The following is a 57671-nucleotide window of genomic DNA, read 5'->3' as shown; positions in this document are numbered from 1 at the left end:
GACAATCAAGATATTGAGCATATCTCTATTATCAGCCATCACGATAAATTGCGAAAAGAAGCCGGCTCTGCAACGTTATTGTCAGAAGCGCAGTTGGCAGAATACGAATACGATGATATTCACCGTATTCTTTCCAATGTACCTGGCGTTAATATTCGTGAAGAGGATGGTTATGGCCTGCGACCAAACATTGGTTTTCGTGGTGTAACACCTGAGCGAAGCAAAAAAATCACCATTATGGAAGACGGTGTGCTCATTGGCCCAGCTCCTTATTCTGCGCCGGCTGCTTATTATTTTCCGGTTACGACTCGTATGACCGCGGTTGAGGTGTTCAAAGGGCCTGCGGCTATCAAGCATGGTCCGCAAACAGTTGCTGGTGCGCTCAACTTAGTGACTCGCCAAGTGCCAGAATTTACAGAAGGCGGTATTGATGTTGCGGCTGGCAGCGACGGTTATTCCAAAGCACACGGTTACTACGGTTCAGTAGTAAATAATGTCGGCTTCTTATTCGAAGCGGTAAACCTACAAGCCGATGGTTTTAAAGAGCTTGATGGCGGTGGTGATACGGGGTTTGAGAAGAACGATATATTAGCCAAGTTTAATTATAAACTTTCTCAAGGTGAGCTAAACCATACATTTGGCTTAAAACTCAGCTATGCCGACGAGTTGTCCGATGAAACTTACCTTGGTTTAACGGATGCAGATTTTGCTGAAAATCCGTATCGTCGATATGCAGCGTCTCAGCCTGCAGAGATGGATACCAAGCATACTCAGATAATGTTATCCCATGTGCTTGATGGTAAAGACTTTAACGTTACAACAAGATTGTACCGTAATGACTATGAGCGAGCTTGGCTCAAGCTCAATAGTGTGGGGAGCAAAAGTGGACCATCACTGTCAAAAATCATGGCAAACCCAGAGACTTTTGCAAATGAGTACGGCGTGATCACAGGGGCAAGGGACTCTGTCGTTGCAGGTTCAAATATCTTTTTGAATATGGGAACTAATGACCGTGAGTATTTCTCTCAAGGTCTTCAAGTCGATGCCAATACCAGCTTTAGCCTGTTTAATTTAACTCATGACGTCGCAGTTGGTGTGCGTTTCCACGAAGATGAAATTGAGCGCAAACACTTTGAGCAAGCGTATGCAATGGAAGGTGGTTCACCTGTGTTGCTAGAGGGTTCAAAGCAGTTTACATCACTGAATACTGAAAATACCAAAGCGTGGTCGGTATATCTAGAAGATAAAGTACAACTTGATGCGTTGACTTTGGGCCTCGGCCTTCGTGGCGAGCTGATGGACATGTCTTACCAAGATAATAAAGATGCCGATGTTTGGATTGATAAAACCACCCGTATTTGGCTACCTAGCCTAAGTGGTTTCTATCAACTTTCTGATGATGCCGGTCTTTTATTTGGTGTGCACCAAGGTTTTGTGCCTTCTTCACCACAACAAGATCCAGATATAGAGCTTGAGAAGAGTGTTAACTACGAATTTGGTGGGCGCTTTAATGATGGTGTGACTCAGTTTGAGATTGTGAGCTTTTTCAATGATTATGAGAATCTGAACGAAAGCTGTGGTCAGTCTAATTGTGGTGTTAATGACCAGCAAGATCAGCAATTCAGTGGCGGTGAGGTGGATGTTTACGGTCTCGAAATGCAGTTTGCACAACGTTACCCTTTGAACCTTCAACTGGATATCCCTTATAGTCTCACCTACACCTATACGAAAGGTGAATTCCAGAATGAGCGTGCGACAACGTTCGCACTATGGGGTTATATTAAAAATGGTGATGAGCTTCCGTATTTACCATCTCATCAAGCCACTTTTAATATTGGCCTTGCAGCAAGTGACTGGAAAGTTAACGTAGCCATCAAATACATCAGTGAGATGAGCGAAGCTGCTGGCAGAAGCACTGAAGACTTTGAGCTTGTACTTGAAGGCGCAAAGGTGCCTAGCACAACCATCGTTGATGTATCAGCAAGTTACGAGCTAGGCCAGTATGGTCAAATCTATGCTAAAATCGATAACTTGTTCGATGAAGCAGAAATTGTCAGTCGCCGCCCGTATGGCGCGCGCCCAGGCAAACCAAGACAATTTAGTTTAGGCTATAAATACCAGTTTTAATTGATTGTCTATGCGGCTCTTAAAATAAGGGCCGCAGCTTCATGGCGCCTGTCGTAAGGCCTATGGAGCTATTCCAAAAATATATGAACTCATTATTTCTTTTTGATGGAAATGACTATGTTAGAGCAATTATGGCAAAGCATTACTGAACTCCCAGGCTACTTGTTCGATGCCAATAAAAGAGTGTATTTGCCATACTTGTTTAGTGCCATTTTGATGGCTGTTCCTGTTTATATCGCCACAGAAAAAGCGCGCTCTGGTAAAGGTTTTTTAAAGTTTCTGTTTCCCAAGCAAGTGTGGTGGTGCAAAAGCGCCAAGCTCGATTACTGTTTATTGGTCACAAATCGATTGATAAAGGTGGCGACGTTCACGCCTATCGTGTTGACTATGGTACCGGTGGCGTTGGGGTTATCTGGGGGGCTTGAAGCGCTTTTTGGTCCAGCGTTACATATTGAAGCGCCAGAATGGCTGGTGATTGGACTATTTACGTTATTTTTATTTATAGTCGATGACTTCACTCGGTTCTTGCTGCACCTGATCCTACATAAAATCCCATTCTTTTGGGAGTTTCACAAGGTGCACCATTCTGCAAAAGTCCTGACTCCCTTTACCATTTATCGCTCACATCCCGTTGAAAGCTACCTGTACGCCTGTCGTATGGCATTAACTCAAGGAATTGTAGTTGGAATAGGGTATTACGTATTTGGCAGCAGCTTGAGTATGTACGATATTCTTGGTGCGAATGCGTTTGTCTTTTTATTTAATATCTTTGGGGCCAATTTAAGGCATTCACATATATGGCTGAGTTGGGGTGATAGGCTAGAAAATTGGTTTATTAGTCCTGCACAACATCAAGTGCATCACAGTGATAATCCAATCCATTTTGATACCAATTTAGGCTCGGCACTAGCCATTTGGGACCGTATGTATGGCTCGCTTATTAAGGCCTCGAGTGCGGGTAAAATTACCATTGGTGTTGGGCAATATGATGCAGGGCATGATTCACTGACCGCAATTTACTTGAAGCCATTCAAGCAGGCTTGGAAAACGTTATTACCGAAAAAGAAAAATAACCCGCCACTTAAATCTCCGCAGGGTGACTGATCTCGGTTACTCAGCTCTACTTCTTTGCAGGGAAAAATTGGTGTTGCTAATCACCGTAATAGCTTACGCTATTTATTACTTTATTAGGATGCTTGTGAAAGAGGTGAAAGCTTGTGCTTGGAAGAGGAAAATAGGCTGACGACGGGCATTGTCAGCCTATGTGGGAGAGTAGGCTCCCTAAATCTTTACTAGTGTAGTTGCGATGAAGGCTTGCTGCGGAAAAAGCCCAGCTCATTTAACTTCTCAATTATTTTAGGATCGTCTAAACGGCTCGGAGTTTCTTCATCTCTTAAATAATGATCGTTTGGTACCGCATGCATATCGAGCATTTTATGAAACAGGATATTGCGAATTGCCAGCGCTGTCATGCCGCTGTCCTGAATTGCGTCTAGCCTTTCTTGGAGGTCTGAAAAAGGCGCAGCCTTAACGTCATCCACTACTGCAGAAAATTGACCATTAGATTTATTCTTAATCATAAAACCCCCAAAGGTATAGCTTGTTCACAATCCAGTGACACGATGTTCAAAAGGCATTCGGTATCAATTTATGTTCATAAAATAGATACTTACGCCATGTCCGATGTGATCAGTTTACTCTGAAGTGGGGGCAAATTACCATCTTGGATGTAAAGCTTTGTAAATCGAATAATGAGAGGAATGAAACAATGAAAATAGACGTCTAGACGTAACATAATGATCTGAATATGAAAATAGTTCTCAGTACCAATTATGATACTGAGAACCAATATCTAATTTAAGTAAATAATTTCTCTTTTACGTGTTCTGCAAAACCACTACCTGCTTCAAGGTAGAAGTTATAGGTAGAATTCACGCCCATTTCTTCTAATTCCTTCTGTTGATCTGGGTAGTTCGCAATGGCGGTAACTTGGCCGTTATAACCCGATGCTTTGAGCTGCTCTAGTGCGTAAATGTTCTGCATATGCTTTGGCATCGCGAGCATTACCATTTCTACTTCAGAATGATTTACACGTTGCCAAAAGTCAGGATCGGTTGCGTCAGCGGTCAATACTCTGCGGCCTCTGGAAACATGTTTTTCAACCACCTCAGGCTTAATATCTACACCCGCAACGGTATCAGGGAAACTGGCTTGTATCGTTTCATAAGCACCTGTTCCAATTCTTCCCATGCCAAATATTACGATTTTTGTATCGGTCAGGTTTACGGGGAGCTCTTCTTCTAAGCGGTCTTGACTTTCAAACTTTAATAACCAAGGCTCTAATTTAACGTAGATTTCGTTCGAGCGTTTGTTTAGCGGAGACGCAATCACAAAAGTAATAGAAACAGCAATAGCCACGACTGCTAACCAGTCAGGAGCAACCGCACCAGAAGCAGATGCAACAGCACACACGATAAGACCAAACTCGCTATAGTTAGTGAGTGTAAAAGCGCTCAATAGCGATGTACGAGCACGCAATTTGAACATATTGGTGAAGAGATAATAAAGTGAGACTTTAATCGGTAGAACAATTACCAGTAGAATCGCTATTAAAAGTGCGTCCAGTGTAATCGTGGCATTTAAACCAATATTCAAGAAAAAGCCAACAAGCAAGATGTCTTTTACATTCAGTAGTGATTTTGATAACTCACCGGCTTTTTTATGTGGGGCAAAAATCATACCCATGATCAGCGCACCGAGATCACCTTTGAGACCCGCAAATTCAAAGGCATGATAACCTGCGACTAACGCAAAGAAGAAGCCAAAAAGAGGGAGTAACTCACCATGCTTTGAACGGCTTAATACCCAAAACATAACTGGACGTACAAGCGGTAGCACTACAAGCAGTGCCAGTGCCCAAATATTGGGTACTTTGCCCGTACTGACGGCGAGAAAGATAACCGCAAAGATATCTTGCATAACCAAAATACCGATTGAGATTTTACCGTGAAGACTTGCCATTTCACCGCGTTCTTCCAGCACTTTTACCGCAAAAACGGTACTGGAAAAGCTAAATGCAAAACCAACCAATAAAGCGCTTTGCCAGTCTAGGTTAGTAAATAAAGGTAGGCTCATCGCCCCTAGCATCAACAACAGGCTAGCGAAAAACGCCGTACTGGTAATGATGTGCATACTCGCTGGCGCCCAAACTTGAGGCTTTATCAAGTTACCAACTCGTAACTTTAAGCCGATGCTGAAAAGCAGCAGCGTTACACCAAGATCTGCCAGTTGGGTAAGTAAATCCGTGGTTTTATGGCCAAGTAGGTTTAAGACAAAGCCTGCCATCAAAAAACCAATCAAAGGAGGAAGCTTTAATTGATAAACAGAAAATCCGCATGCAAATGCGACAGCAAAATAGAGCAGTTCCATAACTTTAAATTTTTATCCAAGATATGAGCAGTGTACCAAAACCTCCTGATATATAAATTATAAATTTTCGCTGACAAGTTGGAAAAAATATGGTTATGATGCAGGTAAGGACATACCGGACAGGAGACGTAATGTTTAAGAAGATCCTAGCATCTGTCGGTATCGGTGCGGCAAAAGTAGATACTGTATTGGAAACAGAGCATTTGCACCCGGGACAGAAATTTCAAGCGCAAATTGTAGTAAAAGGCGGTGACGTTAGCCAAGAAGTAACAGGTTTAGAGCTTGCGCTAATGACAAGAGTTAAGGTTGAAGGGGAAGACGGAGAATACTTTAGTAATCATGTTATTGACCGTTGGCGTGTAGGTAATAATTTCACGATAGGCCCAGGCGAAGAAAAAGTTATTCCTTTTGAAGCTCGACTTCATTCAGAAACACCAATCACAGAAATCAATGCAGGCTTCAACCGTTGTCATGTTTGGATTGAAACTGGCTTAGACATTGATTTAGCAATCGATCCGTCAGACAAAGATGCTTTACACATTTATCCAAATGAAGCAGTGAAAGCATGTATGACAGCGATGGAGCGTTTAGGTTTCCATTTAGTAAAAGCGGATGTAGAAAAGGGCTATTTACGAGCGTCTGAGTTTCAGTCTGTTTCTGGTTGTTACCAAGAACTAGAATACCGACCAAACTCACGTGCATTATTTGGACTACAAGAAGTTGAGCTTTCGTTTGTACCTGAAGCGCATCGTACTCATGTACTGATAGAGTTAGACAGAGCGTTTCGAGGGGATGGTTACGTCGATCTAACGATTGAGCACGATCACGTAAATATCTCTCAATTGTGCGATCAGTTGGAGCGGCTGTTCTCATAATCACTTAATTTACTCTAAAACGCCCAGCTTTGTCTGGGCGTTTTTATTTTAAGCATAAAGGATACCAATTAGTCTTAATTAAGCTAATTGGTATGACAGAGAATAATATGAATTGGCAAATTAAAAGTTATGATGCGCTCACTAAAGATGAGCTTTTTGAGATTTTAAAGCTAAGGGTGGAGGTATTCGTTGTGGAACAAGCATGTCCCTATCCAGAAATTGATGATATCGATAGGGCGCCTGAAACTCGACACCTATTTTTAGTTAAAGATGAACAAATTTTAGCGTATGCACGTTGTTATAGAAAATCCGCAACTACTGCTTCCATTGGCCGTGTTATCGTTTCGCCAATGCTGCGAGGGCAGGGCGTTGCACATGAACTTATGCATCGCGCGATTGCTTGTTGTGAAACGGATATTACTCATGAGACTTTAGCTATTTCTGCGCAGTGTTATTTAGACAAATTTTATACTGGACTCGGCTTTGTGAAGCAAGGTGAAGATTATCTAGAAGATGGGATCCCGCATCAGGATATGCTATTTGTGAAAAAGTAAAAGAGGCTATGAGTAGCCTCTTTTTATGAGCGAAATTAAAGTGAATTTAAAAATACCGCAGCAATGGCTATTGGACAAACGAAGCGGATGTACCAAGGCCATACTTTCCAGAAGAAACTACTGCCAACTTCCGGGCATCCTGATTCAATTTCTTTAAGCAGTTTTGCTCTGTGCCAAATCCAACCGACAAATACACAGCACAGCATGCCAAGTAGTGGCTGACCAAACTTCGTTGTTAGGCTAACAGTAAAGCCGAACAGGGTTTCGATGTTTACCAAAATGGTGAAGCTCACAGCTGTTACCAGAGTACCGATGATCCAGGTGGCCTGTACTCTGCCCAATGCAAAACGTTCAACAGCATAGGATACGGGCGCTTCTAGCATCGAAATAGAAGAGGTGAGTGCGGCAATACTCATCAGCGCAAAGAAAGCGAAGCTTACCAAAAGGCCAATACTCCCCATGCTATCAAACAATGCTGGCAATACTTGAAACACTAAGGTGTCTTCATTAAGCAGTGAGCCGTCAGCTGCAAAAATCTCTACACCTTGCGCTTGCGCGACATACATGGCGGGAATGATAAGTAAGCCGGCAATGAATGCGATAAAGACGTCGATTAAGGTAACCATTGCACCAAGTGAAACTAAATTCTCTTTTTTACTTATGTATGAGCCGTAAATGATCATCACGCTGGTACCAAGCGAAAGCGAGAAAAATGCTTGTCCTAGGGCATCAACGAGTAACTGCGGATTAAGCACAGAGTAAAAGTCAGGAACAAGATACACCTTAAGACCTTCAACAGCACCTTCTTGGGTTAATACGTACGCAATTAATGAGAATAAAATACCGATAAGTGCAGGCATCAAACGCTTTGACCACTTTTCAATCCCGTTTTCTACGCCTTTACTAATTATAAGCACGGTGAGTGCAATAAAGGCGGCTGTAAAGACGATGTTGCGCGACATAGACGAATCAGCAAGCCAAGATTGCGCTTGAGTCATTGATGCAACTTCCGCGATGGGTTCAAGTGTTGCGCTAAACATCCATCCAGCCACGATGGCATAAAAACTTAAAATAAGACCCGCACAAATTATGCCGCCGAATCCGACAACAAAAGCAAGCTTACTTTGCCATGCTGTATTTGTTAGTTTGCGCAGTGAAGATACGGCATTTGCTTGGCCGTGACGACCAATGACGAGTTCTGCCATTAGTGCTGGATAGGCAAGACAAAAAGCCAAAACCAGATAAACTAAAACAAACGCAGCACCACCATTGGATGCCGTTTGTGTTGGAAACCCCCAAATGTTTCCCAAACCTACCGCCGACCCTGCGGCGGCCATAATAAAACCAAAGCGAGAGCTGAACTCTCCTCGGACATTGCTCATAATTATTATACTTCTCTAAAAATTTCTAACGGCGCTGACAATCTACTGTAATTAAAAAGAAATAAAAAGAGTAAATTACCTTGATTTAGCGCAAGTTTTAGCCTGATATTTAGCCGTAATTAAGTTGTTGCACTCAAAAAGTAAAGCTTAGCTTATAAGCTAATGTTTTCACGATTATTTCTATATAGGATAAGTCGACGTGTAGCGACTTATTTACAATAATTATTTTTCTTTACAGGGTAGCGAAAGCACAAATTTTGCGCCACCTAATCGTTCTGACTGGCTAACGGTGGCTGTACCATGATGCCAATCCATAACTTTTGCAACGATTGCAAGGCCTAAGCCATAGCTTTTACCTGCACGGTTGCGATGAGTTTGCTCTTGAAAGAAAGGACTAAAGACTTTATCCCAATTTTGTCTCGCGATCCCCGGGCCATCGTCTTCAACGGTAATAATGAGCCAATGCTCAGTGCGGTGTGCACTTAATAACACACTGGCTGTAGCAAAATCACAGGCATTGCTGATCAAATTACTTATTGCTCGTGCAAGCCAATGTAAGTCACCATGGATCATTAAGTGTTCAGGAATTTCTACCCGACCAGACAGCTGGTTCTTTTGAAGCTTTGGTTGCATTTGCTGCATCAGATCTTGACCATAGCGAGATAGGGTTGTTACTTCGTGCTTGAGTAAGTGAGACTTTTGCTCTAGTGTTGCAAACGAAAGATAGCTCGAGAGCATATCTTCCATTTGATCTAGATCTTTTTCCATGCGCGTTAAATAGTCGTGAATAGCATCGATATCACTTTCATCTAAAGCTGCATCTAGGCCAAATCTTAAACACGCAACAGGTGTTCGAATGTCATGAGAAAGACTGGAGGCCATTAGCTTATTCTCAGCCATTAACTTCTCTATTTGGCTTGCCATGCGATTAAAGGTATTTTCTAAGTCACGGATGTAAGTGAAATGATTGGGGGCGATGCGCGCGCTTAGATTACCGCTGGCAAAGTGCTTTGCTGCAGTGTTGAGAACGATCAAGCGTTTAACTAACGGAGAGAGAATAAACCATAATATTGCGCAAATGCCACCGTAGAAAAATAACGTTAGCAATACGTCGTAATCTGCCTGTTCAACCTGAGGCTCCCATTCAAGTTCAACGTAATCAGGCGCCATTTCAGGGGTTGTTTTTAGCAGATATACATTCTCGTTCTCTATCACTAACCCATCAGGTCGTAACATCTGTTGCTTTAATTCGAGCGGCATGGCTAAAGTATCGCCATCTTTATACCGAATGTTGATGTCGAATTGTTGGGCAATTAAAGTCGTTGCATTTTCGCGCTCTTCCTGCTCAATATTTGCAACTTGCTTCGCAAGGCCGGTGATCAGTTTGCTTTGCCACTCAAAACTATCTTCTAAGGGAGCGGTTTGCTGATTATAGGTGTCGATCACCCAACCCAGTGCAAAGATTGAAATCAATGCACCAGCGAGTAAGTAGATGTAGAGTTTCTTCACGATATTAGCTTGCGACCTTCATTACCAAGCTGATGGCACGAGTAGATATCCTTTACCCCACACCGTCTTAATTTTTTCTGGGTTTTGAGGATCATCATTAAACTTTTTCCGTAGGGCAGAAATGAGCACATCAACGCTTCTATCGAGGCCGTCATACTCTCTTCCTTTTGTCGCTTTAAATACTGCATCGCGAGAGACAACTTCACCAGCGTGACTGGCTAAAAATTGCAGTAGTAGATATTCAGCACTAGAAACGATGACTTCTTGGCCAGCAACACTGACTTTACGAGCTTGAGTGTCGATACATAACTGTCCAACTACGAGTTCGTGATTGGCTGCGTGACGATCTTGGGGTTTTTCTTGTGCAGCGCGCACATTTGCCTTGATTCGAGCGAGTAAGGCACGAGGACGAACAGGCTTGATAACGTAATCGCTAGCACCGACTTCCAAACCGATGACTTCATCCATTTCTTCATCTTTGGCAGTGAGCATAATAACAGGCTTGTTATAAAACTGACGCAAGTCACGGCATACGCTGATACCGTCCTTACCTGGGAGCATAAGATCGAGTAAAACAAGGTCGGGGTCTAGTGACTTAACACGTTCAATAACTTCATCACCGCGATAGCAGCAATGTGTTTTATAGCCTTGGTTATCAAGATATTCGGCGACCCATTGCGCCAATGAAGTATCATCTTCAACCAATAAGATTGTGCCGTATTGCTCCATGTCTTTACTCCGAACTTTTTATTTTTCTGCGTCGAGTATAATCCTAAAAGCGTTATTGTCTGTAAATAAGTGTAGCGCCAGCTTGCAGTTGACCTCTGTCAAACTGGCGAGTACTTATATTACTTAACGTTTAGTTTTTCAATTAAACTCTCGGCCAAGTGTTTTTGCATATCCGCTGTTAACGCTGATACTTCCGTTTGGGTACATGCACCAGCGGTTTTCTCAAGCGGTGAAACCGTTTTAGTTACCTTGTAAGGAGGAATATCAACGGGCTTCTCGCCACGCTGACGGCGTGCCTCGTCGGTATTTTGTGCGACGATAAACGACAGTACATCGTGTTCATTTTCTATTTTCTCCACCTCGGTAAAGGTGAATTGTAAAGGGATACCTTGGAAGCCCGCGCTATCTACTGAAGATTTAGCAAACCAGACAACATCGGATGATGCTTGGTGTGCCAAACGCATACTGACAGAGGCTACAATATTAGTACATTGAAATGCTGGCGAATTTTGAGCAAGTTCAGCAATATGTGGATGTGGATTTCTTGGCCTATCCAGTGCGTACGTTTTATTAGCTGCAAATTCCAAATCAAGTTGATGAATCGTTAGCGTGTAGTTTGCGTTTTTAGCTGCAACAACTTTCAGGCCTTTTTTCTCAAGTAAAGCAACAATCTGCTTTCTCAGTGTATCAGTCAAGCTTACCTTATCGGCATTGATGTAGACTGTGTCACCTTGAGCAAGTGGATGAGCGGGCAATTGCACTGATTTAATTCGTGCGGAATTAAGTTCGGTACTATAGCTGATTTGATAAACAGACTTTTTTAGTAGTGGCTTCTTAGGTACATCTAACTTTGGCGCTAATGGCGCTGTGGTGACACATCCAAAAAGTAGACTTGTACATAGAGCTGCTAGCACTAAACGCATTAAAATACCTCAATTAAACAGTTATTTTCTTATATTTAGTGAGTTCCGCCAATTCATCATGTTAGTATGGCGGGCGAGTGTTAATGAAATGAGTCATTATGAAGTCGCTAATTCTCACATTAGTTTGTTTTTTTTGCATTAGTTATCCAAAAATAACGATTGCAAAAACCCCAAACCAGCAATGGTCACAATTTTTAAAGAGCTATTCTAAGCAAGTCGAGCGCAAACTAAAAGAAAAATCGGTGCCCGGTGCTGCTTTATCCGTTGTGCATGTCGAGCACGGCAGCTACGCAGAAGGTTTTGGCAAGACAAAAAGTCGACAAGGAAGTGTGGTCAACGAACAAACTCGCTTTCGCTTGGCATCGGTTTCAAAAACGTTTGCAGGAAGTCTGACGGCTAAATTGGCGAGCGAAGGGTATTTTAATATTGACGATAGAGTGGGTAGCTATTTGCCGCAAGTCGCCAAAGGTGATTATAGCCAACTTAAGCTCTATCATTTGTTAAGTCACTCGAGTGGCTTAGTGCCTAATGCCTACGATAATTTAATCGAGTCTCGCATGGACTACCCACAAATTGTTGAGCGCTTACTGCAAGTCAAAGCGTTATGTCAGCCCGGGGAGTGTTATGGTTATCAAAATGTCATGTTTAGCTTGATTGGAGATGTTATCGAGCAGGCGACGAATATTAGTTACAAAACTTGGATGGAAGAGTTTGTTTTCGCGCCTCTTAATATGTATGACGCCGGTCTTGGTTACGAGCAAATGACAAAAAATGATAATTTTGCGTGGCCGCATGTCAGAGGGCGAAAGCGTTGGCATACCGCTAAATTAAAGCCGCATTATTATAAAGTACTCCCCGCAGCTGGTGTAAACGCCAGTGCTGCTGATATGGCGCAGTGGTTAAAAGCACAATTAGGTATGTATCCAAGTGTTTTATCACCAGATGCTCTGAGTAAGCAATCAGTGCCGTATACGTTGACGAAACGTGAGCTGCGCAGGCGTGTTTGGCGTGGTCATGTAGAAGAAGCTTACTATGGACTTGGATGGCGAATTTATCGCTATGATGGCAAACTGCTCTATTACCATAGCGGCTGGGTGCAAGGTTATCGTACCGATGTGGTGATTATTCCAGAGCTTGGAATTGGGTTTAGTCTACTGTTAAATGCAGAGAGTGGCATTATTAATCAGCTAACGAACGACTTTATTGTTGACGCATTGGCGCTTGAGAAGAAATTACTGCCTCAGGTGAGTGAGCAGGAAATTAAGAAAGTAAAAGCAGAAGAAGCGAGTTTATTACAAGAGATTGCGACGTCTTCAGGTGAAAACGTCGCAGACAACAAAGATTAGTTACGAGGTAACTGGATCTTTTTGTCTTCGCTTTGGCGGTACAATACAATGATATGGCCAATGGTTTGTACTTTATGTGCATTTGTTTCACGAACAATTGCTTCAAAAATCAGTTTCTTAGTTTCACGATCATTGGTTGGTACTTTTACCTTGATAAGTTCGTGAATGTTCAGGTTTTGCTCAATTTCAGCCATGACGCCTTCGGTTAGGCCGTTTGCGCCTAGAAGAACAACTGGATTTAAAGAATGAGCTAGCCCTTTTAGGAACTGCTTTTGTTTATTTGATAAGGTCATATTGATACAATCTTATTTATTAAAAGGCTTGAATTATCGATATTCTAACGCCATCTAGACAATATTACTAATGAGTTGTAGTTAATATGGCAAATAAAAAACATTCCGCCAGTTCGAAACGTTGGTTAAAAGAACACGTAGAAGACCCGTATGTACATGAAGCCCAAAAACGTGGCTATCGTTCACGAGCGGTTTTTAAGCTGGAAGAAGTCCAGCAAAAGGATAAATTGATCCGTAAAGGAATGACGGTAGTTGATTTAGGGGCTGCTCCGGGGAGCTGGTCACAGTATCTCGCAGAGCAGGTAGATATTGACGGACAAGTTATTGCTTGTGATATCTTACCGATGGACTCATTAGCGGGTGTCGATTTCCTTCAGGGGGACTTCAGAGAAGAAGCGGTATTAAATGCATTACTGGATAGAATAAACGGCAAGAATGTTGATGTGGTTTTTTCTGATATGGCACCAAATATGAGCGGAAATATGTCAATCGATCAATCTGGCAGTATGTATCTGGTCGAGCTAGCATTAGATATGTGCCATCAAGTGCTAAAACCAAACGGTGCATTTGCGGTTAAAGTTTTCCAAGGAGAAGGCTTTGATCAATTTGTACAAGAGGTACGTAATTGTTTTAAGGTCGTAAAGATCCGTAAACCAAAAGCGTCTCGCCCTCGTTCACGCGAAGTATATGTAGTGGCGACGGGCTACAAACTGTAGTACAGTTGGAAAGCATCAAGTTGAATTTGAATTTTTTTGGATACAAGAGGTTAACTCCTTGAGCGATATGGCTAAAAATCTAATACTCTGGTTAGTGATTGCAGTAGTGCTAATGACTGTGTTCCAGAGCTTTAACGGTGGCGAACAGTATGATCGCCAAACGAGTTACACACAATTTGTAAAGGATGTGCGCAATGGCTCTGTAAGAGAAGTCAGTATTGATCGTCAAACCGGCGTGATTAGTGGCGTTCGTTCGAGTGGAGATCGTTTTCAAACAGTAATTCCATTAACTGATTTGGATTTGGTTAATGACTTACTTAAGAACGACGTGAATATCAAAGGTGTTGCACCGGAAGAGCAATCTTTCCTTGCGAATATCTTTATTTCTTGGTTCCCAATGCTACTGCTTATCGGGGTATGGATTTTCTTCATGCGCCAAATGCAAGGCGGTGGCGGCAAAGGCGCAATGTCGTTTGGTAAAAGTAAAGCTCGATTAATGAGCGAAGACCAAGTTAAGACAACATTTGCGGACGTTGCTGGTTGTGACGAAGCGAAAGAAGATGTTACTGAGCTAGTAGATTTCTTGCGTGACCCGTCAAAGTTCCAAAAGTTGGGCGGTAGCATTCCGAAAGGCGTGTTGATGGTTGGTCCTCCAGGTACGGGTAAAACCCTACTTGCTAAAGCCGTTGCTGGCGAAGCAAAAGTACCATTCTTTACCATTTCCGGTTCTGACTTCGTAGAAATGTTTGTTGGTGTTGGTGCATCTCGTGTTCGTGACATGTTTGAACAGGCAAAGAAAGCTGCGCCTTGTATCATCTTTATCGATGAAATCGATGCGGTAGGCCGTAAACGTGGCGCAGGTATGGGCGGTGGTCACGACGAGCGTGAGCAAACACTTAACCAAATGCTTGTAGAAATGGATGGCTTTGAGGGTAACGAAGGTATTATCGTTATTGCTGCTACTAACCGTCCTGATGTACTAGACCCTGCATTATTACGTCCTGGTCGTTTCGATCGCCAAGTAGTGGTCGGTCTTCCGGATATTCGTGGCCGTGAACAAATCTTAAACGTTCACATGCGTAAAGTGCCTTTAGACGATAATGTTGAAGCGTCTGTGATTGCGCGTGGTACGCCGGGCTTTTCTGGTGCTGACTTAGCTAACCTTGTGAATGAAGCTGCACTGTTTGCCGCTCGTGGCAACAAGCGTAAGGTAAGTATGGCGGAATTTGACGCCGCGAAAGATAAAATCATGATGGGTGCTGAGCGTAAGTCCATGGTGATGAGCGAGCAAGAGAAGGAAATGACGGCTTATCACGAAGCCGGTCACGCGATTGTTGGTCGTTTAGTGCCTGAGCATGATCCTGTATATAAAGTGTCGATTATTCCACGTGGTCGCGCATTAGGTGTAACAATGTACTTACCGGAGCAAGACCGTGTAAGTCACTCTAAGCAACACCTAGAATCTATGCTTTCGAGTTTATACGGTGGTCGTATCGCTGAAGCGCTGATTTACGGCGATGACAAAGTAACAACAGGCGCGAGCAACGATATTGAGCGCGCAACCGATATTGCTAAGAAAATGGTTACTCAGTGGGGCTTAAGTCCGAAACTTGGTCCACAGATGTACTTAGAAGAGCAAGGCGAGATGTACATGGGTGGTGGTTCTCACCGCATGTCAGGTATGTCAGATGAAACCGCTAAGCTTATTGATGCTGAAATTAAAGATTTCATCGATCGCAACTACCAACGTGCGGAGCAAATCCTAAAAGATAATATGGATATTCTTCACACGATGAAAGATGCGTTGATGAAATACGAAACGATTGATGCATTGCAGATTGATGATCTAATGGAGCGTCGTGATGTTCGTCCACCAAGGGATGCACATGACATTAAGCCAGAGAAAAAAGCAGAATCTGCAAAAGCAACAGACATAAAGCCTGAGCCTAAAGCTGAAAAACCAGCAGAAGAGCAGTCAAACGACACATCATCAAACTCAGAGCTTGATGACAAATCGTAAGATTAGGTAGAATACGACAGCCCCGAGCAATCGGGGCTTTTTTGTATCAGTTGATATAAGTTTTATGACATTCGATGCGAGAACTTAAATCAACAGCTATAAGCCTTTCGTTATCGCCAAACTTAGACTACAGAAATAGGTATAGAATGTACGAGTTACGTTTACCCAAAGGGCGCACCCTTAGTTTAGATAAGCCTCAGGTAATGGGGATTTTAAATGTTACTCCCGACTCATTTTCTGATGGTGGACATTTTACTCACCTTGATAGCGCAATCGAGCAAGCAAATTTAATGCTTTCACAAGGCGCTACCATCTTAGACATAGGTGGAGAGTCCACTCGTCCCGGCGCGCCAGACGTACAATTAGAAGAAGAATTACAGCGCGTAATACCGATTATTAAAGCAATTCGCACACACTCTAACTGTGTGATTTCGGTAGATACTAGTAAAGCCGAGGTAATGAAACAAGCAATAGAGGCTGGCGCTGATATCATTAATGATGTTCGAGCGTTGCAAGAGCCAGGCGCGCTTGAAGTCGCAGCTCAATACAGTGATGTACCAATTTGTTTAATGCATATGCAAGGTCAACCTCGCTCAATGCAAAATAACCCTCACTATGATGACTTATTTTCAGACATCAGTCAGTTTTTCGAAGCTAGGATCAGTGCGTGCAAGCAAGCTGGGATTAATATCAATCGGCTGATTTTAGATCCTGGTTTTGGCTTCGGTAAATCTCTAGAGCATAACTTTCAGATATTAGGTGGGTTGGATAAGTTTCACGCTTTCAATTTGCCTATTCTGACAGGCCTCTCTAGAAAGTCCATGTTTGGACAACTACTCACTCGGGAAACGCATGAGCGCGTAGCTGCGAGTCTAGCTGGTGCATTGATATGTGCGCAGAAAGGCGCGCACATAATTCGTGTTCATGACGTAAAAGAAACAAGCGACGCGCTTAATGTATGGCTAGCGTCGGTCAATGGAGTTACTCAATGACAACAAGAAAGTACTTCGGTACGGATGGTGTAAGGGGCATGGTGGGCGAGTTCCCAATTACGCCTGAATTTGCAATGAAACTAGGCTGGGCGGCTGGAAAAGTGCTGTCTGAGCGTGGTACCAAAAAGGTAATTATTGGCAAAGATACCCGCATTTCTGGCTACCTTCTTGAAACCGCGTTAGAGGCTGGGTTAATTGCCGCGGGGATCAATGTGATTTTATTGGGGCCTATGCCGACACCTGCTGTTGCTTACTTGACACAAACGTTCAGAGCTGAGGCTGGTATTGTGATCAGCGCATCTCATAATCCATACCATGACAATGGCATCAAGTTTTTTGGTGGCGATGGTAAAAAGCTCCCTGACGAGGTGGAACTTGCAATAGAAGCAAAGCTGGATGAACCGATGACGTGTGTCGCGTCCGAAAAACTCGGTAAAGCTAAGCGTCTAGAGAGTGCTGATGGTCGCTATATCGAATTTTGTAAAGGCCAGTTTCCTAAAGAGCTATCGCTTGAAGGGTTGAAAGTGGTGTTGGACTGCGCAAATGGCGCGACTTATCACATTGCACCAAGTGTCATGCGTGAACTTGGTGCGGATGTGATCACAACCGCATGTGAACCTAATGGTGTCAACATCAACGAAAAATGCGGTGCAACGCATGTCGAAGCGTTGAAAAAAGCCGTGCTTGAACATCAAGCAGATGTTGGTATCGCTTATGATGGTGATGGTGACCGAGTCATGATGGTCGATCACGACGGTCATGTATTTGATGGTGATGACATTGTTTATATTATTGCATGCCAAGCTCATACCGATGGCACATTAGGTGGCGGCGTTGTCGGTACGGTAATGTCTAACATGGGGCTCGAAAACGCCCTTAAATCACGCGGAATTGCTTTTGAGCGCAGTAAAGTCGGTGACCGCTATGTAATGGAGCTTCTTGGTGAGAAAGGCTGGAAAATCGGCGGCGAAAGTTCAGGTCACGTTTTAAATCTGGATCTTATCAGCACCGGTGATGGCATTGTCTCTAGCTTACAAGTGCTTGCAGCCATGGTTGCGCAGAATAAAACATTAAAGGATTTGGGTGAAGGTTTTAGCAAATACCCAATGAAGATGATTAACGTGCGCTATAGCACTAAAGATGATCCAACCGAGCAAGACGCTGTTAAAGCAGTCGTCGCTGAAGTTGAAACTCAGCTTGCCGGCAAGGGCAGAGTGCTATTGCGTAAATCTGGTACAGAGCCAGTGGTTCGCGTCATGGTTGAAGCTCAGCAACAGAAGCAAGTTATCGATTTTGCCCAAAAAATCGCTGAAGTTGTTGAATCTGTGAGCAATTAAACCAAAAATTAAATTTATTTCTTGTAACTTCGGGTGAGTAGAGTTAGTATCTCACCCGCTTTCTACTGCGGAGTATCGTATGACAACTAGAAAGCAAATTGTTGCTGGTAACTGGAAAATGAATGGCTCAAAGGCCCTTGTTGACCAAATATCAGAAGCAGTAAGCAATCAAACATTTCAAGCAGATGTAATTGTTTTTCCTCCTGCCATGCTCATTGAGCAAGCAGCAAGTAAAGGGCTTACTGTCGGAACACAAAATGTTTCGGAATATAAAGAAGGCGCATACACTGGAGAAATTCAGGCGTCCCTAGCAAAATCGCTAGGTGCAACATATACCTTAGTTGGTCACTCAGAGCGTCGAGCTATTTATGGCGAAAGCGATGAAGATGTTGCTAATAAATTTGCACATGCTCAAGAACAAGGTTTGACACCAATTTTATGTGTTGGTGAGACTGAAGAAGAAAGAGAAAATGGGCAGACAGAGCAAGTTGTTGCTAGACAAATAAACGCGGTTATTACCAAATTAGGTGTGGCAGCGCTAACTCACTCTGTGATAGCATACGAACCTGTTTGGGCTATTGGTACTGGTAAAACAGCATCACCAGAGCAAGCGCAAGCAGTACACAAATTTATACGTAATTTGCTTTCAGAAAATGATAAGCAAATTGCACAATCACTGCAGCTTCTTTACGGTGGCAGTGTTAATGAACAGAACAGTGAATTGTTATTCGCACAAGACGATATAGACGGTGGACTTATCGGTGGCGCAAGCCTAAAACCTGAGAGTTTTGCCGCTATATGCAGAAGTGCAAAAGGATAAGTAAATGTACGAAATTCTAATGGTTGTTTACTTAATTGTGGCGTTAGCACTAATTGGTATGGTGTTGATTCAGCAAGGTAAAGGTGCAGATATGGGCTCTTCGTTTGGTGCGGGTGCATCAGCGACAGTTTTCGGCTCATCAGGCGCAGGCAACTTTATGACTAAGACAACAACAATCTTAGCAACGATCTTCTTTGTGCTAAGCATTGTTCTAGGTAACCTAACTACGGGTCAGATTAAGAAGACTAATGAGTGGGAAAATCTAGAGGCACCAGCTGCTGCAACAACAGTTCCAGCGACAAATGATGTGCCAGCGACAGAAGAAAATCCAGCTTCTGACGTACCTAACTAATCGTTAGGAAATACACCGAATTTGCGAATGTGGTGGAATTGGTAGACACGCCATCTTGAGGGGGTGGTGGCTTCGGCCGTGGGGGTTCAAGTCCCCCCATTCGCACCAAATAAAAAAACCAGCTTATGCTGGTTTTTTTTCGTCTATCGTTTACCACTAAGCCTAATACTAATTAGTCTTACCATTCACAGCTTCATTAATAGAAGTTATTTTCAAATGAACCTAGAACCAAGGCAAAAACCTAGGCGGAAGTTTCACTTTAGTAACATATCATCCTGCTATTCAGTATAATAATTTGTTCTATAACGCTTTTTTATAAAAATTAATTTCCTAATATTGGTTTTATTATGGTTACAAAAACCCAAAAAGTAATTTTTATTAAATAATTATTTCAATTTATTCCCGTTGTGACTATAATACCCCTCCAGAGGAAAGAGATGCGCCTAGTGCATCTTTTTTTATGCCCAAAATTTATAGTGTTCAAATCTATTAGGTTTAACGAATTAAGGGCTAGAAGTAATAACACTTAGCTTGTTACTTCTCTAGTTTGCGACCTCTCGCAACTAGTACACACACGGTGATTCCTTTGGAGATTATATGATTACAGTTTTACCTCGCCTTGGTTTATCTGCGATTTCAGCTGCAGTGTTAGCAGCAGTAACCCTTCCTAGTACAGCATTGGCTAAACAAGCTAATGTAGAGCAAGAAAAACAAGTGTTTGAAAAAATAGAAGTGACTGCTCGTAAACGTACTGAAAGTTTGTTCGAAACGCCAACTGCGATTACTTCTATCGGTGCTAGCGATATTGATAAAGCCAATATCAGCAATCTAGACGATATTGGTAAGTTCGTTCCAAACTTAAATATTACTCGCTATGGTGTAGGTAACGCTGCACATGCTTCTGTATTTATCCGTGGTATTGGTCTACAAGACCATGTGATCACAACAGACCCTGGTGTTGGTGTTTATGTAGATGGTGTATACCTTGGCCGTCAGATGGGTTCTAACCTTTCACTGCCTAATGTTGAACGCGTAGAAGTACTACGTGGTCCACAAGGTACACTTTACGGCCGCAACACATTAGGCGGTGCGGTAAATGTGATCACTAAACAACCTGGCGCTGAAGAAGTTGCACGCGTTGAAGCTAAAATAGGTTCTCGCGGTCGTTTAGCGACTGATCTTTATACAAGCCAAACGTTAACAGACACACTAAGCTTTTCTGCAAGTGCTTCTTATAAAGAGCGTGATGGTGTAGGTAAAGCAATCAACTTAGCAAATCCTGAAAAAGAAATCGGCGAAGAGCAAGAGTTTAGTGGTCGTTTAGCACTTAGATGGCAAGCGACGAATGATTTAGTTGTCACTGCCGCATTTGACGGTGTTGAAAACGAGTCTGGTCAATCACCGTATACTATCGAATTAACAGAGCGTGTTGACCCGAATGATCCTACTAAAGGTGATTTCCCATTGCTAGATGAATCTATGCTGCCAAACAATCCTGATGATTTGGCAACAACGGTTGCTGGCATTGAAAGCACTGATTATTCTGGTTGGGGCGGCTCAGTGACTGCAGATTGGCAAGCAAGTGATGTTTACTCTGTTAAATTTATCGCAAGCAAGCGTAGCTCTGAATATACCGGCGGCCTAGATGACGATGCGGTAGCACTTAATCTATCTGAATTCCCAGAAGAGGGCGGTGCAGATCAGTACTCATTTGAACTACAACTAAACGGTACTTATGACTCTTGGGATTTTGTATCGGGTCTTTATTATTTTAACGAAGACGGTTTTACCAGCTCTGGTCCATATGTATTTAGCCCTTTTAACACGCCAAATGGTTTATTAAATGATGGTCAGACCGCTTCTTTCGGTGGCTACGGTTACTTTGATATCAACCAAGAAACCGATGCCTATGCGGCTTACATCAATGCAAGCTTTGACATAACTGAGCTGCTCAGCATTGGTGGTGGTTTACGTTACTCTGAAGACAAAAAAGAGGCAAATGCGCTGTTCCCAAGCTTTGGTGCTCGTAAATACGTAAGCGCAGATTTTGACGAAGTAACATGGGACGTAAACGCGTCATACCAGCTAACTCGCGATATCAATGTTTACGCACAGGTCCAAAAAGGATATCAAAGTGGCGGCTTCCCACCACGTCCATTTGGTGGTCCAGATCAACTCGTAGCGTTTGATGAAACTAAAGCGATTAACTACGAAATCGGTTTCAAAGGCCAAGTGCATGAAAACGTATCTATGATGGTTGCTGCATTTGTAACGGATTACACCGATCTGGCGTTACCTTTCAACGACCCGACTGCTGGCGGTGGCTTTGTCACTATCGTGGAAAATGCGGGTGAGTCAAAAGCGCAAGGTATTGAACTTGAAACAACAATAGCAATCACTGATGATTTCTCGGTGCGTAGCTCAATTGGTTACCTAGACTCTGAAATTACCCATGTTGATGAGGGGGTGAAGGGTATTGCTAAAGGCGATGCGCCAGCACTCACACCTCGATGGACTGTGATGGTGGCACCATCTTACTTCCATGACTTAGAGCACGGTGCAACGATTGCAGTTAATGCAAGCTACTCATACCGCTCAGATATGCAAGGACAATCAAAAACACTTCTTAGTGAGCATATTGAATCACGCGAACTGCTTGGGTTTAACATTTCATACACCAACGCTGAAGGCGATATGGAAGTAACGCTATACGGCGAAAACGTGCTAAACGAAGTATATGATGTAGGTCGTCTGCAACAAACTGGCTTTGTTGGTGTCATGCGCAGCAATGACCGCAGTGAGTTTGGTATTAAGTTCAAAAAAGAGTTCTGGTTAGATTAATCCAGCCCTTGTTTGAATATAGAAAAAGCCGCTTAGTTTCTAGCTAAGCGGCTTTTTGGTTTTAAGTGTCTTGTCCTAAATTATGTTGAAAAGTTTATACCAATTAATCTAATTGTTATTAAAACTCATTCAGAATAATGCTAAGAAATTGATATAACGGCTTGTTTACATTGTGATTGATCTATGGAAATCTAGCGATAGGCAATATTTCTAGCCCAGCTTTTATTCGCGTTGAGCTAATCATATCGCTACCTATAAACGTGAAGGCTGTTCGCGATGTAGAGTCTATTTGAGCGTTGATATTTTTAAATATTACTAAGGAGAGAAAGTTGAGCAATACTATGTTAGAAGAAGGAAAGGAGATCCTAGCACAGCAGTCTTTTAGTTTATTGTTAGGCGCTGAGTTGGAGGTGTTTGAGGTTGGCGTTGCTGAGTTAAGCCTTGCTATTCGAGATGATCTTAAACAAAACTATGGTTTTGCACATGGCGGCGTGGTTAGCTATCTAGCTGATAATTGTATTACTTTTGCTGGTGCGTCGGTGCTTGGTAGCTGTGTTACCTCAGAGTATAAAGTGAATTATGTTAGACCCGCTATTGGTGATAAGCTAATCGCGAAGTCAACCGTGTTGTATTCGGGTAAACGTCAGGCGACATGCGAATGTAAGGTATATGCGAAAAGCGGTGACGAAGAAAAGTTGGTGGCGGTTTCTCTTGGCACAATAACTAAGGTTTAGGGTCGCAGGCGGTGTTCTGAAGTGTATTTGCACACAATAAACGTATTAGGTCTTTTTAGCGCTACCAACCTTAGAGATTTGATATAAGCAGGCAGCGCTATGTTAAACGCTTAGTTACAGCAACTAGAACGCATACGCAACGCTAAATTTCACACTCCTTGGCATGATATAGCGGCCGTTAGGTGAATCTGGGTTACGTGGATCCCCCTCGGTGATCCCTTGTTTGTCAGTAAGGTTATCTACCGCTAGTTGTAATTTTACGCCCTCTGTTGGCTCTACGATAAGGCCAATATCAAGCTTTTCGTAGCCCTCTAACACGACAGTATTTTCATTATCCCCAAAACGGTCATCTACAGCCGAAAGGGTGCCATACAAGGTGGCGTACATACCCGACATTTCAAAGTCATAGCTCGGTGTAATACGGAGCATCCAGTCAGGTTGGCGCTGCGCTTTATTCCCTTCATTGGTCGGGCTTTCAGTAATTTCAGTGTCTTGCCATGTGGCATTCAAGTTTACCGATAGGCCCGACTCATGGTTGTAACTGTAATCAAGTTCTACACCCGTTGCTTCGTTGGTTAGAATTTCCGCAGGTACTCCTGGGCGTCTTACAAACGTGTCGCCTTTTACTTCGTTGGTAAATAAAGTAACAAACAGGTCGCCGGTTTCACCCATATATTTATAGCCAAGCTCAGCTTGTGTGACTGCTTTAATCAGCGACTCGCCCGATTCATAGGTGCTATAATTGTCTCTAAAGTCGTCGAAATAAGGCATTTTGTAGCCTTTGTTCATACGCACAAAAACACCTGAATCTAAGCTCAAACTATAGTCAGCACCTAAGGTCCATGAAGTCTTACGTTCATCATAGTCAACCGCTTTGGTGATAGCCCCATCTAAACCTTCGTCGACCGAATACTCAACCTCGTGTTGCTCGCTACGTAAGCCTAAATCTAACTTAAGGGCTTCCGTTGCTTGGTAACTTTGGGTAGTGTAGATGGCCCACGTTGTCGCATCACCAGAACTGTTAATGTCGTAGTTGAAGGCACAACCTGCAACATCGCTATTACACGCGATACCATTCAATGCTTCGCCACCTTGCTCCAACACGTGGTAGGCGGTATTACCTAAGCTCCACCAGTCTTTTGCTGAGATAGTTGCTGTATAAATACCAAAGGCACTTGACCAATCACCAAAGGTTTTGCTTAAGGCTAAGTCATTGGTGAAAGCTTCGATATCTTTTAATACAACCCAGCGACCATATTGTTGTACCATGGTATCGCCCGCGTATTCATCGCCCGTGACGCTACCTGTTGCGGTTTCACCATTGTCCGCCACTTCACTTAAACGCATCGCACTGCCAGCAGGCACAAGGCCTAGTGTATTTGCATCGCCTTGCGTTAAGCTAAAGCGCTCATTTAATTGCCAGCCGTTTTTGAATTCTACTTTTAAGCTACCTCCAGAAACATGGCCTTTCCAGCCGCGACCATCACCCATATCTACGCTCATCGGTGCATTTTCATCACCGACATAAATAATCGCTTTGCGATTATTCGTTCCCAGCTGAGTAAAGCCCGCATCCACACCCTCAACATTAAGTGGGGTTGGCAGGTACCATGCTCCTCTGTCATCAGTTTGACGGGTATAAAGGTTAAACTCACCGTCAGCAAACTCTTTGGTTAGGTTTATGGTGAATTGATGGCCTTTTTCTGAGGTAAAGCCCGCATCACGGATCCCAGAAGAGCGTTTGATATAACCGCCAACCATGTAGTAAAGGTCATTGGAAATCTCACCACTTAACACGCCGTCAATGCGGTTTAGACCATAGTCTGTGGTGGTGTATTTAAACGTCCCTTCGGTGTCAGCTTGGCCACGTTTAAGTTGAAAGTTAGTTGTTAAGCCCGGCTGACCATTAGACACCACGGGGTTTGGTCCACCACGCAGGCCTTCCATCATACTGATGGTTTCATCGAGTCTGAAAATCGAGGTGTTTTCTAAAAATGAGAGCGTTGGCGCGGGATAGATAGGACTACCTTGCAAACTAACCGTTAAGAATGGTGCATCACCACCGCCTGGAAAGCCGCGAACAAAAACGTTGGCACCGGATTCACCTCCTGAACTTTCAACCCAGATCCCAGGCACCGCTTTAAGCAAGTCAGCGGTACTTTTTGGGGCGAGCTTATCAATTTGCACGGCATCGATGTTAGTCACAGCAAAGCTTGCATCAATTTTTCTGATCCCTGCGCCACCAGGTGTACCCGATACGATGATGGTTTCTACTTTTTCTTTGTTATTGTTCGGTTGTTGTTCAGCCTGAGCTGATGCGCTTAACGCAAGCGTTATAGCAGCAGCGATCAAGCTTAAGGAGTTAGTTTTTATCACGGCTAAAGCCCTCTTGTTGTTGTCATAGACTGGTATTTAACGACTGTCTATTTTTTAAAATAGATCTTAATGCAAACGTTTGCAATGATGTTGTTTAAAAATTTGTCATAAAATGATGTAAGGCGTTACAAATTTACAGTGATTGCTTATCTTTTCTGCTTAGTTAGGGTAGGAGATTCAATTAGTTATGGTTTAAGTATCAAAAAATTGTAAGAATAGCGATGTAATAGTGTGTGCTAAGAAGGGGTTTGCGATGGGAACAACACAATTAAAGCTATCGGATCTAGCAAGGCTAGCTGGAGTCTCTACCTCCACAGCTTCCCGTGCACTCAATGATAACCCTCTGATAAAAAAGGAAACTCGAGAGCGCATTCAGGCGCTTGCAAAAGAGCATCACTTTAGTGTTAACGCGGCGGCTAGTCGCTTACGGATGCAAAAAACCAAAGTCATTGCCGTTATTATCAATCTCGAAGCCGAAACCAAACAATCCGTCGACGACCCATTTTTACTTAAAGTAGTGAGCGATATTAATCGTGCAGTGAACCGAAAAGGCTACGAGTTATTGCTCTCCAATTCTTATATGGCGGGGGAAGACTGGCATGGTTATTTTATTTCTGGCCGTCGAGCCGATGGAGTTATCGTTGTCGGGCAAGGCAAGGAGCAAGCACGAATTGAGCGTGCTGCAAGAGCTGGCACGCCGATCGTGGTATGGGGAGACCCTAAAACTTCTGCAAATTATCCTATCGTTGGGAGTGACAATTTTATTGGTGGCCTTAACGCAACGGAGCACTTAATTGCCAGGGGAGCGTCTAAACTTCTATTTTTGGGCGATCCGGGCCATGCCGAACTTGGTGAGCGCTATCGCGGATTTTGCCATGCGGTGGAAAAAGCCAAGGTAGAAGCGCAAATGATTAAAATCGACATTACTTCAGAGGCTGCCTACGCGAGTATAAACGCTTTGTTGCGAGCGCAAGGACTAATCTTTGATGGGATCTTTGCATGTAGTGATATGGTCGCGCTTGGAGCACTAAAAGCCCTAAAAGAGCGTTACGTTAGCGTACCAAATGACGTACGAATAGTCGGCTTTGATGATATTGCCATGGCACAGATCAGCTTCCCTGCGCTATCTACGATTAAACAAGACACCAATGCGTCGGCACAGTTATTGGTGGAAAAGCTGCTCTCTCAGCTAAGTGGTGAGACATGTGCGTCTCAAGAGGTGCCGTCATTATTAGTGATCAGACAATCTAGTTAACGCAGCATAATATGCGATAACAATCATTAGCTTAAATTGTTTTGATGTGATTTGAAATGCAAACGATTGCAAAAATAAAAAAGTCTGTCTAGACTAAAAAGGAATCACAGTGTTTTAACGAGAATAACAATGAATCGAGCACGTATCATACTTGCCATGGCCGTTAGTTACTTCCTATTTGCTATTTTGCTCAATAGCGTAGGGACGGTCATCTTGCAGTCTATTCATAGCTTTGGCATTACAAAAGCGCAGGCCGCCACCTTAGAGGCATTTAAAGATCTTCCCATCGCCATCGTTTCATTTCTGGTTGCGTCGGTTATCCCCAGGGTTGGATTTAAAATTGCTTTGACCGCAGTGCTCGCGGGCGTGGCATTGATTTGCAGTATCACTCCTATGGTCGCTGAGTTTTGGATTCTTAAACTAGTATTTGCTTGCGTGGGTGCGGCATTTGCGGTGGTCAAAGTGTCGGTTTATGCGCTCGTTGGCCAAGTCACTGAAGGAAGCAACCAACATTCAAGCCTGCTTAATTTTATTGAGGGCGTGTTTATGTTAGGGGTCCTCGGCGGTTATTGGATTTTTGCGGCGTTTATTGACAGCGGCGATAACTCGCTTGGCTGGTTAAACGTCTATTTCGTGTTAGCGGTGCTGAGCGCTTTCACCGCATTTATTGTTTGGATCTCCCCAATTGCCAAGCCAGAGTCAACGCAAGCCACCGAGTCTAATGTCTCTGCATTTATAGCGATGTTAAAGCTTGTGGCTAAGCCGCTTGTGCTGGTATTTGTGATTTCCGCATTTTTATACGTATTGATAGAGCAGAGTATAGGCACTTGGCTGCCTACTTTTAATAATGAGATCTTGTCATTACCGGTGAATATTAGCGTGCAAATTACCAGTGTTTTTGCTGCTTGCTTAGCACTCGGTCGGCTCGGTGCCGGCGTTGTGCTCACCAAAGTACATTGGTATGTGGTGTTAAATGTTTGCCTTGCCGCAATGGCAGGATTAGTGATTTTAACGTTACCGATGACTGAGGGTATTGAGAAAACGCTTATTTCTTCGTTATTTGATGCACCCCTTGTGGCTTTTCTCATGCCGCTGATCGGTCTTTTTATGGCGCCTATTTATCCAGTGATTAATTCGGTAATGCTAAGTAGTTTACCCACTACACAGCACGCGTCGATGACAGGGCTAATCGTTGTATTTTCAGCGCTGGGTGGTAGCACGGGTTCAATGATCACAGGTTTAGTATTTCAACATTTTGGTGGTCAACAAGCGTTTTATGGGGCACTTATTCCCATGCTGGTGATTGCTGTGTGTTTATATTTCTTTAAATCAATGAGTGAGTCTAACCAATCAAATCATGCTCACACGCCAAGTCAACAAAAGGTGAGCTGAGGTTTTACATGCAGTACCAATCAAACTTTTATTCCACAGAGATTTTTAAGGCGGTGCAAAGCGCTGGTTTGTTTTCAGACAGTAAAGTTTTTGCAGATGCCATCGCAAAAATTCCGCTCGCAGAGATAGAAAACCAGTATGTGATGCAAAAGCCGACGGGAGAGGCGTTACTTAGATTTGTGCATGCGCATTTTGACTTTGTTGCCAACAAAGAGTTAGATGCCTTACCAGACTTTACTAGTGCGCAGCAGTATATCAGTGCGCTGTGGTCGCGTTTATCTAGAAAGCCGAGCACCGTTGCTAAAGGCTCCTTGCTACCTTTACCCCATCCGTATGTTGTACCGGGCGGACGTTTTAACGAGATTTATTACTGGGATAGCTACTTTACGGCACTCGGGCTTTTGGATGCGAACAGAAGCGATCTCGTTGAGGGAATGTTAGATAACTTTGTGAGTCTTATTGATCGTATTGGACATGTACCTAACGGTAATCGAGATTATTACCAAAGTCGCTCCCAGCCACCTGTAACGGCATTAATGGTTGATTTACTGTGGCAGGAAAAATCTCATTATAAGCAGTGGCTGTCGCGAGTTACTCAGGCATTACTGAAAGAACATCAGTTTTGGCAGACCGGAGAGGATTTGAGTTGCACGGATAAAAAAGCGCAGTACCGAGTCGTCAACATGCCATGTGGGGGCACACTGAATCGCTATTGGGATCCGCTTGCAGCACCGCGCCCAGAGTCTTTTATTGAGGATATAGAATTAGCCGCAGCGGTTACGGACAGCGGAACCTTTTATCAGCACATTCGTGCGGCTTGTGAGTCGGGGTGGGACTTTAGTAGCCGTTGGTTAGCAAACGCTGACGATTTAGCGAGCATTCGTACAACAGACATTATCCCTGTGGATTTAAATGCACTACTAGTATTGCTTGAGTCGCAAATCGCACGTTGTTTTGAGAAATTAAACGAGCTAACGCAAGCGCAGTACTATGCCAATTTAGCGTCAAATCGCAGTGCACTGATACAGAAATATTGTTGGTGTGATAAAAAAGGCTGGTTTTTCGATGTGGATCTTAATGATTATGCGCGTACCTCCGTTGAATCTCTAGCGGGCGTTGTGCCTATGTTTGCTGAGCTGGTTACACCCGAGCAGGCAGAGCATATTGGCAAAAAACTCGAGGCAGAGTTTTTGCAGCAAGGTGGATTGGTTAGTACCTTAGTCACTACTTCACAGCAGTGGGACAGTCCTAATGGCTGGGCACCACTGCAGTGGTTTGCGGTGTCAGGTTTAAGGGCATATGGTCAAAATCAACTCGCGAATAAGATTATGCAAGCATGGCTTTATGCTGTTGAAACCGGCTTTGAGCAAATCGGCTGTTTGCTTGAGAAGTATAATGTGGTTGAACCGGATAAACAGGCAAGTGGCGGAGAATACGTGGTGCAACAGGGTTTTGGCTGGACTAACGGAGTAACCAGTCGTTTTTATCGGCTTTTAGTGCCTGAAGTTGATAGTCCTTCGGCGTGATATTAAAGGCTTGTTTAAACGCTCGACTGAATTGACTTGGATGCTTAAAGCCGAGTGCAAAACTAATTGCGGTGATCTGAATTCCTGCTTTTAGTTTTGCCTTTGCTTCAGTTAGTCTCCGTGCTTGGAGCCACTGCTGTGGCGTCGTCGCGAATGATTTTTTAAATTGATTGAAAAAGCGACTTCTACTCATGCAGCTAAGTTTACAAAGTTTCTCTACATCTAATGGCTCGTCTAAATGAGTCTCCAAATAATGCACCGCTTGATACAAACCATTATGATCTGGTGCTTGTTTTACTGCGCCTAACAGCAGATCTCGGCTTTGTTGCTGTAGTAGTCTTGCAATTAGTTCATCCATTGCCAAATCGATAAAGTACCCCCGCTCAGCTTCATTCTCACTGAATAGATGGAGCAATCGCCCCAAGCAGTGCTGGGTTTGCCAGTTATGCTCGGTGTGAACCAGCTGCTTTTGATAATTAAAATCACTAGGAAGCGAAAGCGCTAACTTCTCGCTCACGGTATTAATTTTCTCTCGACTGATCTCGATTGCTAAACAGGTGGTGGGAGCGGATAAGCTGGCGTCGGGAAAGTCTATAAATACGGTTTGTTCTGGTGCCAATACGAAGCTTTGATGAGGTAAAAAGGGCTGGTGATAGTCACAACTGTCTACGTGCATCACTTTTTTACCAGTGATCATCGCACAAAACAACACTTCATTAGAGGCGAGTTTGACTCTATTGGTACTTTCGTATGTGTCATAGACGCTAAGCTCTACTTGATTGGCAGCAAAACTTATTTTGTTTTCAACTAAGCGTTCGACACGACTGCGATGTTTAGAGATCTGCAAACAATGCACTCCTTCTCGGTTATTTTTGGACTGTGCGTATACATTCCGAGACCCTAAGTTAAGTTTTTAAAGGTGAACTTGGCTAATGTCAAATATTAGTAAAAACAAAATTGGGACGAATGAAGCCCAAATAAATAACACAAGTTGCAGAGGTAAAAATGATATACGCAAATCCAAACACTGAAGGTGCAGTCGTCAGCTTTAAGTCGCAATATCAAAACTTTATTGGTGGTGAGTGGACGCCACCCGTTGACGGCCAGTACTTCGACAATATTAGTCCTGTTAATGGCGAAGTGTTTTGTCAGATCCCGCGTTCAAATAATGCAGACATTGAACTGGCACTTGACGCCGCCCATGCTGCAAAGGCGGCGTGGGGTAAAACTTCGGTCACTGAACGAAGCAATATATTACTCAAAATCGCAGACCGAATAGAAGCAAACCTTGAATACCTAGCGGTAGCCGAAACATGGGATAATGGTAAAGCTGTACGTGAAACGCTAGCCGCTGATGTTCCGCTCGCTGCTGATCATTTCCGCTATTTTGCAGGTTGTATTCGTGCTCAAGAAGGAGCCATTGGTGAAATTGATGAGTCAACCGTGGCCTATCATTTTCATGAACCTCTGGGCGTTGTGGGACAGATCATCCCATGGAACTTCCCATTACTTATGGCCGCTTGGAAACTGGCACCCGCTCTCGCTGCTGGAAACTGCGTAGTGCTAAAGCCTGCGGAGCAAACGCCTGCATCTATTTTGTTGTTGATGGAACTTATCGCTGATTTATTACCAAATGGCGTGGTTAATATCGTAAACGGTTTTGGGAAAGAGGCGGGTGAAGCGCTTGCTACGAGTACGCGTATCGCAAAAATTGCGTTTACAGGTTCGACTCCAGTGGGTTCTCACATTCTAAAATGTGCGGCTGAAAATATCATTCCCTCAACGGTGGAGCTAGGGGGTAAGTCGCCTAATATCTACTTTAATGATGTGATGCAAGCTGACGATGATTACCTAAGTAAGTGTATTGAAGGCGCTGTGCTGGCCTACTTTAACCAAGGAGAAGTATGTACTTGCCCATCGCGATTGCTCGTGCAAGAAGATATATACGATGACTTTATAGCCAAAGTCATCGAACGCACTAAGGCGATTAAACGCGGCAATCCGCTTGATACAGAAACCATGGTTGGTGCACAAGCCTCACAAGCTCAATTTGATAAAATTCTTAGCTATATTGATATTGGCAAGAAGGAAGGGGCTGAAGTGTTAATCGGTGGTGAAGTCGCAGAGCTTGGCGAGGGTTATCATAAAGGCTTTTATATTCAACCCACGCTGTTAAAAGGGCATAACCAAATGCGGGTATTCCAAGAGGAAATATTTGGTCCGGTGATCTCTTTATGTACTTTTAAAGATGAAGCGGAGGCGTTGGAATTGGCGAATAGCTCTGAGTTTGGTTTAGGTGCTGGGGTGTGGACTAGAGATATGAATCGCGCATATCAATTTGGTCGACAAATCGAAGCGGGCCGCGTGTGGACTAACTGTTATCATATGTATCCTGCACACGCGGCATTTGGTGGTTATAAAAAATCCGGCATTGGCAGAGAAACTCACAAAAAGGCGCTGGATCATTACCAACAAACCAAGAACCTCTTAGTGAGCTATGGCACCAGTCCTTTAGGGTTTTTCTAATTTAATTATTATAGAAGTATTGAGTACTGACTATTGTGGCAGTACTCAATCAGTCATCCGGTTAAGAAACGACTTTTAATGGCGTCGCCTGCTTATTAGCAAATGCTATCCTATATTCGAGTCCTTTGCCGGGCTCGCTCACGGTGTGTACATCTCCATCTAGCCCTTGAGTCACCAAGTTATAGATAATATAAGCGCCAAGTCCCATACCGCCACTTCCTCTTTTGGTGGTGTAAAATGGCTCGAATAACTTACTTAATTCAAGCTCCGACATACCTTTACCATTGTCTTTATAAATAAGCTCAATGTGTTCATCATGTTTAAAGAATTCAATGGTGATCTCACCTTGTTCTGACTCTTTAAAGCCATGTGCAATGGAATTTGCGACTAAATTCGAAATGATCTGAAAAATAACACCGGGATAGGTCGTGGCGATAAGGCCGGGATCGCAATGAAACTTGATTTTATGGTCATGCTTTTTAATCTCTGGACTGAGCGCCGCGATGATCTCTTGAACATAATCATGAACATTAAAGGCCCTCACTTGCTCGCAAGATTGATCGACAGCGACTTGCTTAAAGCTATTAATTAAATTCGCGGTGCGTTGGAGGTTTTTTAATAGCAGTTTGCAAGCGCCAGTTGAATCTGAAATAAAGTCCTCCAATACTCCGGTAGAGAGCACTTTGGTTTGGTACTTCATAGTGAGGTCGTCTAAGTGCTGCTGTAGATAAGTGGTGGAAGTGATGCCAATCCCGATGGGGGTGTTGATTTCGTGTGCAACACCCGCAACCAAATCGCCAAGCGATGCCATTTTCTCTCGTTCTAGTAATTGCGTATGAGTACGGTTGAGATAGGCGACGGTTTCTTCTAGCTTTTGATTGGTCTCTACTAGTGAGCGAGTGCGCTCACTCACTAACTCTTCTAACTGCTCTTTATGTTGTTTTAACTCTTGTAAGATTTGCATTCCTTCAACTAGTAAAAACCCTAAAGCGACGATATAGGCCATTAACCTTAAAATATGCCAGCCCCACCAAGCGGTATCCCACAACTTGGATTGCTCGAACATAATAGCGGCTGCGCCAAATAGGAAACAATGTAAGCAAAAGAGCAAATCGCTCACATTATGAGAGTCACGATATACAAGGAGAATTTTAACTGCGGCGACAAAAAACATAGTACCGCCAATGACGTTGAGTGCCATCGCTGTACCAGTAAAGTGACCTTGCTCAACCATGTGTGGTAAATCCGTAGGGTAAGCTAGGCTTATGATGCCGGTGATGATAGCGGCTGTGCATGCGCAGATCAGCCAATAGCGATTTTTAAACCAAGTAAATCGGTTGTGAGCAAGAAGGGTGATAAAAGTGAGACCACCGAAGAAAGTCGCGATACTGTGAAGCCAAACGAAGGTTTGGCCAACATTTACGGCGGCATGGAATCCATCTAAGATCCCCATTACCAGCAGCGCCGTGGCGATTTCGATATTAAAACTTGTCCCGGTGTTGTACTTTTCAAAAAATAACAAGGCCAATGCAATGAAAAGGGCGACAGCGGAGCCGAAGGTTTCAACCACTGCATGGGCTTCTATCAACGGCCAAGTTATATTATTAAGAAGCGTATTGCTCAGTAAAAGGGATGCGCCGTGGATAGTTAAGCTAACACCTATGATTATCCAGATCACAATGTGGGTGTTTTTATTTATATTCATGGAGGCTATTCCTTCGATTCACCTCCTTAAATCTAGTACATTTATTATGTAGATAAAGCATGCGGAGCATTTTTATCAGCTGGTATCAAGGTGCCAGCTGATATTTTTCAATGTTACTCGTTTCCAGAAGTGGTGAGCTCGTCAGCCAAACTTGTTAAGTCAGGTAGCACGTAATCTGGTGCTTCTGCCAGTGGGTAGAGTTGCTTTTGTGGTCTTGCAATAAATGCTGTGTGCATGCCCGCGGCTTTAGCGCCGGCAACATCCCAGCCGTGAGCCGCCACCATTAGCGCTTGGTCTGGGCGAATATTTAGTTGCTGTAACGCCCACTCATAGGTTCTAAGGTCGGGCTTATACACTTTAATGTCTTCGATACTCAAGCGTTGATCAAAATAGGTGATTAGACCGGCATTTTCAAACTGCGCTTTAACCCCCGCATTCGATGAATTGGTTAAACTCACGAGTTTAAAGCCTGCTTGTTTGAGCCGTTTTAGCGCTGGAATGACGTCTTCATGCGGGGGCAAAGAGAGCAGAGCGGGCACAATTGCTTGTTTAGCTTGTGCGTCAGTTATCGTCAGGCCTTTGTTTTTTGCAACCATTTGTAGCGCGGCAACGCCTATCTTGCCAAAATCTTGATAATCACCACTTACCGTAGTCACTAACGAGTGATGTAGCATAGTGGAAAACCAAAGAGGTAATAGGGACTCATCGCCACCCAAAACTTGGCTAACCGTTTTATTCATTGACTCTAAATCAAGCAAGGTTTCATTGACATCAAAGAAAATAACTTCCGGGCGTTCAACCTTTGAGTTGGCTTGGCTAATATTCGGCATTAGACCTCCTAACATAACGTATAGACTAATTAAGATGCGTTTCATTGATAATTCCAATTTAGTTGCGATGAGAAGCAGTATATTTATTTGATAAATTTAAACAAAGCGCGCATATTCGAAAGCAAGATTCGAAAAAACTAAATCGACATGTATTCAATCGCTGAACTCGAAACATTCTTAGCTATTATTAAACATCAAGGAGTGGTTAATGCTGCGAAGCAATTGAGACTCTCACCCGCGACAGTTAGTCATCGTCTTAATAAGTTAGAGCAACATTTAGGTACGACTTTGCTGTTTAGAGATAGTCGTACGCTAACATTGTCCCCAGCCGGAAGTACTTTTAGAGAGAGGGTGGAGCATATATTAGAGGCGCTTTATGATGCTGAGCACGAAATAGGTGCAAGGGGATCAGCGGTGAGCGGGTTACTTCGTGTTACTATGCCGCCTTGGGTGTTTTCACAATTTGTGATGCCAAACCTAAGTCAATTTGAGCAAGCGCACCCGCAATTAGCACTCGATTTCCTGATCAACGACCAGTTTGTAAACATAGTTGAAGGTGCTCAAGATGTAGCGATACGCGTTGGGCAACTGGCTGATTCTGGGTTGTTGGCGAGAAAACTATGCGATAACCACCGGATATTATGTGCAGCGCCGAGCTATATTGACCGCTATGGCATGCCTGATAATATCAGCGAATTACAAAACCACTTTTTTGTATGCTTACCTTGGCAACGAGAATTTAAGTTAAAAGAACCAAACGGTAGAATTGTACACTTTAACGCAAAAACTCGTTTTACGATTTCAAACTCAGACAACATGACTTCAGCCGCCTTGGCTGGGCATGGCATTGCAGTTAAATCTCACATCGCCATCAGAGATAACTTAAAAAGAGGTGAGTTAGTACCTATAATTCCAGGTTGTCTCGAAAGTGACGACGCACCTATTTGGTTTGTCAGGCCTCAGCACTCGCTGAAGACACGCAAGGCAGAGGCATTCTATGAGTTTATGAAGGCATTATTCGAAAATAAGGGCTAATACTTTAGTCTGCTTGTACTTTTAAACTAATAACTCTAAACTCCGTATTAAAATTAGAAACTAGCCAGCGTGATGATCGTAAAATCAAACTGGTAACACTGATAGCAAACGGAGCTGCTATGTTCAAATTCATTTCTTGGATTTTTTCTATCACCGCATTTTCACTTACTCTATTCTTTATCGTGCAAGGTAGTTATATGCTTTGTTTAGTCATGCTACTAGCTGGATTGATTGCATTGCCAAAACATGAAAAAGAATTGCAACCACTTGGTATGAGATTACATGCTAAGCATTTTTCTCGGGAGTCTCGTTCACTTAGCTCAAAAGAGGTAATGAACTTTTTATTAGCATGCTCATTGGCTGGTGCTAGCCTTGCGTACCAATGGTATGTGGTAACAATATAGACTTTACTGAACTTAATATCTTGAGTGTTTATATACAGCCATGATCCGAGTTTCTCTTAATGGGATACTCGGATATTTTTCACTGCTACTCCCGAGATAGGGTTAGCCTCATATCACAAATAGTATAAAACATACTGGATGTTTAAAATCCGCTCACTAGCTGTTAGATTGGTTTTAACTACCACAGCATGGAAGAGCAATTGGATGTCACTGCCGTTAAAATCCTCATCAATACGTGTTCAAGAGTTCCTAGCCAGTCGTGGGCATAACTTCACCGTTACAGAGCTTGCAGACTCTACTCGTACTGCGAAAGATGCTGCAAATGCGATTGGTTGCACTGAGTCTCAAATCGCCAAATCTCTGATATTTAAAGATAGCAATACAGAAAAAGCGGTCTTGATAATTGCTTCTGGTAGCAACCAAGTGTCCGTGAAAAAAGTGGAAGCTGCAATTAATGTAAAGCTCGAAAAAGCGAATGCAAACTTTGTGCGGGAAAAAACCGGGTTTGCCATTGGCGGTGTGCCTCCTGTGGCACACACTGATTCCGTGTTGACGATAATTGATAAAGATTTAAAGCGATACGATCGTATTTGGGCTGCTGCAGGCACGCCCAATTCGGTCTTTGAGTTAAAAGCGCATGATCTAGATATGCTTACGGGTGGCACTTGGTTAGATATTGCGAAGTAACCCTCAGTTCGTAATCTACTTTGTGTCTATGTGATCTATCTATCAGTCAACTTGGGGTGGTCATTAAAGTTCTCAACCAATAAAGTGCTTTCTAGATGAGAACAGCCCGACAGTCATTCAAAATAATCGTATTAATACCGCTCTCAAGGTAGTTGAATTTAAAAAAGTAAAGACACAGAGATACATGATAAACTTACCGCCAATAATTCAGTAGTATGACTATTAAGATAATCGAGCTACTAGTCAAAAGTGTGACCAAACGTGTGACCTTTTGATATTTGTGATTTGTATTTTAATCATAACTTTATGATATTTAGGGTTTAAGTGATTTATGTGTGAGCTTTTGGGGATGTCGGCGAACGTACCGACGGATATTTGTTTTAGCTTTTCTGGTTTGTTGGAGCGTGGTGGCAATACGGGTCCTCACAAAGATGGCTGGGGTATCACCTTTTACGAGGGAAAAGGATGTAGAACATTTAAAGATCCTGAGCCGAGCTGTCAGTCTGAAATTGCTAAACTGGTCAAAGCATATCCGATTAAAAGCGTGTCTGTAATAAGTCATATTCGACAGGGAAATAGGGGGCGAACTTGTCTTGAAAATACCCACCCGTTCACTCGTGAATTATGGGGTCGGGAGATCACTTACGCTCACAATGGTCAGCTTTCGGACTATAAAGATTTAAAAACTGATTTCTATCGACCTGTTGGGAATACAGACAGTGAACTTGCCTTTTGTTGGATTTTGGACAAAGTAAGAGAAAAATACCCAAGCCGCCCGTCAAACATGGTCTCAGTTTTCAGGTATATCGCAAAGCTAGCGCACACATTGAGAGACAAAGGGGTATTCAACATGTTGATAACCGATGGCATTTATGTGTTGGCGTATTGCACCAATAACCTACATTGGATAACCCGTAGAGCCCCATTTGGTAAGGCTACCTTAATTGATGCGGATATGGTGGTGGATTTTCAAAAAGAAACCACACCAGATGATGTTGTTACTGTTATTGCAACGCGACCGCTGACCAACGATGAACAGTGGCAGAAACTTGAGCCCGGTGAGTTTGCTTTATTCAAATTAGGTGAGAAGGTGTAGTTCTGAGTTTTTGTAAGCAAAGGCGGCTTAGTTGAACCGCCTTGATGAATTAACGATGTTGCTATCAACTCTCTGATTTGGGTTGGTAGGTTTTAAGCTCTATCTGAAATTGCTCCATACCATCTTTACCCTTGTACATTTTCACCAGCATATGATCATAACTTGGTGCAAACCAAGCAATGGCCTGACGATCGCTATCATCATAAACGCGTTTAACTTTGATGGTTTTGACGTTGCCAAAAGGCAGAGTGATCATTTCCTCGCCGGCCACTTCAAAATCATAGCTTCGCTGGTCGCCTTTTTTGTCTATGATTGGGTAGCTAAACTTGGTCTTTCCCGCCTTTAAATCTTCTCGCAGCTGTACTTGATAACTAATTAAATCTTGTTGATTCTCAAGCCATTTCACTTTCAGTGGATACTTTTCTTCACTGGAGGTGATTGCTTGGTTTTGGTGATCAAACTTAATTTTGTAGCTTTTATCTGGGCCAGTCCCTTCACGAGTCATACTGTAATGTAGTGGGCTGACGGTATTTTCAGCGACTTTAAACAATGATTCTTCAGTTCTTACGTCTGAAAAAATCATCCATTCGATATCGCTTTTGTAACGTACAGCGTATGTTGCATCCGCTATTTTTGTGAGGTCTCGCGTGGCACTACCATGAACCTTACCTTTGCGTGAAACTTGGTATTCGGCGTGATATTCAGTGAGTGAGTTCGCAAATGTCGAAGTGGAAAGTAGAGCGCTAATACCAATTAGCACAGCGCTCCATTTTTTATTTTTCTGGGTACGGCGCACCTTGAACTGGTAAGGTTTTGTTATCAAAAACAGCATAGTCTGCTTCCATTGTTAGTCTTTGTTCGCTGAACCATTTGACCACCAAAGGATAAAGAATGTGTTCTTGCTTATGCACACGTTGCGCCAGTGACTCTGCCGTATCATCTGGAAGAACAGCGACCTTGGCCTGACAGACCACAGGACCACCATCTAACTCCTCTGTGACAAAGTGAACGCTAGCACCATGTTCTGCATCGTTTGCATCGATTGCTCTTTGGTGGGTGTTCAGCCCTTGATACTTAGGCAACAAAGAAGGATGAATGTTCAACATTTTTCCTCTAAATTTTTGCACCAAGTTTGGAGTTAGAATACGCATAAATCCAGCTAATACAACCAAATCTGGTGTAAAGCTATCAATTAGTTGACCAAGCGCAACGTCATACTCTTCACGAGAAGCATATTGTTTATGGTCTAAAACAGATGTTGCTATACCAGCCTCTTGCGCTCTGGTTAGGCCGTATGCGTCCGCTTTATTACTAATAACGGCAGCAATTTCACCTTGAATATAGCCAGCTTTGCAAGCATCAATGATTGCTTGCAAATTTGAACCACTACCAGAAATCAGAACAACAAGGCGAGTGGGTGCCATTACTCGGCACCACCTAAGATCTCAACTTGCTCTTCACCAGCCTGAGCGTCTTGAATTTCACCGATGTGCCAAGCGTTCTCGCCTTGTGCTTTCAGGATGTCAAGGCTTTGCTCAAGCTTGTCAGCGGGAACAACTAAGATCATGCCAACACCACAGTTGAATGTGCGGTACATCTCGTGAGTTGCAATGTTACCGTTCTCTTGTAACCAGTTGAAGATTGCAGGCCATTGCCAGCTATCACCTTTGATCACCGCTTTTGCAGATTCAGGTAGCACGCGAGGGATGTTTTCCCAGAAGCCGCCGCCAGTGATGTGAGAAAGTGCGTGAACATCAACTTCTTTTAATAGCGCTAAGATTTGCTTCACGTAGATACGCGTTGGCTCTAGCAGGTGCTCGCCTAGAGTTTTGCCTTCGAACTCTGCGTTAGTATCTGCGCCAGATACTTCGAGTACTTTACGGATTAGAGAGTAGCCGTTTGAGTGCGGACCACTTGAACCCAATGCAATCAGCTGATCGCCAGCCGCAACTTTAGTTCCATCAATGATTTTAGACTTTTCTACCACGCCAGTACAAAAGCCTGCCATATCGTAGTCATCGCCTTCGTACATGCCTGGCATTTCAGCCGTTTCACCACCGATAAGCGCACAACCAGATAGTTCACAGCCTTTACCAATACCAGATACTACGTCCGCCGCAACATCAACGTCTAACTTGCCTGTAGCATAGTAGTCCAAGAAAAATAGGGGTTCAGCGCCTTGGACAATAAGATCGTTAACACACATAGCAACTAGGTCAATACCTACTGTGTCGTGCTTTTTCAAATCGATAGCTAAGCGTAGCTTAGTACCAACACCGTCAGTGCCAGCAACCAAAACAGGCTCTTTATATCCAGTTGGAAGTTCGCATAGTGCACCAAAACCACCAATGCCACCCATTACTTCTGGGCGACGAGTTTTTTTCACTACGCCTTTAATTCTTTCGACCAATGCGTTGCCCGCATCGATGTCAACGCCAGCGTCTTTATAACTAAGAGACTGTTTTTGTTCGCTCACAGGTTTTCCTCAAAAGTTGCTAGATAGATTTGCTTAGAAACGCCGACATTTTACAACAATTGCATCTAGGCGGCTAGCGACTTTGCGAGAAACCCTAAGAATGTGGCCAAAGGTCCTCGATTTTGTATCTCGAACAGTATAAAGAAACGACAAAAACTTTGATTGTTTATAACTGAATGTGATTTGCGTTAGATCAATATTCAAGGAAGGTAGCAGCGTACTATGAATACAGACCCAATCAGACAGTAACTTCAAAAAATGTATTCGAAATCACTGTCACTAACGGCGCATTGATTGGGTCTACCCAAAACTCAAATGCATTTTCAGCCTTAACCTGAGGTTTGTACTCAAACTCAGATTACCTAGCTAATTATGGGAATAAAACGATGAATATTGAACGCCACAGCCTAGCTAAAGAACTCCCAGAATTTAAAGATAAAATTCACGACTTGAAACTGTCTGATGGACATTTCTCAAAGTTATTTAAAGATTACCATGAAGTGGACAATGAAGTTATTCGAATTGAAGATGGTGTAGAGCACTCAAGTGATGAGTATCTTGAATCACTGAAGAAAAAGAGGCTGTGGTTAAAAGATCAACTTTATCGAATTTTAAAAAGTGCAGACTAACTGTTAATCAAGGCCAACCAGCCTATGTGAGCGGGCTGTCAAGTCCGCTGCTATGTTCCCCGCCAATTGTTGAATAATTTAGCCTGTCCCGAGCAAGAGCAGATTTATAATCTATACTCTAACCATTGTATTCCATCCACGACGACTCCTTTGATTGCACTTATATTAGTATTAGCTGGCAGCTTTATCATGGGATTAGCTTTTTCTCCGGCCTTTAAAATATGTCGATTAACCTCGTCGGTCGGGTGGCGAGTGTTGTTAATTCTTATGGCTCTGTTTGAACTCGGATACTTGAGCTTTGCCTACTTCCTGTACGATCACAATAGCGCTAGTTTTATTGAGCAAGGCTTAAGTTTAATCCTGTTTCTTGGCTCCATTTTTGTTTTTGTGGTGAATTGTCTAAGTCTAACTAGCCTGCAAGAATTAAATGAAATTGCAACGCAGGCCAAATATAACGCTGAACATGATTTTTTAACGGATTTGGAGAATCGTCAGCGCTGCATTGATGCCATTAATGAACGTAAACATCAGCAGCTCGACTTTAGTGTTATCTTGGTTGATTTGAATAATTTCAAACAGATCAATGATGCAAAAGGGCACTTCTTTGGTGATAAATTACTGGTGGAACTTGCCCACAAAATGCGCGCAGCATTGCTTCCTCGTAGCAAGTTATATCGCATGGGCGGCGATGAATTTATCATTCTGATGGACGTGACTGACGTAAATTGTATTTACTCGCAAAATAATGCACTGCTGAGCGAATTAAAGTCAGGTATAGAAATTGAAGAGTTGCAGCTGGACGTGACGTACAGTGCAGGAGCAAGCTTATGGACTAAATCGCGCCAACTTGATGTGTTTGACCTTTTGAAGCAAGCCGATATTGCCATGTATTCGGCCAAACATAGCCGTCAAAGCATCGTCATCTTCGATGAAGAGCTCCATGAGGGAATTGAGGCTGAATTCCAACTGTTGGCTAACCTCAAAGTTGCGCTCGCTCGAGGTGAACTGACGCTCTATTATCAACCGATAGTGTGTTCTCAAAGCGGTGATATTCATGGAGTAGAAGCGCTATTAAGGTGGCCTCAGTCCGATGGCACAATGATAATGCCAGATCAGTTTATTGAGTTAGCGGAGCGCAATAATTTGATCAGGCAATTGAGTGCGTTTGTGATTAACCGTGTATTCCAAGACCTCGCAATATTGATTGAAATAGATGACAAGTTGGTTGTGCATATCAATCTTTCCTGCCAAGATTTTGCTGAACAGAATCTAATTAATACCCTTGCCATGCTACTGGATACTCATCGAGTGGACCCAACTCATATAGTATTTGAGCTTACAGAAAGCACCGTAATGGAAGAAGTGGAAAAAGCGAGAAGCTTAATTGAAACACTAATAGACATGGGATTTGCAGTGAGTATTGATGATTTTGGGACTGGTTTTTCTTCATTTTCTATTCTAAAAGAGTTACCAATTTCGCAGATTAAAATAGATGGTTCGTTTGTAAGGCTAAGTCATGAAAGTGAAAAAGATCAAGCCATAGTAGAAACCAGTATGTTTTTAGCGCGTAAATTGAATTGCAGTATTGTTGCCGAGGGTGTTGAAAGCGATGCCTGTTTGCAGTATTTATATAGCTTAGACTGTCCTTATATTCAGGGCTTTCAGATATGTGAACCACTCTCGCTAAGCGAATGCGTAAAGTGGATTAATTCCCAGAACATGGTGAGAGGCGCGATGAAAAGGTTAGACGGTTAAGGTCAATACCCTCCCTCTGCAAAAAGCTTGCAGCCCAGATATACGAATAAATTGCAGTCGACTAGAAAGTTAACATGGGTTTAGGTGGGATAAAGCCGTACATTTGTTCAAACCCTGGGATTTCAGTTTCCCATATTGGGGTCTCTTCACCAATATATGCCCGGAATGCATCTAAAAAGAGTCTTGTTCTAACTGGCAAGTCGCGGTGGGGGTAGAGTGCATACATCGCTGCAAAATCGACCAGTTTTGTATTAGTTAAAATCGGTTGTAATTTGCCTTCAGTAATTTCTTTGCCGACTAAAAAGGCTGGTGCAACAATATAACAAGTACCGGATAGGACACTTTCCATTAATGTATCTCCGTCGTTGGTTCTGAAGATACTCTTCACTGGCATTTGTTGTTCGATACCTTGCTCGTCTTGATAGGTGATACTGGTAAACCTTAATGCATCACTGGCGTAGGTTGCTGCAGGTAATTCGCTGAGCTCCTCGAGCGAGTTTGGCGTGCCATGGGTTTTTAAGAACGTTGGGCTTGCTAATATGAGCAATCGATTGCGCGCAATTCTGCGGGCGATAAGCGATGAATCTTTCGGCTCGCCGACACGAAAAGCTAAATCAAAACCTTCACCCACTAAGTCCACGAGCCTATCTTCAAGCCTAAGCTCAACTTCAACATGAGGAAAACGTTTTTGAAAGTCATTGATAACAGGTTGTACATAGCGTCGACCTACCACAGTAGAGCTGGCGATTTTAAGCAATCCTTTAGGCTCGGTGTGATAATTCTGTGCGATACGCTGAGTATCGTTTAGTAGCAGCCTTAGCTCTTCTGCTTTTTTTACCATCTCGGAACCTGCAGAGGTGAGCGAGAAGGAACGAGTTGTACGATTCATTAATCTTACACCGAGTTCTTCTTCCAGCTTGGTCATCTGCTTAGAAATGACAGAGCGATCGATATTTCTCAGTTGTGCGGCACTGGCAAAGGAACCACGTTCCACAACGTCTAAAAAGATTAATAATCTGCTGCTAATATCCATAATGCGAGAAAGTTCACTAAGACTGATGCCATTGTGACACTAAACAATTGGAATTGCGAGGGGCATATTTACACTAATAAAGTTGTGGCAAAATGCTAACAATGGTTTAATGAATTTAGTCTCACTACTTTATTGTTAACATAACGCAAAGGCATATGATGAAAGCAGTCCGATTCAATCACACAAATGGACTTACCTTCGAGCAGGGAGAAATTAACTTACCTGAGGCAACCGATGATCAAGTCTTGGTCAAAGTTGAATACGTTGGTTTAAGCTTTATCGATACCAAAGTGGCCGCTTGTCCCTGTGAAGAAACACCGAATAGAGTGTTTGGTGTAGATGCCGTGGGGGTTGTGGAAAAAGCATGTAAAACGGGGTTTCCTGAACCGGGTACGCGGGTTTTTTGGCACGGTGACATTCGAGAGCAAGGCACGATGAGTGAATTTACCTTGGTGCCAAGTCACGCACTTACTGTACTGCCAGAAAATGTTGATGGTAAGCTCGCCTCAGCGGCAATTGCACCTGCTATGTGTGCATTGATTGCGCTATTTAAGCTTCAACTGAATGCAGGTGATACTATCTTAATCGAATCTGCTCATCATCCAGTTGGTCAAATGGCAATACAATTTGCTAAACAAGTGGGGCTTGGGGTGGCGGCATGTTCCGAGTCCAAATATAAAAAGCTGCTTGAAAAGCTAGGTGCGGATCTCGTGTATACCCAGTCTGATTTTGCCGGCCTAGCCGATGCCCTGCAGCTTCATTTTGGTGCAGCAGAGGTGCAAGGCGCACTAGATTTAACAGGTACACATACCCAACAATTGATTTCACATTTGATATTTTGTGGTCGAGTAAGTTGCTTAGCGGGATTACCTGCTATTGAGCAACACGTCTTAATGAAGAAAGCGCCAAACATAGGCATCGTTTCTTTGTGTGGTAGTTGGCTTTCCAATAGTGTTTGTGCGCAGCAGAGAATGGCATTTATTGGCAATACCCTAGCTGAAAAGCTTGAAAAAAATGAAATTACTTTGCAGCAACTTGAATCAATTTCACCGCAGCATGATGCGATAATTGAAACGCTGAAAAAGCTAGAAAGCAACGATAACATCACGTTTTTTGCGGCAGATATGAAACTGTAGTCCCCACTAGCAACAATAATTTATCCTCTTTACGCAACAATACTGAGCTTGGCTACATTCGCTAGGCTCAGCGTCCAAATAAATTGATACAATTTCTGACATTTTTCATCGTTTGAACACCGTATACTTCCCTGCAGGCCTCGCCATGAAGGGAATACGCCTTTCCTTTACGACTTCATAAAGAGTCATTGTCATCGTAAGGCGAAATTTTACATTGCGTTAATTGATGTCGGAGGGGCATCAATTTGGTGCGAATTGATATGTTTATTTGCACTCGTCAAATTGGATAGACTAGTGTCATCAGTTTAATAAGGATTAAACAATGAAAAAGTTACTTGTTATTTTCAGTTTTCTCATCTTCTCAGGTGTCGCGTTTGCGAATGACACACCTTATGAATTAATTAACCAAGTTGGCAATAAGCTATTTGCTGATATAAAAACGGTTAATCAAGATGGTAAGGCAACTGAAACTCAGATGAAGGGCATAGTACGTAGTCGCTTGATGCCACACATCGATGTGAAGTTTGTATCTTTTAAATTGCTTGGTAAACATATTAAAGGGTTAAAAAGAGACGAAGCCATCGAGTTTATTAGTGCGGTTGATAACTATCTTGTATCTACTTACGCTAATGCACTTTTACAGTACAAAGGCCAAGACGTATTGTTTGAAGAGTTACCGGTTTCTGATGGTGCTGATTTTGCGACGGTTAAGGTGGTAATAAGAGAGCAATCAAAACCAGATATAGACATGCATTTTAAGTTTCGTCAAAGCAAAGATGGAGACTGGAAAGTGTATGACATGGTTGCTGAAGGTATTTCTTTATTGAGTGCTAAGCAAAAAGAGATCACGATGAGAATTTCAGAAGTAGGTTTAGCTCAGGTTACGGCTGAATTGAAGAGTAAAGCATAAATCAAATTACTTCCCCCGACTTTGAAGTAACCAAAAGAGCACATCATGATTGATATGCTCTTTTTTTTGGTTCTGAAATCAGACGACTTGGTTCATTAGTGGTTTTTCCAGTCTTGCTGCGTCGAGGTTTTCACAGGTTATTGTTGCAATTTGTTTTAGTGCTTCTTTGGTAAAAAAACCTTGATGTCCTGTAACTAGTACGTTGGGGAAGCTAACTAAACGCGAGAAAACATCGTCTTGAATTATTTCTTCACTGTGGTTTTTAAAAAATAGCTCTGACTCTTGCTCATACACGTCTAAGCCAAGGTAACCGAGGCGTTTAGACTTGAGCGCGGCGATACAGGCTTTGCTATCTAACAGCGCGCCTCTACTGGTGTTAATAAGCATCACACCCGCTTTCATTTTGGCAAACGCAGCATCATCAATAATATGATGAGTATATTCATTAAGCGGACAGTGCAAGCTAATAATATCCGATTGTGCTAGTAAGATATCTAGAGAGACCAAAGTATAGGGACCTTCTCCAATGTTTGGGTCATAAACCAGCACATTGGCACCAAAGCCGTTTAAGATACTGACTAAGGCTTGGCCAATTTTGCCACAGCCGATGATACCGACCGTTTTATTATAAATATTAAAACCAAGTAAGCCGTTGAGATCAAAATTATCTTCACGAACTCGATTGTAGGCCTTATGTGTCTTACGGCTGAGCGTTAGCATCAACGCGATACAATGCTCTGCAACTGCTTCTGGGCTGTAGGCTGGAACACGGACAACCTTTATGTCTAGCTGTTTTGCTTGTTGAATATCAACGTTATTGAAACCAGCGCAGCGTAGGGCGATGGTTTTAACGCCATAGTCAGCCAGTTTATCAATCACTTGCGCATTTACAGTGTCATTTACAAATACACAAACCGCGTCATATTGCTGGCACAGCGAAACCGTTTTTTCATTGAGTGACTCACTAATAAAACTTATTTCAAGTTCAGAGTAGGAATTTACGGCTTGCTCAAAAAACGGCACTTCATAGTTTTGCGAACTGAATAGGGCGATTCTCATGATTAATGTGGCTCTCTATCACTGACTTAAGCGTTTCTGGTTTTGTTCTTGGGGCATATCGAGATACTAGCATGCCTTCAGAGTTTATTAGAAACTTGGTAAAATTCCATTTAATTGCGCGGTTTTGCGCGATACCACGGGTATGAGATTTTAAATAGCTAAATAATGGGTGTGCATCAGGTCCGTTGACTTGTGTTTTAGTACAGATCTTAAAGCTTAAATTGAAATGTGTATTGTAAAACTCTTTAAGCATTTCATCTTCAAGTGGCTCATTGCGACCGAACTGGTTACAAGGAAAGGCCAATACCTCAAATCCAAAAGGTTTGTATTTGCTGTATAGCTTTTCAAGTGCAGACAGTTGCGGAGCAAAGCTACATTTGCTCGCAATGTTAACGATCAATAGCGGTCTTCCCGCCAGAGACTGTAATGGCAAAACTTGGCCATCAATAAGTTGTGCACTAAAACGATAAATATTCTCCATCCTTTCAGGCTCCGTGTGATTTATTCATGTTATTCGGTATCAAAGCGGTTTTTTCATTTGCTATGACAGAGGTGCTCGGGTATAAAAACTCCATTCTTATTAAGATAACAACGAAATAGGACAGAAATATGTCAGTGAAAGTCGCATTTATAGGATTAGGTGTCATGGGGTATCCAATGGCTGGGCATTTGCAAAAAGCGGGTTACCAAGTCACAGTATACAATCGTACTACCAGCAAAGCCGAAAAATGGGCCGCTGAGTATGCTGGCAACTTTGCAGTTACACCTAAAGACGCAGCGACTGACTGTGATTTTGTATTTATGTGTGTTGGCAATGATGACGATTTACGCTCAGTCGTATATGGCGAAAGTGGTGTATTAGCGGGAGTAAAGCCGGGAGCTGTGATAGTTGACCATACTACAACATCTGCAAAAGTTGCCCGTGAAATAGCGCAAGAAGCCAAGAAATTACAAGTTGAATTCTTAGATGCCCCGGTATCTGGTGGTCAGGCTGGCGCAGAAAATGGCGTGTTGACGGTGATGGTTGGAGGAGACGAAAGTACGTTTGTTAAAGCGCAGCCAATCATGGCCGCGTTTGCTCGTTTTAGCCAATTAATTGGAGAAGTGGGTGCAGGGCAGCTGTGTAAAATGGTCAATCAGATTTGTATCGCAGGTGTAGTACAGGGGCTCGCAGAAGGCTTACATTTTGCTAAAAAGGCGGGTCTTGATGGTGAAAAAGTGATTGAAACGATTGCTAAGGGGGCTGCTGGCTCTTGGCAAATGGAGAATCGTTATAAAACCATGTTATCAGGCGAATATGACTTTGGTTTTGCAGTCGATTGGATGAGAAAAGATTTAGGCATTGCACTAGACGAGTCAAGAAGTAACGGCGCAAATTTGGCGCTTACAGCTTTAGTGGACCAATATTATGCAGATGTTCAAGCGCTTGGCGGCAACCGTTTTGATACCTCAAGTCTACTGGCAAGACTTGACGCTATCCACGACAAAAACAAATAACCTTTCGTTTCTAGGGCCTGTTGACCTTTGCTGTTTGATTTTTGTTCTTCTGAGTGTGTTTTGGTCGCGACGCTCGACTTGCCGCCTAGTAATCTAGGCAAAAGTTGAGCAACAATGAACAAAGCGCACTCAGATGAACCCAAAGGGCAGCGCTTGATTAGCATTTCTACTGTGTTATAGCCAGACTTACATAGAATGACTATGCTACGCTGGCTCTGCCTTGTATAAATACCAATCAAACTGCTGCAAAAACAAACTTGAAAGATCAACAGGCCCTAGTCTAAGTAACTTAAGGTCGCATTAGTCGTTATGGCTGCGCTACATTGGTGATAAATTGCTGATGTAGTGCACTGAGATTTGTCAGTATTGCGTCTTTACCTTTGATATCGCTACGTTTCAGCACTGCATCAATCACATCAACGGACTGCAACGTGACAAGTTTTGATGCCGTTAGCTGGTGGCTAATATGCCAAGGCTCCGCAGCAACTCCCCCTCGATAGCAATCATAAGGCCGATAGAAACCAAAAGTTGCTAAATGCGCATCAAGCCACAGCGAAAATTCGTGCTGATGTCCATCTTGCTGGTATTCCCATGGTTCTAGTTGTAGTGACTGTCCTGTCGGTACAAGGTTTTTGGCGAACACATCCAGATCAGTACCCAAATGGTGGCGGCTAGCACTAGGTAGGGCGGAGAACAACATAATTGCTTTTACTTTGTCGATGTCTGAGAGATTACTCAGTTCTATCTCTCGGTTAGAGATATCAAAAACAGGACGGTGCATCGCAAACTTGCTATTCCAAATCGCTTTTTGCCTTTCAAACCCTCGATATGCGGATGCCATGTAAAACTCAAAACCGGCCTTTTTTGCAGCTTGTGAGAGGGCGTTGAGATCAGAAACGATTGCGCTATGCACATGACGACCATGGTAAAAAACCAGATGTGATTCATTAACGCCACAAGCGCTGCATTCAGCGCTTGTAAGCATATAGCGGCTAGGCAAGTAACTTCTCCAAGATCTTTTCATAGACTAAGGCTAATTGATCTAAGTCTTTGCAACTCACGCATTCATCGACTTGATGGATTGTGGCATTAATTGGACCAAGCTCAATTACTTTACATCCCGTTTGGGCAATAAATCGGCCATCCGATGTGCCACCTGAAGTTTCCGGTGTGGCTTGCCTTCCCGTCACTTCTTTGATGGCTGCAATCGTCACATCAAGCAATGGACCTGGCTCTGTTAAAAACGGTAAGCCATTCAGTATCCAATTCAGCTCATAATCAAGTTGATGCTTGTCTAAAATTGCAATAACACGTTGTTTGAGCTCATCGGCTGTAACTTCGGTGCTAAAGCGAAAGTTAAACTGTACTTGCAAAGAGCCTGGTATCACATTGCCAGCCCCTGTTCCGCCATTAATATTGGAAACTTGAAAGCTTGTTGCGGGGAAAAATGCATTCCCTTGATCCCACTCGGTCTGACTGAGTTCAGCAATCGCCGCTGCAGACAAGTGGATGGGGTTTTTCGCGAGATGAGGGTAAGCTACGTGACCTTGTTTTCCAATCACTTTTAGGTGTCCGGTGAGTGAACCGCGACGACCATTTTTTACTACGTCGCCAAGCTCATGGCGTGATGAAGGTTCACCAACCAAGCACATATCAATTTTTTCGTTTCGGGCTTCTAATAAATCTACAACTCGAGTTGTGCCGTTCACGAAAGGGCCTTCCTCATCAGAGGTTATCAGAAAAGACAATGACCCTTTGTGGTTGGGGTGTTTTTCGATAAACCTTTCCGTTGCCACGACCATAGCTGCAAGTGAGCCTTTCATGTCAGCAGCTCCGCGGCCATGTAACATGTCATTTTCAATCACTGCAGCAAATGGCGGGTGCTGCCATTGACTCTCGTCACCAACCGGTACTACATCTGTGTGTCCAGCAAAGCAAAAATGTGGTCCGCTGTCGCCTTTTCGTGCCCAGGTGTTGAGCGTATCAACAAAGAAGTGTTCTTCGATGATAAAGCCAAGCTTTGCCAAGCGTTCATTCATTAATTGTTGGCAGCCAGCATCATCAGGTGTAACAGAAGCCCTTTGGATCAGAGCTTGAGCGAGCTTAACTACTTCGCTCATTAGGCAAAAATCTCATCATACTGTGCAGCTTTAAAACCCAAGTGATATTGACCTTGGTACTGCAAAATAGGGCGTTTTATCATGGCTGGTGCCGCCAAAAGGTGTTGCTTAGCTGACTGCGCATCGAGATTTTGTTTTTGTTCTTCGCTAAGCGCTCGGTATGTGGTCCCGCGTTTGTTTAACACGTTTTCCCAGCCAAGTTGGTCAATAAAAGCAGTGAGTAGAGCTTCGTCTAATCCATCTTTGCGATAGTCGTGAAAGGTGAATTCGATATTGTTGTCTTGAAGATATTTTTTGGCTTTTTTAATGGTATCGCAGTTGCTGATCCCATACATGGTGATTGTCATAAAGCACACGCCCTTGCAATTGTGATTATCGGCTCTTTGGCCGCAGATACTTGTTTTAAAGGATAATAACACGCACCAAGCTTTTGTGCATTGAGTAGCACAATGGCGGCCATGGTTTTTGCTTCACTGAGTGGAATATCAAAAAAGCATAGCGGCTCTCCAAGCTTTATCGTGGTTTTGCCAAAGCTGTTTGCTTTGAGATATTCGGGTTTGGCAAACTCATTGCCGATTTCTAAGCTCAGTAACATTTTTAAGCCGTTATTGGCGTGTAAAATGTATTCGCAGTTATTTTTTCTGATCTGGATTAGTTTTCCGTTACAAGGAGATAGCAACAAAGGCACACGCATTTGTACGCAAACGCCTATTCCTAACATACCAGACGCAATCGCCGCGTTTGGATGCGTACTTAGCGGTAAGACTTTGCCGGAAAAAGGACTTGGAATGTGCGCAATCGGGTTTGCGATTTGGGATATTGGCCGATATTGGATTGGTGGTGAGAGTTCAATCAAAGTAATAAATATCCATCTTTTTTGAGCGCTTGCATCGCTTGCTGGATTTGGCTTTCTTTTACAAGAATGTAATCGGTATCGTATGTTGATAAGGTAAAAATAGAGACGTTGGACTTTGCTAGCACACCAGAAATATTAGCCATAATCCCCGTCAGCGAAAACCCCAGCGGGCCAACGACTTCCAATGCTCTCCAATGACTTTCAGCCGCGAGGCTACTGACTACGATATCTGACGCGCAAACGATAGAGAGTTCATCCTCAGTTTTGGCAATAAAAAAGATTTCACTGTTTAACACTGCTTGTGGAACAGCGTCATCGCAATCCAAGCTATGTATCGTAAATTCTTGTTTGAGCAATTGCAGCGTTTGCTTTGACATTACCAACCCTTGTTTTTGGAAAAATACCAATTGGTATAATTCATAGTATAGCGAAGTCAATTTAAAGACCAGAGCGTTCGCCTGAATTCTAGGCAAAAGAAAGGATTAGTGAGGTGAAAAAGAAAAGGGCTCATGCATTGAGCCCTTGGTATAAAGATTATTCTTCGATTTGTGTTGCCTGAATAGCAGTCAAGGCAATGGTGTATACTATGTCATCAACCAAAGCCCCACGGCTTAGGTCGTTAACCGGCTTACGCATACCTTGTAACATAGGTCCGATGCTAACAAGTTCAGCACTTCGCTGCACCGCCTTGTATGTGGTGTTACCTGTATTTAAATCTGGGAAGACAAATACCGTTGCTTTACCAGCGACTTTGCTGTTTGGCGCTTTTTTACGTGCGACATTTTCCATAATGGCGGCATCGTATTGCAGCGGCCCGTCAATATCGAGATCAGGGCGTTTCTTTTGTGCGATCTCGGTGGCTTCACGCACTTTTTCTACGTCTGCACCTTGTCCAGATGTTCCTGTGCTGTAACTGATCATGGCAACGCGAGGCTCAATGCCGAATGCTGCAGCGGAATCTGCAGATTGAATTGCGATATCTGCTAACTGCTCTGCCGTTGGATCTGGGTTAATTGCACAGTCGCCGTATACCAACACTTGGTCCGGTAGCAGCATGAAAAATACTGAGCTTACCAACGACGCGCCTGGTGCCGTTTTGATTAACTGTAGTGGTGGGCGAATAGTATTGGCGGTAGTATTTACCGCACCAGATACTAAGCCATCAACTTGGCCTTCGGCTAACATCATGGTGCCTAGCACGACGTTATCTTGCAGCTGCTCTGCCGCAACGACCTCGGTTAGGCCTTTGTTTTTACGTAGCTCAACCATAGGCGCAATGTACTTTTGCAGCTCTTCTTCAGGAGATAAGATAGTCACGTTTTCATTAAGCTCAACACCTTGTTGCTGGGCGATACGTTCAATCTCTTCTCTGTCCCCAAGTAGTACGGTTTTAGCGATATTTCGCGCACCACAGATAGCAGCTGCCTTAATCGTTCTCGGCTCATTACCTTCAGGCAGCACAATGGTTTTGCTTGCACGTCTAGCTAAATCAGTTAGCAGATAACGAAACGCAGGAGGGGAGAGTTTGCGAGTTTTTGCGACCCCTTTGGCCAAACTTTCCAGCCATTCGCTATCGATGTGACGGGCGTTGTGCTGCTTTACGCGCTCAATGCGCTGCTCGTCATCGCTGGGCACTTCCATATTGAAATTGTGTAATAGCAAAGAAGTGCGCCAAGTATCAGCCTCAGTAGCAAGGATAGGCAGACCGGTATCCATCGCTTGCTCACATAAGGTCATGATCTTCTCTTCTGGTTTGAATCCACCAGTTAACAAGATAGCGCCAATCTTGGTGCCATTCATGGCCGATAAACACGCTGCGACTAGGATATCCGACCGATCGCCAGGAGTAACCAACAGAGCACCTGGTGTAAAGTGGTTAAGAATGTTCGATACTGTTCTTGCACAGAAGGTAACACGGCGCAGACGACGGTGCTCCATATCACCCGCATTGATGATTTCGGCTTTTAAATAATTGCTTAAGTCGATAACTCGTGGCGCTACTAAGTCAAAGTCCCATGGTATGGCACCTAAAAGTTGAAATGGGTGTTTTCTGAAAATAGGCAGCGATGCCAAACGATTCATTTCGTTTTCAAGCTCTTCTGGTTTGTATTGATCAACCAGATCGGCGCGTGCTCTGCCATCTTCATCCAGCGGTGCATTCACTTTATTGAAAATACAACCCAATACGCGAGGGTGGTTTACACCGCCATAATTACCAGCGGCAATCTCTAAGCGGTCTTCAAGCTCGTCGATAGAGTCATTACCCGGCGTTAAGACAAACACAATATCTGCACCTAATGTTTGCGCAATCTCGCGGTTTACACGGCCAGCGTAAGGTTGACGACGGGTGGGAACCATTCCTTCAATGATGGCAACTTCATCGTCTTGTACTGTGCCTTCAAAGCGCTCCACAATTTCTTCTAACAAATCATCGCCTTTACCATCACCTATCATTTGCTCAGCGTAGCTCAGCTCAAAGGGCGTGGGTGGGGCAATGGTTGAACCTTGCTGAACGATGAGTGTTGACTTCTCAGGGCCGACTTCATCTTTACGAGGTTGTGCGATTGGCTTGAAGAAGTTTACTTTTACCGCTTTTTGTTCCAGTGCTCGGACTATTCCTACAGACACCGACGTCAAACCAACGCCCGTTGAAATAGGAATAAGCATAATACGACGACCCATCATTACACTCCTTTAGCAAGCGTAGCTGCGTCGTTGGCAATCACCCATTCTTCATTGGTTGGGATGACCATAGCGACAGGAGAGTGAGACTCATCAGTGATCACACCTTGATTTCCAAAGCGTGCGTTGAGGTTACGCGCTTTATTGATATGCATGCCAAGGAAGTTAAGCTGGTTTACTACTTTTTCACGGATAACATCAGAGTTTTCGCCAATTCCACCGGTAAATACAAGTGCATCTAAACCGTTTAGTGGTACCAAGAAGCTAGCAATTTGTTTGGCTAAACGATAACAGAAAATATCAAGCGCCAGTGTTGCTTGAGGGTGGTTTTCCTGTGCAGCTTCTTCAATCGTTCGGCAATCGTTAGAAAGCTCACTAATACCCAAAAGGCCACTTTGTTTATTCAACAAGGTGTCAATTTGCTGTGTTGAATAGTTCAGGTGGTTAACTAAAAACGAGAACAAGCCCGGATCAATATCACCACTTCGGGTGCCCATCACTAGACCCTCTAATGGTGTTAAGCCCATGCTGGTGTCCACCGATTTACCGTCTTTAATTGCGGTAACGGAACAACCATTGCCTAAGTGTGCGGTAATAATACGAGATGGCTTATCTTTTAAGCCTAAAATCTCGATGGCCTGCGCCGATACATAAGCATGGCTGGTGCCGTGGAAACCGTAGCGTCGAACACCATGTTCACGATATAGTGAATAAGGTAGGGCATAAAGGTACGCTGTTTGATCCATACTTTGATGGAAAGCCGTATCAAAGACAGCAATTTGCGGTAGATGCGCAAATGCTGCTTGAGCTGCGCGGATCCCAAGTAGGTTAGCTGGATTATGTAAAGGCGCCAGACTAGCCGTTTCTTGGATAGCATTTATAACGGAGTCATCGATAATGACAGATTGTGTAAAGCGCTCACCGCCGTGTACAACGCGGTGGCCGACAGCGACAAGATTTGCGTCTAACGCGAGATCTTTGATGAGTTTTACAAGTGTCGTGATCGCAACTTGGTGCGCATCACCACTATTTAGGGGCACGATTTCCTTGTTGCCTTGGAACTTATATTTAATTTGTGGTGATTGTTCAGCTAGGCGTTCAGCCAGACCTGATAATATCTCCTCTCCCGTTGCGTTATCGATGATTGCAAACTTAAGACTGGAGCTTCCACAATTAAGAACCAAAACATGCTGAGATGACATAATGACTTTCCGTTTTGACAATAACAGTTATTGCGTATTAAGCTTAAAGCTATAGCGCATATAAGCTACGCATTTAGACTAAGGTATAGTTGACAGTAAAGACGTCGATTTTACCTCATTTTTTATATAAAAGTTAGCACCTAGGAGTTATGATGCAAAAAAGTCTTATTTCGCAAGTGCAACTTGGACGTCAATACTCGAAAGAGTGGCCTATGCGCAAGGAATTAGCACCGTTGTTCCCCGAATTTAGGGTGATCAAGGCGACAGAACTTGCTTTAAATACAATGCCTATGCTGGCGGTGTTTACCCTGTTTTTGCAGACCAGCCAATTGGGTTTTCAATATCTGCCGCAAGCCATTGCGATTGCTTTGTTCTTTTTATCGCTTCCTGTCCAAGGGTTATTATGGCTTGGTAAAAGAGCTGAAACGCCGTTAAATCCGGCTTTGTATTCTTGGTATACAGAACTGCACCAGAAGATGGTTGCCAATGGCTACGATGCCCCCCTGTCCTCAAGAAAACCTAGATATAGAGATTTAGCGCGATTGCTAAAAGATATGTTCGATAAAATGGACAAAGCGTTTATGCAAGAAAATCTGTAGTTTCTGTTTTCCTGCCTACCAAGCAAGTAGGCAGCGATTTGCTCATAATTGGTGATCTGATGTTGGGTTACTTGCGCTGATATTGGTTTATCAAAAACGAGAGCGTGATTTCGATATGGTCCATCTTCTGTAATCTGTCCATGTGTTGTTGCTTAAATTTCCAAGCAAATGGCGTCATCATGATTAAGTGTTCAACACACTCAAATTCCATTCTGTGTGTTTGTTGTAATTTAGTCCGTTCAACCAATTCAAACCCTTGTGGTGTTTCTGGTGCTTTGTGTAGCTTTACATTGTCATAAATCAGAGACTTGAGTTCGAATAGATGATGCTCGCCGGGTGAGACGACATACAAACTGCCTGATGGTTTGCATAGACGGACGAGCTCCTCGGCGAACACTGGCGCAAAAATACTCACAATCACATCTGCAAATTCATTTTCAAAAGGAGCCTCTTTGATGGAGGCTACGCTAAATTCTACTTGAGGATAGCGTTTAGCGGCATAGCGGACAGCAGGCTTTGCGATATCGACCCCGTAGACTTTGGCATTCTCGCAGCGATTTGCTATTTCATGGGTGTAAAAGCCTTCACCACATCCTAAGTCCAGCAGGGTAGTCGGTGCTTTTTCAGAGACAATTTGTGCAAGCCTATCACGTAGAAAGTGATAATGATCGGTTTCGAAGAATGCCCGACGCGCTGCGACCATTTCTTGGTTGTCGCCCGGCTGTTTTGATTTTTTATTTTGCACGGGTAGTAAGTTGACATAGCCTTCTTTGGCAATATCAAATTGATGATTATTATTGCAGCTGTAGCTTGCACCGCCTTGATATAAAGGCAGTTTACACAGTGGACAGCGGTAGTGGGAGATCATTTGTCTAAGTATTCCCTATCAAAAAAAGTTTTTACCCAATGTGGGCGATATGTAATGAGTAAGGTGATGGCCATGCCATTTAACATGGCTTCAGGGAACCACATTATTACGGCAAAATGGAGATAATTGTCTGCCAACTGATACCAAGTATAGGCATCGATTGCATAATAATAGAATGCGCTTAGAAGTATCTTTAAACAGCCCACCGTACCTGCGAAAATAAATGCACAAACAAAAATATAAACGAAAAAGTGCCGCGGTAAATGATGATAGCAAAGGGCAAAGAGTCCATAGCTTAAGTAGACAGGTATCAGTGCAGTAAACAGCCAAAAATTACCAAACTCCACCAAGGTAAAAGCACTAAAGTAACTATGGACGAGGCATGCCAAAGTTGCACTCAACGCTCCCAGTCGCCAGCCTAAAATTAACGTTACTGCTGTTATTCCAAGAATATGAATGTTCAGCTCAGGTAAAATGCCTGCTTTTATTTGCCACAGTAACGTGAGGACAACCGAACAACTTAATACGCCGGTTTGTCTGGCTGGTACTTGTAGTAATTGCTGGTATTCTTTGCGATGAAAACTGAGTAAAAATAACCCAAGGGCAGCGATAAACGTCACGTTTCTATCCAGTTTTTAAATTTGGTGATTTTGCTCTATGCCGAGCACTGTATTTACAGTCTCGGCGGAAAAAGCAGATGATTAAATGTCGAAAGTTGCCCAAATTGGTGCGTGATCCGAGGGCTTATCAATTCCTCTCAATTCGTAATCTATGTCACTTTCGATACATTTCGCAGTTAATGGAGCGGTTGCTAAAACCACATCTATGCGTAGACCTCGGTTATCATCAAACCCTTTTGAGCGGTAATCAAACCACGAATATTTTTCGGTTGCATCAGGTGTCAGCACTCTAAATGTATCTTTAAAGCCCCAATCTAGCAGTGTTTTTAACCATTCGCGCTCTTCTGGTTGGAACGAGCACTTACCCGTCTTTAACCAACGCTTGCGGTTTTGCTCACCAATACCAATATCCGCATCC

At 43.3% G+C, this 57671-nt stretch carries 55 protein-coding genes and 1 tRNA gene (2 of these 56 running past the window's edge); 28 read left to right on the top strand and 28 right to left on the bottom strand.

Annotated elements, in window-relative coordinates:
- Positions 1 to 2127 carry the 3' portion of a TonB-dependent receptor gene (locus tag EXT48_RS09610; RefSeq protein WP_130164313.1) on the top strand. 81 nt of this gene lie to the left of the window's left edge, so only the last 2127 of its 2208 coding nucleotides appear in the window; the start codon falls outside the window, past its left edge; it ends in the stop codon at positions 2125 to 2127.
- Positions 2128 to 2244: 117 nt separating this feature from the next.
- Positions 2245 to 3231 (top strand): sterol desaturase family protein, encoded by a 987-nt coding sequence (locus tag EXT48_RS09605; protein WP_130164312.1) that lies wholly within the window; start codon positions 2245 to 2247, stop codon positions 3229 to 3231.
- A 188-nt stretch (positions 3232 to 3419) separates the two neighbouring features.
- On the opposite strand, the gene EXT48_RS09600 is transcribed toward EXT48_RS09605, so the two are convergent.
- The gene (locus tag EXT48_RS09600) at positions 3420 to 3707 is read right to left on the bottom strand and encodes a hypothetical protein (protein ID WP_069020008.1); all 288 of its coding nucleotides are present in this window, start codon (positions 3705 to 3707) and stop codon (positions 3420 to 3422) included.
- 277 nt (positions 3708 to 3984) lie between these two features.
- Positions 3985 to 5556, bottom strand: coding sequence for a cation:proton antiporter family protein (locus EXT48_RS09595; protein WP_130164311.1), 1572 nt, complete (start codon positions 5554 to 5556; stop codon positions 3985 to 3987).
- Positions 5557 to 5687: 131 nt separating this feature from the next.
- Between EXT48_RS09595 and EXT48_RS09590 the strand changes: the two genes are divergently transcribed.
- On the top strand, positions 5688 to 6431 hold the full coding sequence (locus tag EXT48_RS09590; protein ID WP_010605088.1) for a sporulation protein: 744 nt from the start codon (positions 5688 to 5690) through the stop codon (positions 6429 to 6431).
- Between the two features lie 107 nt (positions 6432 to 6538).
- Positions 6539 to 6985 carry a GNAT family N-acetyltransferase gene (locus tag EXT48_RS09585; RefSeq protein ID WP_130164349.1) on the top strand — a complete coding sequence of 149 codons (447 nt, stop codon included), beginning with the start codon at positions 6539 to 6541 and terminating at the stop codon, positions 6983 to 6985.
- 35 nt (positions 6986 to 7020) lie between these two features.
- On the opposite strand, the gene EXT48_RS09580 is transcribed toward EXT48_RS09585, so the two are convergent.
- The 4 genes from EXT48_RS09580 to EXT48_RS09565 all read right to left on the bottom strand — a co-directional run bounded on the left by EXT48_RS09580 (position 7021) and on the right by EXT48_RS09565 (position 11528).
- Positions 7021 to 8367 (bottom strand): sodium-dependent transporter, encoded by a 1347-nt coding sequence (locus EXT48_RS09580; RefSeq protein WP_130164310.1) that lies wholly within the window; start codon positions 8365 to 8367, stop codon positions 7021 to 7023.
- 222 nt (positions 8368 to 8589) lie between these two features.
- The gene (locus tag EXT48_RS09575; protein WP_130164309.1) at positions 8590 to 9876 is read right to left on the bottom strand and encodes a HAMP domain-containing sensor histidine kinase; all 1287 of its coding nucleotides are present in this window, start codon (positions 9874 to 9876) and stop codon (positions 8590 to 8592) included.
- 21 nt (positions 9877 to 9897) lie between these two features.
- Positions 9898 to 10605 (bottom strand): response regulator, encoded by a 708-nt coding sequence (locus tag EXT48_RS09570; protein ID WP_130164308.1) that lies wholly within the window; start codon positions 10603 to 10605, stop codon positions 9898 to 9900.
- A 119-nt stretch (positions 10606 to 10724) separates the two neighbouring features.
- Positions 10725 to 11528, bottom strand: coding sequence for a hypothetical protein (locus tag EXT48_RS09565; RefSeq protein WP_010605083.1), 804 nt, complete (start codon positions 11526 to 11528; stop codon positions 10725 to 10727).
- A gap of 98 nt (positions 11529 to 11626) precedes the next feature.
- Here EXT48_RS09565 and EXT48_RS09560 point away from each other — a divergent pair, with 98 nt between their 5' ends.
- The gene (locus EXT48_RS09560) at positions 11627 to 12874 is read left to right on the top strand and encodes a serine hydrolase (protein WP_130164307.1); all 1248 of its coding nucleotides are present in this window, start codon (positions 11627 to 11629) and stop codon (positions 12872 to 12874) included.
- Here the strand turns inward: EXT48_RS09560 and yhbY are convergent.
- Positions 12871 to 13167 carry a ribosome assembly RNA-binding protein YhbY gene (gene yhbY, locus EXT48_RS09555; protein ID WP_010373854.1) on the bottom strand — a complete coding sequence of 99 codons (297 nt, stop codon included), beginning with the start codon at positions 13165 to 13167 and terminating at the stop codon, positions 12871 to 12873. The genes EXT48_RS09560 and yhbY overlap by 4 nt on opposite strands.
- Before the next feature lie 86 nt (positions 13168 to 13253).
- Between yhbY and rlmE the strand changes: the two genes are divergently transcribed.
- The 9 genes from rlmE to EXT48_RS09510 all read left to right on the top strand — a co-directional run bounded on the left by rlmE (position 13254) and on the right by EXT48_RS09510 (position 22979).
- Complete coding sequence (gene rlmE / locus EXT48_RS09550; RefSeq protein ID WP_130164306.1) at positions 13254 to 13883, top strand: 23S rRNA (uridine(2552)-2'-O)-methyltransferase RlmE; 630 nt, start codon at positions 13254 to 13256, stop codon at positions 13881 to 13883.
- Between the two features lie 67 nt (positions 13884 to 13950).
- The gene (gene ftsH / locus EXT48_RS09545; RefSeq protein ID WP_130164305.1) at positions 13951 to 15903 is read left to right on the top strand and encodes an ATP-dependent zinc metalloprotease FtsH; all 1953 of its coding nucleotides are present in this window, start codon (positions 13951 to 13953) and stop codon (positions 15901 to 15903) included.
- A 146-nt stretch (positions 15904 to 16049) separates the two neighbouring features.
- Positions 16050 to 16895, top strand: a complete 846-nt coding sequence (gene folP / locus EXT48_RS09540) for a dihydropteroate synthase (RefSeq protein ID WP_130164304.1) — start codon at positions 16050 to 16052, stop codon at positions 16893 to 16895.
- A complete protein-coding gene (gene glmM / locus EXT48_RS09535) occupies positions 16892 to 18232 on the top strand; it encodes a phosphoglucosamine mutase (RefSeq protein WP_130164303.1) in 1341 nt (446 codons plus the stop codon). Before folP ends, glmM begins: the two co-directional genes overlap by 4 nt.
- Before the next feature lie 79 nt (positions 18233 to 18311).
- Positions 18312 to 19052, top strand: a complete 741-nt coding sequence (gene tpiA, locus EXT48_RS09530) for a triose-phosphate isomerase (RefSeq protein ID WP_130164302.1) — start codon at positions 18312 to 18314, stop codon at positions 19050 to 19052.
- A 4-nt stretch (positions 19053 to 19056) separates the two neighbouring features.
- The gene (secG, locus tag EXT48_RS09525; RefSeq protein WP_010373860.1) at positions 19057 to 19404 is read left to right on the top strand and encodes a preprotein translocase subunit SecG; all 348 of its coding nucleotides are present in this window, start codon (positions 19057 to 19059) and stop codon (positions 19402 to 19404) included.
- Between the two features lie 23 nt (positions 19405 to 19427).
- Positions 19428 to 19512 (top strand) — tRNA-Leu (locus tag EXT48_RS09520).
- Between the two features lie 489 nt (positions 19513 to 20001).
- Positions 20002 to 22245: a TonB-dependent receptor gene (locus EXT48_RS09515; protein ID WP_130164301.1), complete on the top strand. Its 2244-nt coding sequence runs from the start codon at positions 20002 to 20004 to the stop codon at positions 22243 to 22245.
- 329 nt (positions 22246 to 22574) lie between these two features.
- Entirely contained in the window at positions 22575 to 22979 is a 405-nt protein-coding gene (locus tag EXT48_RS09510) for a PaaI family thioesterase (RefSeq protein WP_223193607.1), read from the top strand.
- A gap of 123 nt (positions 22980 to 23102) precedes the next feature.
- On the opposite strand, the gene EXT48_RS09505 is transcribed toward EXT48_RS09510, so the two are convergent.
- Complete coding sequence (locus tag EXT48_RS09505) at positions 23103 to 25355, bottom strand: TonB-dependent receptor (RefSeq protein ID WP_130164300.1); 2253 nt, start codon at positions 25353 to 25355, stop codon at positions 23103 to 23105.
- A gap of 253 nt (positions 25356 to 25608) precedes the next feature.
- Between EXT48_RS09505 and EXT48_RS09500 the strand changes: the two genes are divergently transcribed.
- The 3 genes from EXT48_RS09500 (at position 25609) to EXT48_RS09490 (ending at position 29528) form a co-directional block, all read left to right on the top strand.
- Positions 25609 to 26610: a LacI family DNA-binding transcriptional regulator gene (locus EXT48_RS09500; protein WP_130164299.1), complete on the top strand. Its 1002-nt coding sequence runs from the start codon at positions 25609 to 25611 to the stop codon at positions 26608 to 26610.
- A 129-nt stretch (positions 26611 to 26739) separates the two neighbouring features.
- Positions 26740 to 28002 carry a sugar MFS transporter gene (locus tag EXT48_RS09495; RefSeq protein ID WP_130164298.1) on the top strand — a complete coding sequence of 421 codons (1263 nt, stop codon included), beginning with the start codon at positions 26740 to 26742 and terminating at the stop codon, positions 28000 to 28002.
- An 8-nt stretch (positions 28003 to 28010) separates the two neighbouring features.
- Positions 28011 to 29528, top strand: coding sequence for a trehalase family glycosidase (locus EXT48_RS09490; protein WP_130164297.1), 1518 nt, complete (start codon positions 28011 to 28013; stop codon positions 29526 to 29528).
- Here EXT48_RS09490 and EXT48_RS09485 read toward each other — a convergent pair.
- A complete protein-coding gene (locus EXT48_RS09485; RefSeq protein WP_039497388.1) occupies positions 29464 to 30375 on the bottom strand; it encodes an AraC family transcriptional regulator in 912 nt (303 codons plus the stop codon). The two genes, EXT48_RS09490 and EXT48_RS09485, sit on opposite strands and share 65 nt — an antisense overlap.
- A 158-nt stretch (positions 30376 to 30533) precedes the next feature.
- Here EXT48_RS09485 and EXT48_RS09480 point away from each other — a divergent pair, with 158 nt between their 5' ends.
- Positions 30534 to 32054 (top strand): aldehyde dehydrogenase family protein, encoded by a 1521-nt coding sequence (locus tag EXT48_RS09480; protein WP_130164296.1) that lies wholly within the window; start codon positions 30534 to 30536, stop codon positions 32052 to 32054.
- Positions 32055 to 32115: 61 nt separating this feature from the next.
- Here the strand turns inward: EXT48_RS09480 and EXT48_RS09475 are convergent, their stop codons facing one another.
- Entirely contained in the window at positions 32116 to 33759 is a 1644-nt protein-coding gene (locus EXT48_RS09475) for a sensor histidine kinase (RefSeq protein ID WP_130164295.1), read from the bottom strand.
- A gap of 113 nt (positions 33760 to 33872) precedes the next feature.
- Positions 33873 to 34589, bottom strand: coding sequence for a haloacid dehalogenase type II (locus EXT48_RS09470; protein ID WP_130164348.1), 717 nt, complete (start codon positions 34587 to 34589; stop codon positions 33873 to 33875).
- A 147-nt stretch (positions 34590 to 34736) separates the two neighbouring features.
- On the opposite strand from EXT48_RS09470, the gene EXT48_RS09465 reads away from it, so the two are divergent.
- From EXT48_RS09465 to EXT48_RS09450, 4 genes are all read left to right on the top strand, one after another.
- Complete coding sequence (locus EXT48_RS09465; protein WP_130164294.1) at positions 34737 to 35624, top strand: LysR family transcriptional regulator; 888 nt, start codon at positions 34737 to 34739, stop codon at positions 35622 to 35624.
- 119 nt (positions 35625 to 35743) lie between these two features.
- On the top strand, positions 35744 to 36028 hold the full coding sequence (locus tag EXT48_RS09460; protein WP_130164293.1) for a hypothetical protein: 285 nt from the start codon (positions 35744 to 35746) through the stop codon (positions 36026 to 36028).
- Positions 36029 to 36232: 204 nt separating this feature from the next.
- Entirely contained in the window at positions 36233 to 36715 is a 483-nt protein-coding gene (locus EXT48_RS09455) for a YbaK/EbsC family protein (protein WP_130164292.1), read from the top strand.
- 331 nt (positions 36716 to 37046) lie between these two features.
- Entirely contained in the window at positions 37047 to 37811 is a 765-nt protein-coding gene (locus EXT48_RS09450) for a class II glutamine amidotransferase (protein WP_010605063.1), read from the top strand.
- A 64-nt stretch (positions 37812 to 37875) separates the two neighbouring features.
- Here EXT48_RS09450 and EXT48_RS09445 read toward each other — a convergent pair whose 3' ends face one another.
- From EXT48_RS09445 to purM, 3 genes are read right to left on the bottom strand one after another with little or no spacing between them, the layout of a single operon-like run.
- On the bottom strand, positions 37876 to 38571 hold the full coding sequence (locus EXT48_RS09445) for a DUF3108 domain-containing protein (RefSeq protein WP_039497405.1): 696 nt from the start codon (positions 38569 to 38571) through the stop codon (positions 37876 to 37878).
- Between the two features lie 13 nt (positions 38572 to 38584).
- Positions 38585 to 39235: a phosphoribosylglycinamide formyltransferase gene (gene purN / locus EXT48_RS09440; protein ID WP_010605061.1), complete on the bottom strand. Its 651-nt coding sequence runs from the start codon at positions 39233 to 39235 to the stop codon at positions 38585 to 38587.
- A complete protein-coding gene (gene purM, locus EXT48_RS09435; RefSeq protein WP_039497406.1) occupies positions 39235 to 40287 on the bottom strand; it encodes a phosphoribosylformylglycinamidine cyclo-ligase in 1053 nt (350 codons plus the stop codon). Before purM ends, purN begins: the two co-directional genes overlap by 1 nt.
- Positions 40288 to 40673: 386 nt before the next feature.
- On the opposite strand from purM, the gene EXT48_RS09430 reads away from it, so the two are divergent.
- Both EXT48_RS09430 and EXT48_RS09425 read left to right on the top strand, forming a co-directional pair.
- Entirely contained in the window at positions 40674 to 40916 is a 243-nt protein-coding gene (locus tag EXT48_RS09430; RefSeq protein ID WP_039497408.1) for a YdcH family protein, read from the top strand.
- Between the two features lie 252 nt (positions 40917 to 41168).
- Positions 41169 to 42671, top strand: coding sequence for a bifunctional diguanylate cyclase/phosphodiesterase (locus tag EXT48_RS09425; RefSeq protein ID WP_239359244.1), 1503 nt, complete (start codon positions 41169 to 41171; stop codon positions 42669 to 42671).
- A 61-nt stretch (positions 42672 to 42732) separates the two neighbouring features.
- Here EXT48_RS09425 and EXT48_RS09420 read toward each other — a convergent pair whose 3' ends face one another.
- Entirely contained in the window at positions 42733 to 43704 is a 972-nt protein-coding gene (locus EXT48_RS09420; protein WP_010605058.1) for a LysR substrate-binding domain-containing protein, read from the bottom strand.
- Positions 43705 to 43859: 155 nt separating this feature from the next.
- On the opposite strand from EXT48_RS09420, the gene EXT48_RS09415 reads away from it, so the two are divergent.
- Positions 43860 to 44840 (top strand): zinc-binding dehydrogenase, encoded by a 981-nt coding sequence (locus EXT48_RS09415; protein WP_240703371.1) that lies wholly within the window; start codon positions 43860 to 43862, stop codon positions 44838 to 44840.
- A gap of 322 nt (positions 44841 to 45162) precedes the next feature.
- Positions 45163 to 45750, top strand: a complete 588-nt coding sequence (locus EXT48_RS09410) for a phospholipid-binding protein MlaC (RefSeq protein WP_130164291.1) — start codon at positions 45163 to 45165, stop codon at positions 45748 to 45750.
- A 78-nt stretch (positions 45751 to 45828) separates the two neighbouring features.
- Here EXT48_RS09410 and EXT48_RS09405 read toward each other — a convergent pair whose 3' ends face one another.
- Together EXT48_RS09405 and EXT48_RS09400 are read right to left on the bottom strand one after the other, a co-directional pair.
- Positions 45829 to 46809, bottom strand: coding sequence for a 2-hydroxyacid dehydrogenase (locus EXT48_RS09405; RefSeq protein WP_130164290.1), 981 nt, complete (start codon positions 46807 to 46809; stop codon positions 45829 to 45831).
- On the bottom strand, positions 46775 to 47290 hold the full coding sequence (locus tag EXT48_RS09400; RefSeq protein ID WP_010373899.1) for a glutathione peroxidase: 516 nt from the start codon (positions 47288 to 47290) through the stop codon (positions 46775 to 46777). Before EXT48_RS09400 ends, EXT48_RS09405 begins: the two co-directional genes overlap by 35 nt.
- A 128-nt stretch (positions 47291 to 47418) precedes the next feature.
- On the opposite strand from EXT48_RS09400, the gene EXT48_RS09395 reads away from it, so the two are divergent.
- Positions 47419 to 48306 (top strand): NAD(P)-dependent oxidoreductase, encoded by an 888-nt coding sequence (locus tag EXT48_RS09395; RefSeq protein ID WP_130164289.1) that lies wholly within the window; start codon positions 47419 to 47421, stop codon positions 48304 to 48306.
- Here EXT48_RS09395 and EXT48_RS24035 read toward each other — a convergent pair.
- From EXT48_RS24035 to EXT48_RS09350, 8 genes are all read right to left on the bottom strand, one after another.
- Positions 48228 to 48470 carry a hypothetical protein gene (locus tag EXT48_RS24035; protein ID WP_102056991.1) on the bottom strand — a complete coding sequence of 81 codons (243 nt, stop codon included), beginning with the start codon at positions 48468 to 48470 and terminating at the stop codon, positions 48228 to 48230. The two genes, EXT48_RS09395 and EXT48_RS24035, sit on opposite strands and share 79 nt — an antisense overlap.
- A 143-nt stretch (positions 48471 to 48613) precedes the next feature.
- Positions 48614 to 49306, bottom strand: a complete 693-nt coding sequence (locus tag EXT48_RS09380) for a M15 family metallopeptidase (protein WP_130164346.1) — start codon at positions 49304 to 49306, stop codon at positions 48614 to 48616.
- Complete coding sequence (gene dapE, locus EXT48_RS09375; RefSeq protein ID WP_130164288.1) at positions 49299 to 50426, bottom strand: succinyl-diaminopimelate desuccinylase; 1128 nt, start codon at positions 50424 to 50426, stop codon at positions 49299 to 49301. Before dapE ends, EXT48_RS09380 begins: the two co-directional genes overlap by 8 nt.
- Complete coding sequence (locus EXT48_RS09370; protein ID WP_039497426.1) at positions 50426 to 50773, bottom strand: ArsC family reductase; 348 nt, start codon at positions 50771 to 50773, stop codon at positions 50426 to 50428. The genes dapE and EXT48_RS09370 overlap by 1 nt, the downstream gene beginning before the upstream one ends.
- Positions 50770 to 51282 (bottom strand): PTS glucose transporter subunit IIA, encoded by a 513-nt coding sequence (locus EXT48_RS09365; protein WP_039497428.1) that lies wholly within the window; start codon positions 51280 to 51282, stop codon positions 50770 to 50772. The genes EXT48_RS09370 and EXT48_RS09365 overlap by 4 nt, the downstream gene beginning before the upstream one ends.
- Positions 51279 to 51659 (bottom strand): ACT domain-containing protein, encoded by a 381-nt coding sequence (locus EXT48_RS09360; RefSeq protein WP_039497430.1) that lies wholly within the window; start codon positions 51657 to 51659, stop codon positions 51279 to 51281. Before EXT48_RS09360 ends, EXT48_RS09365 begins: the two co-directional genes overlap by 4 nt.
- A 157-nt stretch (positions 51660 to 51816) precedes the next feature.
- Complete coding sequence (gene pta, locus EXT48_RS09355) at positions 51817 to 53964, bottom strand: phosphate acetyltransferase (RefSeq protein WP_026001076.1); 2148 nt, start codon at positions 53962 to 53964, stop codon at positions 51817 to 51819.
- 2 nt (positions 53965 to 53966) lie between these two features.
- A complete protein-coding gene (locus EXT48_RS09350; protein ID WP_045989341.1) occupies positions 53967 to 55166 on the bottom strand; it encodes an acetate kinase in 1200 nt (399 codons plus the stop codon).
- Between the two features lie 152 nt (positions 55167 to 55318).
- On the opposite strand from EXT48_RS09350, the gene yfbV reads away from it, so the two are divergent.
- Entirely contained in the window at positions 55319 to 55765 is a 447-nt protein-coding gene (gene yfbV / locus EXT48_RS09345) for a terminus macrodomain insulation protein YfbV (RefSeq protein WP_130164345.1), read from the top strand.
- A 67-nt stretch (positions 55766 to 55832) separates the two neighbouring features.
- Here the strand turns inward: yfbV and rlmA are convergent, their stop codons facing one another.
- The 3 genes from rlmA to xthA all read right to left on the bottom strand — a co-directional run.
- Positions 55833 to 56633 carry a 23S rRNA (guanine(745)-N(1))-methyltransferase gene (gene rlmA / locus EXT48_RS09340; RefSeq protein WP_130164287.1) on the bottom strand — a complete coding sequence of 267 codons (801 nt, stop codon included), beginning with the start codon at positions 56631 to 56633 and terminating at the stop codon, positions 55833 to 55835.
- Positions 56630 to 57253, bottom strand: a complete 624-nt coding sequence (locus EXT48_RS09335) for an energy-coupling factor ABC transporter permease (protein ID WP_130164286.1) — start codon at positions 57251 to 57253, stop codon at positions 56630 to 56632. Before EXT48_RS09335 ends, rlmA begins: the two co-directional genes overlap by 4 nt.
- Before the next feature lie 81 nt (positions 57254 to 57334).
- Positions 57335 to 57671, bottom strand: partial view of an exodeoxyribonuclease III gene (gene xthA / locus EXT48_RS09330; protein WP_130164285.1) — the 3' portion only. 473 nt of this gene lie beyond the right edge of the window; 337 of the gene's 810 nt are visible here — the last part of the coding sequence; its start codon lies beyond the right edge, outside the window; the stop codon is at positions 57335 to 57337.

Origin of the sequence: Pseudoalteromonas sp. CO348 (genome assembly GCF_004208845.1) — a bacterium.
Lineage (GTDB): Bacteria > Pseudomonadota > Gammaproteobacteria > Enterobacterales > Alteromonadaceae > Pseudoalteromonas > Pseudoalteromonas maricaloris.
The sequence above is the reverse complement of the archived record's forward strand: the minus strand, read 5'-3'. Positions and strand labels throughout refer to the sequence as shown.

Excerpts from the sequence above, each read along its gene's own strand:
- EXT48_RS09605 (WP_130164312.1), top strand. The coding sequence starts at position 2,245 with ATGTTAGAGCAATTATGGCAAAGCATTACTGAACTCCCAGGCTACTTG.
- EXT48_RS09600 (WP_069020008.1), bottom strand. The coding sequence starts at position 3,707 with ATGATTAAGAATAAATCTAATGGTCAATTTTCTGCAGTAGTGGATGAC.
- EXT48_RS09595 (WP_130164311.1), bottom strand. The coding sequence starts at position 5,556 with ATGGAACTGCTCTATTTTGCTGTCGCATTTGCATGCGGATTTTCTGTT.
- EXT48_RS09590 (WP_010605088.1), top strand. The coding sequence starts at position 5,688 with ATGTTTAAGAAGATCCTAGCATCTGTCGGTATCGGTGCGGCAAAAGTA.
- EXT48_RS09585 (WP_130164349.1), top strand. The coding sequence starts at position 6,539 with ATGAATTGGCAAATTAAAAGTTATGATGCGCTCACTAAAGATGAGCTT.
- EXT48_RS09580 (WP_130164310.1), bottom strand. The coding sequence starts at position 8,367 with ATGAGCAATGTCCGAGGAGAGTTCAGCTCTCGCTTTGGTTTTATTATG.
- EXT48_RS09570 (WP_130164308.1), bottom strand. The coding sequence starts at position 10,605 with ATGGAGCAATACGGCACAATCTTATTGGTTGAAGATGATACTTCATTG.
- EXT48_RS09565 (WP_010605083.1), bottom strand. The coding sequence starts at position 11,528 with ATGCGTTTAGTGCTAGCAGCTCTATGTACAAGTCTACTTTTTGGATGT.
- EXT48_RS09560 (WP_130164307.1), top strand. The coding sequence starts at position 11,627 with ATGAAGTCGCTAATTCTCACATTAGTTTGTTTTTTTTGCATTAGTTAT.
- yhbY (WP_010373854.1), bottom strand. The coding sequence starts at position 13,167 with ATGACCTTATCAAATAAACAAAAGCAGTTCCTAAAAGGGCTAGCTCAT.
- rlmE (WP_130164306.1), top strand. The coding sequence starts at position 13,254 with ATGGCAAATAAAAAACATTCCGCCAGTTCGAAACGTTGGTTAAAAGAA.
- ftsH (WP_130164305.1), top strand. The coding sequence starts at position 13,951 with ATGGCTAAAAATCTAATACTCTGGTTAGTGATTGCAGTAGTGCTAATG.
- folP (WP_130164304.1), top strand. The coding sequence starts at position 16,050 with ATGTACGAGTTACGTTTACCCAAAGGGCGCACCCTTAGTTTAGATAAG.
- glmM (WP_130164303.1), top strand. The coding sequence starts at position 16,892 with ATGACAACAAGAAAGTACTTCGGTACGGATGGTGTAAGGGGCATGGTG.
- tpiA (WP_130164302.1), top strand. The coding sequence starts at position 18,312 with ATGACAACTAGAAAGCAAATTGTTGCTGGTAACTGGAAAATGAATGGC.
- secG (WP_010373860.1), top strand. The coding sequence starts at position 19,057 with ATGTACGAAATTCTAATGGTTGTTTACTTAATTGTGGCGTTAGCACTA.
- EXT48_RS09515 (WP_130164301.1), top strand. The coding sequence starts at position 20,002 with ATGATTACAGTTTTACCTCGCCTTGGTTTATCTGCGATTTCAGCTGCA.
- EXT48_RS09500 (WP_130164299.1), top strand. The coding sequence starts at position 25,609 with ATGGGAACAACACAATTAAAGCTATCGGATCTAGCAAGGCTAGCTGGA.
- EXT48_RS09495 (WP_130164298.1), top strand. The coding sequence starts at position 26,740 with ATGAATCGAGCACGTATCATACTTGCCATGGCCGTTAGTTACTTCCTA.
- EXT48_RS09490 (WP_130164297.1), top strand. The coding sequence starts at position 28,011 with ATGCAGTACCAATCAAACTTTTATTCCACAGAGATTTTTAAGGCGGTG.
- EXT48_RS09480 (WP_130164296.1), top strand. The coding sequence starts at position 30,534 with ATGATATACGCAAATCCAAACACTGAAGGTGCAGTCGTCAGCTTTAAG.
- EXT48_RS09475 (WP_130164295.1), bottom strand. The coding sequence starts at position 33,759 with ATGAATATAAATAAAAACACCCACATTGTGATCTGGATAATCATAGGT.
- EXT48_RS09470 (WP_130164348.1), bottom strand. The coding sequence starts at position 34,589 with ATGCCGAATATTAGCCAAGCCAACTCAAAGGTTGAACGCCCGGAAGTT.
- EXT48_RS09465 (WP_130164294.1), top strand. The coding sequence starts at position 34,737 with ATGTATTCAATCGCTGAACTCGAAACATTCTTAGCTATTATTAAACAT.
- EXT48_RS09460 (WP_130164293.1), top strand. The coding sequence starts at position 35,744 with ATGTTCAAATTCATTTCTTGGATTTTTTCTATCACCGCATTTTCACTT.
- EXT48_RS09455 (WP_130164292.1), top strand. The coding sequence starts at position 36,233 with ATGTCACTGCCGTTAAAATCCTCATCAATACGTGTTCAAGAGTTCCTA.
- EXT48_RS09450 (WP_010605063.1), top strand. The coding sequence starts at position 37,047 with ATGTGTGAGCTTTTGGGGATGTCGGCGAACGTACCGACGGATATTTGT.
- purN (WP_010605061.1), bottom strand. The coding sequence starts at position 39,235 with ATGGCACCCACTCGCCTTGTTGTTCTGATTTCTGGTAGTGGTTCAAAT.
- EXT48_RS09430 (WP_039497408.1), top strand. The coding sequence starts at position 40,674 with ATGAATATTGAACGCCACAGCCTAGCTAAAGAACTCCCAGAATTTAAA.
- EXT48_RS09420 (WP_010605058.1), bottom strand. The coding sequence starts at position 43,704 with ATGGATATTAGCAGCAGATTATTAATCTTTTTAGACGTTGTGGAACGT.
- EXT48_RS09415 (WP_240703371.1), top strand. The coding sequence starts at position 43,860 with ATGATGAAAGCAGTCCGATTCAATCACACAAATGGACTTACCTTCGAG.
- EXT48_RS09410 (WP_130164291.1), top strand. The coding sequence starts at position 45,163 with ATGAAAAAGTTACTTGTTATTTTCAGTTTTCTCATCTTCTCAGGTGTC.
- EXT48_RS09405 (WP_130164290.1), bottom strand. The coding sequence starts at position 46,809 with ATGAGAATCGCCCTATTCAGTTCGCAAAACTATGAAGTGCCGTTTTTT.
- EXT48_RS09400 (WP_010373899.1), bottom strand. The coding sequence starts at position 47,290 with ATGGAGAATATTTATCGTTTTAGTGCACAACTTATTGATGGCCAAGTT.
- EXT48_RS09395 (WP_130164289.1), top strand. The coding sequence starts at position 47,419 with ATGTCAGTGAAAGTCGCATTTATAGGATTAGGTGTCATGGGGTATCCA.
- EXT48_RS24035 (WP_102056991.1), bottom strand. The coding sequence starts at position 48,470 with ATGCTAATCAAGCGCTGCCCTTTGGGTTCATCTGAGTGCGCTTTGTTC.
- dapE (WP_130164288.1), bottom strand. The coding sequence starts at position 50,426 with ATGAGCGAAGTAGTTAAGCTCGCTCAAGCTCTGATCCAAAGGGCTTCT.
- EXT48_RS09370 (WP_039497426.1), bottom strand. The coding sequence starts at position 50,773 with ATGACAATCACCATGTATGGGATCAGCAACTGCGATACCATTAAAAAA.
- EXT48_RS09360 (WP_039497430.1), bottom strand. The coding sequence starts at position 51,659 with ATGTCAAAGCAAACGCTGCAATTGCTCAAACAAGAATTTACGATACAT.
- pta (WP_026001076.1), bottom strand. The coding sequence starts at position 53,964 with ATGGGTCGTCGTATTATGCTTATTCCTATTTCAACGGGCGTTGGTTTG.
- EXT48_RS09350 (WP_045989341.1), bottom strand. The coding sequence starts at position 55,166 with ATGTCATCTCAGCATGTTTTGGTTCTTAATTGTGGAAGCTCCAGTCTT.
- yfbV (WP_130164345.1), top strand. The coding sequence starts at position 55,319 with ATGCAAAAAAGTCTTATTTCGCAAGTGCAACTTGGACGTCAATACTCG.
- rlmA (WP_130164287.1), bottom strand. The coding sequence starts at position 56,633 with ATGATCTCCCACTACCGCTGTCCACTGTGTAAACTGCCTTTATATCAA.